Here is a 57,671-nt window from a genome sequence, read left to right as displayed (position 1 = left end):
CCCCTGCGGTCTGAACACCGGACGCGGGTTGCACTGTACTTGTTCATCAAGAGAACGACGTGCTTATTTCGGCAAGCTTTCAGGCCCACTTCTTGATCGCATCGATTTGCAAATTACAGTCCCTAAGGTTTCATCCGTAGAGCTTGCAACTTCTAATAACAACGAACCAAGTAGATCTATCAAAGAGAGAGTAAAGCAAGCCCGAGCTGCGCAACAAGAACGATTGAAACCATTTGGATTACTGACAAATGCTGATACCAACGGGAAAGTTCTCAGAGGCCCACTCAAACTAGATTCTAAGCTCACCCGGGAGCTTTCTGCCTCGATGGATCAAGGAAAACTAACAGCCCGAGGCTACGACCGCGTACTGCGAACAGCATGGACGATCGCTGATTTAGAAGGTGCTACCTCGCCTACGAGTGATCACCTTGACTTAGCACTGTACTTCAGGCACATGGCGACAAGCGCCCAGTAAACAGCTGGGAAGCTGGTGAAACCAAAAGACGAAAGAACCACTATGAGCAATCCTTCATTCTTACTCACATCAGAGCACCAATCGTTTGATGACAAACGACTAGCGCGAATAACGCTGATGCGCTGCGCAGACCCAGAGGACCCAACTATTCAGCATCTGACTGAGAATTTTGGCCCGTGCTTACCTGCTGCGCTACTTCGTGGATCAGCTACCTTAAACGATAAACACCTCAAAGAGGCGATTGCTGAGAGCATCACATCAGACAAAGATGCTTTCCTAGAATCACTGCAACAAAAAATCTCACGATGGGGTAAACGCGCCGCTGTTGCTACCCCAGAATATGAAATGGATTTCGCGTCAAAAATCGGTGCATGGGTGTGCATCCCCGAAGATCCCGATTGGCCAGCTGGCGTAAACGACTTTGGCTACAGTGCTCCCTATGCACTGTGGGGCAGGGGCGAGAGAGAACGACTGAAAAGCTACAAAGAATCCCGTTCTGTAGCCGTGGTGGGGTCGCGCGACATCAGTGCCTACGGAACAACGGCAACACAGCATATAGCCGGGGACCTAGCAACCCAAGGGCTGACAGTCATATCCGGTGGCGCATTCGGTATCGACGCTGCGGCACACCAGTCTGCGCTGGCAAATGGAACATCAGAGCTGCCCACCATCGCCCTCATGGCAGGAGGAATAGATACTCTCTACCCTAAACACAACGAAATCCTGCTGAAGCGGGTCATCGACAACGGGTTGATTTTCTCTGAAGTATCGCTTGGACAAAATCCCACCCGGTGGCGGTTTTTGCAACGTAACCGGCTCATCGCAGGTCTCGCCCGAGCTACTGTCATTGTCGAAGCCAGATGGCGCTCCGGTGCGCTCAACACCGCCCATCACGCGATGGAAATTGGTCGAGATGTCTATGCTGTTCCCGGCTCAATTTTTAGCCCCAATTCAGAAGGTTGCCACCGGTTGCTCAGCGATAATCTGGCTACTGTACTAACCAACGCAGATCAGCTGGTTCAAAATTTTGTGGGCACAGATACTGCTCTTCAGCAAACTACTGCTTTTGAACTAGAAAATCAGGGACACATTACAGACACGCTGAGCGAAGGTGAAAAAATCATTTGGGACGCACTGCCAGTACGTCGCACCATGACCATTGAAGAGCTTTGTTCAGTGACGGGCCACTCAGCCCGAGAAGTCATGAAAATACTGGGGAAGCTCAGACACCAAGAACTCGCTGTGCAAGATACTGACAACTTACAATGGAAAAAGAATAATAAGCGTACTCAACGGTGAAAGTCGGTGACCCATGCCTGAGCAACCACAATTGCCAGATACTCTTGTGCTGACCGAGCCCGCTGAAGATGCCTACCACAGAGCCTACGTTCAAGCAGTTAGAGCCTTCGAGAGGTTTCTGACCTACGAAAAACACCGTTCACCACAAACCATCCGCGCCTATGTTTCAGACATCACCAGCCTCTTGGGCTACGCCAAACGCCACGGCGTGATGGAGCTTGAAGAAATCACCATTGAACATATGCGCGGATGGTTGGGAACCCATTACGCAGGGAACTCTGCCCGAAGCTCTATGGCGCGACGTGCGTCCTCGCTCAGAACGTTCTTTAGCTGGGCAGAAGAAGAACAGCTCATCACCCAAAACCCTTCATTAGCGCTCGTAACAGCTGCAAAAAACAAGTATCTTCCCGAGGTTTTGAGTAAACAACACATGGAAACTTTGCTCACATCTTTGCAAGAGCAACTGCAACTGGCTCCTCGCGATGCAAAGTTGTTGCGTCTCATTGCTGTGGTTGAGCTACTCTATGCCACGGGAATGCGCATCTCCGAGCTCACCGGTCTAAACCTTTCAAGTATCGACCGCGAAAATCTTACGATGCGCGTCATCGGCAAAGGCAATAAAGAACGCGTCGTACCCTTTGGCAAACCGGCGATGGATGCGCTGAACCAGTGGGTGATGAGAGGACGTCCGCAGTGGTTTCCTCACGAAACTTCTGCAACTATAGAGGCACTTTTTATCGGGCCTCAGGGCAAGCGAGCTAACCCTCGACAGATACGTGAGGATCTCACTCGTTTACTGCGACAGCTAGACAACACCAATGCCAGTGGAGCGCACGTCTTCCGTCACACAGCGGCTACTCACCTCGTGGAAGGTGGCGCGGACATCAGAAGCATCCAGGAGCTACTAGGTCACTCATCCTTAGCAACAACCCAAATCTACACCCATGTTTCTATTGATAGACTGGCTGGAACATACGCAGGGGCACACCCGCGTGCCTAGTCATTACCAACCAAAGCTGGATTCGTGAACACAACCTCAGGCATCATCTTCGTTCACTGTGTGAGCGCTGCACTTAAACCGCATGTGCAGTGGACATGCGAATCAGCATTAGAAGAAAAGCTGAACATACGATGGAAACCTCAACCAACACGCGAGGGAACCTGGTGCGCTAACATCCCGTGGAAAGGCCCTGCAGGTACATCAACCAAGGTGTCGTCAGCGCTGTATAAGTTGCAGAACCTTTGGTTTGAAGTCACCGAACACGGTACTGCCTCCACAGACTCTTCTCGGCTGATGCACACACCCTCTCTGGGACTTTTTCATATTCATACAGATCGTGCCGGTAATTTTGTTCTGACGGAGGAACATATCAAGCGCGCGTATGAAGTGGCAGGAAACAACCCCGAAAGGCTTTACCAGCAATTCTCGCTGGCTTTAGGTGAGGCGTGGGACGCCGAACTGGAACCGTTACGCGCAGCACACGATCTGTCCTCTGTAACGGTCATACCGCACTTTCGCTAGCTAAAAAGGGAGTAGGAAAAATTTTTCCTACTCCCTTTTTATAGTCTGCTAAACGCTAGACACTTCGTACAGCAATCACAGCATTGTGACCGCCAAAACCGAATGAGTTTGATACAGCGACAATTTCGCCATCGGGCAAGTCACGCGCTTCGGTTACAACATTGAGCTCAATCTGAGGATCCTGTTCATTCAGGTTGATGGTGCAAGGAGCTTTTCGATGGTGCACAGCCAGAACGGTGAACACAGCTTCAATAGCGCCAGCGCCGCCGAGTAGGTGACCCGTCATAGACTTGGTCGCAGAAACAGCAACATCCTTGGTGTGCTCACCAAACACCTCGCGAAGCGCCAAGGACTCGGGGATATCTCCCACGGGGGTTGACGTTGCGTGCGCATTGACGTGAACAACCTGCTCCGGATCAATGTTGCCATCTTCCAGAGCTTCGCGCAGAGCGCGGGTAGCGCCCAGGGCGCTAGGCTCGGGGGCGGTGATATGGTAGGCATCAGCTGAAACACCGGTGCCAGCGATTTCAGCATAAATACTTGCATTGCGAGCTTTTGCGTGTTCCTCTGATTCGATAATCAAAGCCGCTGCGCCTTCGCCCATGACAAAGCCATCACGCTCGGTGTCGTAAGGACGCGACGCTGCCGCGGGATCGTCATTACGAGTGGACAGCGCCTGCATCTTAGCAAAAGCTGCGATAGTCATCGGGTGAATAGCTGCTTCAGAGCCACCGACAACTACAACATCGGCCTTGCCCGAACGAATAAGCTCAACACCGATTTCCATGGCTTCGGTCGAAGAAGCGCACGCAGAGACCACAGTCTGAGCAGCCGCACGTGCCTTCAAGTTCATTGAAATTGCTGCAGCTGAACTATTGGGCATCAGCATCGGAACAGTCATCGGAAGCATCCGGCGCGGGCCCTTTTCGCGCAGGGTGTCCCACGCATCCAGAAGTGTCCACACACCGCCCATACCGGTGCCAAAAGCTACCGCCGTGCGCTCGGAGTCGACTTCCTCAGCTGAATCGGCGTCTTCACCAGAAAAACCAGCATCGGCCCACGCCTCGCGCGCTGCGATTAAGGCGAACTGGCCTGAAGGATCAAGACGCTTAGCTTCTACCTTGCTCAAACGCTCAGACTCAGTGGGGTCGATAGCGACCTGTGCCGCGAAGCTTACGGGAATGCCGTACTCTTCAACCCACGGTTCTTCAATAGTCTTTACGCCTGATACGCCTTCGAGGGCGTTCTTCCAGGTAGTAGGTACATCTTCGCCGAGGGGGCTAAACGCACCGAGGCCGGTTACCACAACTTTATGGGTCATAGCTACGCTTTCTGGTTGTGCTGAGGTTGTCATCTAAAGCGAAATTATATGAAAAACGTGGACGCGAGAATTATAGTGAAACCTCGCGCCCACGATAAAAACGGCTGAATTACTTACCAGCGTTTTCGATGAAATCTACTGCATCGCCAACAGTCTTGAGGTTCTTAACTTCTTCGTCGGGGATGGTGACGTCGAACTTCTCTTCTGCGTTTACAACGATGGTCATCATTGAGATTGAATCGATGTCCAGATCTTCGGTGAATGACTTGTCGAGCTGTACGTCTGACTGCTCAACACCGGTTTCTTCGTTGACGATTTCTGCCAGACCTGCGAGAATCTCTTCTTTGCTAGCCATTGAAGGCTCCTTCTGTTGTTTGTGGCCGGCTTTTTATAACCGGCTCTCATCTTTTCGTCTAATACGAAAGCGACTTTTTACGCGGTAGGTTGCCGGTAAAAAGACTTCCTCATGAGTTTATCCCGTGAGCTTCTTTAAATACGGTACATACGCTACGGGGCTTTTGAAAATTATAGTGATAATTTTCAAAAATCTCTTGAGTTAGGGGAGTACTACAACCTGCGCTGCAAACGCTAGACCGGCACCAAAGCCAATCTGCAGAGCGAATTTTCCAGAAAGTTCTGGGTTCTCCTGCAAGAGACGATGGGCAGCCAGAGGCACCGATGCGGCTGAGGTGTTACCAGCATCTACAATATCGCGGGCTACAGCCACGGTTTCAGGAAGCTTGAGCGTCTTGACCATCTGGTCGATGATACGTTCGTTGGCTTGATGGGTAATCAGTGCGCCGAGGTCGTCAGCGGTGATTCCTGCGGTTTCCAGGGCCTGCTTTGCAACCTTTGCCATTTCCCATACTGCCCAGCGGAAGACGGAAGGGCCGTCCTGGCGCAAAGTCGGCCAAATCTTCTCACCTTCCTGAACGGGATGAGCCACAAAATCGCGGTTGCGAATCTCGAGCATTGAGTGTGTCATACCTACGGTGTCGAATCGGCTACCGTCTGAACCCCACACTGTTGGTGAGATGCCGGGAGAGTCTGAGGTAGAAACAACTGCTGCACCCGCGCCATCGCCCAGGAGGAATGAAATGGTGCGTTCGGTGTCATCAATAAAATCAGAGAGTTTTTCGACACCGATTACCAGCGCATTTCGTGCGGTTCCAGCTTTAACCAATGCATCGGCCTGAGCTATTCCGTAGCAGAAACCAGCGCATGCGGCAGAAATGTCGTAGGCAGGGCATCGCGAATCGATAGCGTCAGCTACCAGTACAGCCAATGACGGAGTGGCGAAAGGATGCGTGATTGTTGAGCAGATAACTGCATCAATATCAGCACCGGTCAGGGATGCGTTGTGCAGTGCATCTTTAGCTGCTTCTACAGCCAAATCAGTGACTGACTGATTCTCATCTGCGCGGTGGCGGGTTGCGATACCGGTGCGCTGGCGGATCCACTCATCTGAAGAATCAATTTTTTCAACCAGGTCATCATTGGGAACGATGGTGTTTCCACGGGATGCGCCATAGCTGAGGATACGTGAGTACTGGTTAATGGGGTTTTGAGCAAGTGTTGTCATTTAAAAAGGTATTCCTACGCGTTGAGGGACTGAGCAGCTGTGGTGATGTCGCTGGGTGAGTTGATGGCGGATGCGGGAACGCCCTTCATGCCTCGCTTAGCAAGGCCAACGAGAGTGCCGGCGGGGGAGAGCTCAACGATTGCTGAGACCTCATGCTCCAACAAGGTTTCCATGCACAGATCCCAGCGTACGGGGCGCGTCACCTGGGCGACCAAGGATTCTAGCGCTGAGGAACCTGATTCAACTGCTTTACCGTCAAAGTTTGAAATCAGGATGCCTTTGGGGTCTGATGCCGTGAGAGAGCCTGCAATATCACGCAAGGGGGCTACAGCGTCCTGCATGAAATCGGTGTGGAAAGCACCGGCGACCTTCAGCGGAATGACGCGAGCACGTGCAGGAGGATTTTCTGAAAGTTTAGCTAGGTTTTCCATGCTACCGGCAGCGACAATCTGTGAGGCACCGTTGATATTCGCAGGAGTCAGACCGGCAGCTGCAATTGCTTCGCGAACTTCGTCTTCTTTACCGCCCACAACGGCAGTCATGCCGCTGTCATATTTACCGGCTGCCTGTGCCATGCCCTGAGCGCGTACCTTAATGAACTTCATGGCGTCTTCTTCAGACAACACACCGGCAAGGGCGGCAGCGGTAATTTCACCAACTGAATGCCCAGCATAAATAATTTCTGATTCATCAAGATTCGCCTGCTTTTTGAAGAGCTGACCGGTGACGATACCAGCAGCAACAATCAGTGGCTGAGCGATCGCGGTATCGCGAATGGTTTCTTCATCGGCTTCAGTACCGTAATGAATCAGATCAATATCCACAGCTTTTGAGAGCTGCTCGAAATGCTCGCGAACACCCTCTACATCAAGCCATTCCTTCAGAAAGCCCGGTTTCTGAGATCCCTGACCTGGGCTAACAAGCGCAATCATAGTGTCACTTTCTGTGCAATAGTGTTGGTTCTAACCTATAACCTACTCTAGTCAATCTGCTGTTGATAAGTGCAAACTAGTCAGTCTTTAGAGCGAAATATCATCAGATTTACAGGTAATCACCCGGGATATTCTCGCTTATTCGTATTGGGCTTATAGACAGTGATACACATAAAGCGATGGCTCCCACACTGTGTGGGAGCCATCGCTTTTTATAGCAGACTAAAAGTTAGCCTTACGCGTCGCCGCCAGCGTTACCTGAAGAACCTGCCTGGATGTTATCAAGCTGGTACTTTTCGTAAGCCTTAGCGGGGATGTCTGCAGAGATCTCGCCGCGCTTAGCCAGCATCTGGAGTGCACGTACCGCGATGGAGTGTGCATCGATGTGGAAGAAGCGACGTGCGCCTGCACGAGTATCTGAGAAGCCCCAGCCATCTGCACCGAGAGTTGCGAACTCGTTCGGTACGTACTGGCGGATGGGATCCATCAAATCTGATGCGAAGTCTGAGACTGCTACAACGGGGCCGGTTGCGCCTTCGAGCTGCTTGGTGACGAACGGTACCGGGTTTTCCTTACCTGAGGTGCGGAATGAGGTACGCTCTGCTTCCATGCCGTCGCGGCGTAGCTTGGTCCATGAAGTAACGGACCAAACGTCTGCTGAAACGCCCCAGTCCTTTGCGAGCAGTTCCTGTGCTTTAAGTGCCCAGGGCACTGCCACACCGGATGCGAGAAGCTGGGTGCGAGGACCGTCGTTCTCTGCTTCCTTCAGGCGGTAGATACCACCGATAACACCGTCAACGTCGAGGTTCTCGGGCTCGGCCGGATGAACGATCGGCTCGTTGTACACGGTGAGGTAGTACATGACGTTGTGGTCTTCATCCTTGGTGCCGTACATCTGCTCGAGACCGCGCTCAACAATGTAAGCAATCTCGTAACCGTATGCGGGGTCGTAGTGGATGACTGAGGGGTTGGTCGAAGCCAGAATCGGTGAGTGACCGTCCATGTGCTGCAGACCTTCACCGGTCAAGGTAGTACGACCTGCGGTACCGCCGATAATGAAGCCGCGGGTCAACTGGTCGCCAGCTGCCCAGAAAGCGTCACCGGTGCGCTGGAAGCCAAACATCGAGTAGAAGATGTAAACGGGAACCATGGGCACACCGTGGGTGTCATAGGATGAACCCACTGCAGTCATAGCTGCAGTACCGCCAGCTTCGTTAATACCAACGTGCAGAATCTTACCCTTAGGTGATTCCTTGTATGCCAGCATCAGCTCGCGGTCAACCGCGGTGTAGTTCTGACCGTTGGGGTTGTAAATCTTAGCGGTGGGGAAGTAGGAGTCCATACCGAAGGTACGAGCCTCATCGGGAATAATCGGGACGATGCGGTCGCCGAAGTCCTTCTCACGCATGAGGTCCTTGAGCAAACGAACGAATGCCATGGTGGTAGCGGCCATCTGCTTGCCGGTACCCTTCTTAGCACCCTTGTATGCCTTCTCGCCAGGCAGAGTGATTTCTTTCTGCTCGTTGAGGCGACTGGGAACGAAACCACCGAGTTCCTCACGGCGAGCCATGAGGTACTTCATCTCTTCAGAGTCCTCAGCCGGGCGGTAGTACGGCGGGTTGTAGAGATCCTTCTCCAACTCTTCGTCAGAAATAGGAATACGCAAGTGATCGCGGAATGCCTTGAGATCATCCATGGTCAGCTTCTTCATCTGGTGGGTTGCGTTACGGCCCTCGAAGCTGGGACCAAGACCGTAGCCCTTAACGGTCTGAGCCAAGATAACGGTGGGCTTACCCTTGGTTTCCATAGCGCGCTTGTATGCTGCGTAAACCTTGTGGTAATCGTGGCCGCCGCGCTTCATTGCCCAAATCTCGTCGTCAGTCATATCTGCAACGAGTTCCTTGGTCTCGGGTGAGCGACCGAAGAAGTGCTCGCGAATGAATCCACCGGACTCTGCCTTGTAAGTCTGGTAGTCACCGTCGAGAGCTTCGTTCATGATGCGTACGAGTTCGCCGCTCTTATCCTTCTGGAGTAGAGTGTCCCACTCGCGTCCCCACAGAACCTTGATAACGTTCCAGCCGGCACCGCGGAAGAATGCTTCGAGTTCCTGGATGATTTTGCCGTTCCCGCGAACGGGACCGTCAAGGCGCTGTAGGTTGCAGTTGACAACGAAGGTCAGGTTATCGAGCTTGTCGTTAGCTGCAAGCTGGAGTGCGCCGCGTGACTCGGGCTCGTCCATTTCGCCGTCGCCAAGGAAAGCCCAAACGTGCTGTTCTGAGGTGTCCTTGATGCCACGGTTGTGCAGGTACTTGTTGAACTGTGCCTGGTGAATTGCGTTGAGCGGACCAATACCCATTGACACGGTCGGGAACTGCCAGAATTCAGGCATGTTACGGGGGTGCGGGTATGAAGGAAGCGCGTGACCTTCTTTGGTCTTTTCCTGACGGAAACCGTCGAGGTCTTCTTCGGTCAGGCGGCCTTCAAGGAAGGCGCGTGCGTAGTTACCGGGTGATGAGTGACCCTGGAAGAAAATCTGGTCGCCGCCACCGGGGTGGTTGCGTCCGCGGAAGAAGTGGTTGTAACCGATTTCGTACATAGTGGACTGGCCAGCGTATGAAGAAATGTGGCCACCCACGCCGATGGTTGCTTTCTGTGCGCGCTGAACCATGATTGCTGCGTTCCAGCGCATGTATGCACGGTAGCGGCGTTCAATCTGCTCGTCACCGGGGTATTCGGGTTCCTGGTCAACAGGAATGGTGTTCACGTAGTCGGTGGTGGTGACCATGGGAACCTGGATGCTCTGGTCGCCTGCACGCTGCAGAAGTGAACGGACGATGAACTGTGCACGCTCAGTGCCGTGCTTTTCTACCAGTTCGTCAAAAGATTCAATCCACTCACCGGTCTCTTCGGGATCGATATCTTTCAATCCGTTGGTGAGTGCGCTGAGGACGTGGTGGTCATTTGCTGATGAGGGAGCCACTATCCAACCTCTCTTGTTCTTGTCGTTGTGCTAAAACTACTCAGGCTTATGATGCCGAGAGCTTTGTGTAGCACCTGTTCGCACTGTGTGCGATATAAAGGTCATTCGCACTCTGTGCTTTCTCTTTATATGTTGTCACACTCAAGCAAATTTATCTGCCAGAAGTTGCCGGTAGAAGTGAGGTTTTGGCTGTAATATCCCCCTCATTTTTTGTGGGGTTTTGAGAAAAAACACCGGCTTTTCGCCGTGTTTAGTTGCTTATGGTGTGGCACCTGTGTTCTCTTGGTAGCTGAGAGTGAATTCTGTGATTCACGCACAGCTGATGAAAGGCTGTGAAACCTATAGTGAGGGCAGCATTACGGTTGTTCTTCATCCAACTCTTGGGAGGCTATCAGTGAGCGAGACCAAGACCACCGCACAGGAAGCGGTTGTCCAACTTGGTTTCAAGGACGGGGATCTCGTCCAGGAATTCGGTTACGACGAAGATGTTGACTTCGAAGTTCGTGACGCATTAGAGGATCTCATTAATTCAGATCTTCTAGATGAGGATGAACATGAGGTGGTTGACGGAATTCTTTTGTGGTGGCGCGAAGAAGACGGTGACCTTGTCGATGGACTCATGGATGTTTTGTCTGATCTTGATGATGAGGGTGTTGTCTGGCTGCTGACTCCTAAGTCAGGACGTGAGGGATATGTATCTCCTGCGGATATCCAGGAAGCCGCTCCTGTGGCGGGCCTGCATGTGACAAAGCCGGCGGCTGTATCTGAGGATTGGGCAGCTACCCGTTTGATGATGAAAAAATAGTGAAAGCTTGCATCGTCTGACTTTAAGGCATAAAGAGGCACCTGCCGATGCGGGTGCCTCTTTTTCTTTCTGGGAGTTATTGGGGGAGGTCTTGTGGTTGTATGGTTGGTATGATGCTCGCAAATGTTGAGGGTCTAAGAGGCTTATTCATAAAGGGTAAAAACCAACACCCCGCCGCCAAGAGACAACAACCCCACCAGCAGCGAAAATAAGATGATTAAATCACTACAAATAACCTCAAGCCATACCGGAAAATACCGTTGCACAATCAGCGTACAACCGGGCTCACTGCCGAGCTATTCCCCACCCTCACAACAGCCCTGCAGAAGAACCTCACCTGAAACAAACCAACTATTAGACCACGAAAACTATCCCTGAACCAAGCTCTAAAAATCATCCTTCTCTATCTACCTCACAACCTCACAGAAGAGCTCCTTGCCGATATATTTGAAACCTCTCAAGCTACGATTTCCAGCACTATCCATCGCATCGAAAGTGCTCTGCTTCAATTACCTGAACTGAAAACTGCAGGCCTGGAATCTCTCAGCAAAGTTCCTGATTCACTCGTGGTCGATGGGACACTGATGGCGGTATGGAACTGGGCTACACAAGGGAAAATATTGTTTTCGGGTAAACACCATCGTGCAAGATTCAATCATCAAGTGAGCTGTACGCTACATGGAAAATAATTGGCTATTACCGCCCCGTTGCCCGGGGGCTAGACACGATGTTTATGCTTTTCGTTTTCACCAGCTCGAAAGGTTCTTAGATGAGTCCACTCTGGCAGAGAATGGGTTACATCGGGTTAGGGTTATTGACTGCGCCTAAGTGGAAGCCAGGAGTGAAGGTGAGGTCAGCGGTGAGGTAGAATAACCGTCGAGTTAATCGACTAAGTTCAGTGGTTGAGCGGGTTATTACTCAGATCAAGACGTGGCGGGTGTTTTCTATGGTGCGGGCGTTGTTTTTCTTTGCAGCTTCGGCCCCCTTATGAAATAAGCCTCATAGAATAACTCGAAATATACTTGAAAAAAATTTATGGTTAGCATAGTATAAGGTGAAATTAGAAAGATTCATTTGGAATTTTATGCCTTCTTACAATTATTACTTATTCGAGAAGAAAGTAATTTTATATATCGAAGTCAATGAATTCTACAAAATTCTTCTTTGAATTTTCTTACCACAACGCCCAAAGGAAAAATATGTCCCCCTCATTCACTCGCCGCTCCCTCACTAAAGGGGCCGCATGGGCTGCCCCTATAGTAGTCGCGTCTGCTTCCATTCCTGCTTATGCCGCTTCCCGTCCGCGCTACTCAATTTCTGCATCTTGGTTTGGGCGACTAATTTTTAGTCAATCAGCAAGGTGCGCTGCCGATCAGCGTCTGGTTACTGATATGGGTCTGTGGACTAACCAGCGAGCCGGAGGAACTGCGGCTGCTGGCTTTGCTGTGCCTCCAGTAAATGGTGCACCTCAGACCACTGTGACTTTGTCTAATTTCCGTCAGCAGATAGCTCTCCCTGCAGGCTTGGTTTCCTCCATCGTTGTTACTAGCGGTAGCTGGGCTAACCCAACTGTCGTCCGAAATCAAAACATTAACGGTGACGGTTATCTATGGGATGTCTTTACTTTCAACTGGATTGGTTCGAACATCGGACAATCATCTGATCGTTCCGTTCCTTGGCCAGATAGCCCCATGACTACTTCTATCAGGTGGAACAATACAACCTGTTTCAATCAAGATGTTTTCTATCGCCGCTATTTCTGGACCCGCCTCTTGGGATCCTATACCACCGCTAATGGATTTTCTTATACCATCCCTACTGGTTGGTTGCAGACCCCCTTGGCATCTGCATAGTCCACCATTTTCTTCTTTGGGTAAATTCTTCATGAAATTTAGAAATTTTTGTTTTTATTTAGATGTGAATGTCTAAATAAAATATTTTCAAATATTTCCCTATAGAGGCTTACTCACAAGGAGTCCGAAGTAGCAAAGAAAATCAGTGTCCGCACTACCGCAAACACCCGCGAATAAGAACTCAACGGCCCCTGAGGGGTTACTCTTTATGCCATGGATTGGTCGTTCATAGGATTTTTGTCACTACATTGAAGTCCATAGACTTCATAATGAATCATGAGGCTTATTCAAAAGTAAGAGCAAATCCCACACCCACCAACTAGACAACGGCCCCACCACACGGCAACAATGAGGATAAATAACCACAAATATTCTCAACACCGTACCGGAGGAACCGTTGCCCCACCAGCATATAACCGGACTCAACCCCCAGCAATTCGCCACGCTCCTCACCGCTCTAAATAACTACCTCACCTGGAGAAAACCAGATACAAAACCACGCAGACTCACCCTGACCCAAGCCCTGAAAATAACGCTGCTCTACCACCGATATAACCTCACCGAAGACTTCCTCGCCTATATTTTCAGCATCTCCCAGCCCACGGTTTCCAGAACCATCAACCTCATCGAGAAAACTTTAGATAAGGTTCTCCAACCGGTTGTGCAACCTCTTGAAAAAGCACTGGAAGTACCTGGTTCACTGGTCATTGATGGGACACTGATCCCCACCTGGAATTGGCGCTCACAAGGGAAACAAACTTCTCTGGTAAGCATAAGAAAGCTGGTTTTAATCATCAGATCATCTGCACCATTGATGGGAAACTGTTGGCCATTACTGATTCTTTGCCGGGTGCGCGGCATGATGCTTACGCTTTCCGGGTGCATGGATTGGAGAGGTATCTAGATGATACTACCCTGGCTGATAAGGGTTATGTGGGGCTGGGGTTATTGACGCCGGTTAAGCGTAGGTCTGGGGTGAAGATGCCCAAGGCAGTCAAGGATAATAATCGTGTGATTAATGGCTTGCGGTCGGTGGTGGAGCGGGTGATTGTGCAGGTGAAAACGTGGAGGGTTCTGCATTCTGATTTTCGGCGGTTGCTGCGTTCTTATTCGCGGGTGTTTTTGGTGGTGTGGGCGTTGATTTTCTTCGTGTCTACGAACCCTTATGCATAAGCCTCTAAATGTCCTGTCTGGTACTTAGTAGCTGGACATTTTGAGGTGTAATGCAGAACACTTCATTTCGATTTGCGAGAGTATTTAAGTCTGTGTATAGTATTTATCTGTAGCCGACAGAAAACGGCTTCACCAATTAGGTTTTGGGTCTTTAGCTCAGCTGGTAGAGCGCCACGTTTACACCGTGGATGTCATCGGTTCGATCCCGGTAGGACCCACTGCAAAACTTATTTGGTTTTGCTCAGGCATTCATTGCCTCGGGTCTTTAGCTCAGCTGGTAGAGCGCCACGTTTACACCGTGGATGTCATCGGTTCGATCCCGGTAGGACCCACAAATTAGCCCCGCTTAGGCGGGGCTTTTTTGTATCTTCTTTTTCAATGAAGGGACGAGCTATGCGCACCTTTAAGCCCCGAAATTTCACCGCTGTTTTTCTCTCCGCGGTGTGGTTTCTGATTTCCATTTTCTTTATTGCACAGGGAATGATGGTGATTCTATGGTCTGTTTTTGCCCTGATTGCCCTGGTCATCGGTGCAGCAGCGTTATGGGTTTTATTTAACGACCGACCAGAATAGGTCAAGCCTCAGATTTCTGAGATTCTCAGCGACTTCATCGAGATTCACGGTTCGAGAAATTGAACTCAAAAAAAGACAAAGGTCAGCCCAACCGCGTAATCTTAGAGGTATGGCTGAAAATAATACTAATCGTAAGGCGCAAATCGGTGTAACTGGTCTGGCTGTTATGGGTGCCAATCTCGCCCGTAACCTGGCTCGTAACGGTTACACTGTAGCGTTGCATAACCGTTCTTCTGAAAAGACCGACGCTTTGCTCGAAGCACACGGTTCAGAGGGCGATTTTATTCGCACTGAAACCCTGCAGGAACTCGTTGATTCGCTGGAATCTCCGCGTCGCATCCTTGTGATGGTTAAAGCTGGCGGCCCTGTAGATGCTGTCATCGATCAGCTTGTACCGTTGCTCGATAAGGACGATATCATTATTGATGGCGGTAACTCACACTTCCCAGATACCATCCGCCGCGAAAAAGATCTTGCCGAAAAAGGTCTGCACTTTGTGGGCGTTGGCGTCTCAGGTGGTGAAGAAGGTGCTCTTAATGGCCCTTCAATCATGCCCGGTGGTTCAGCTAAGTCCTATGAGTCTGTTGGACCCATGCTTGAGAAAATCGCTGCCAAGGCTGAGGATGGCTCACCGTGCTGCGCATGGATTTCAACCGACGGCGCTGGCCACTTTGTAAAGATGGTTCACAACGGTATTGAGTACGCTGACATGCAGGTTATCGGCGAAGCCTATGACCTCATGCGTTCCGTTGCCAATATTGAACCGGCTGAGCAGGCAGAGATCTTCAAGCAGTGGAATACCACCGAGCTAAGCTCTTACCTCATTGAAATCACCGCTGAAGTTTTGGCTCAGGTTGATTCGAAGACCGGTAAGCCTTTCATCGACGTTATTGTCGATCAGGCTGGTCAGAAGGGCACCGGTCGCTGGACCGTTCAAAGCGCACTGGATTTGGGTGCTCCCATTACCGGCATCGCAGAGTCTGTCTTCGCGCGTGCTCTGTCTTCATCTAACCCAGCTGCTCGTGAGCAGGCACAAAAAGGATTCACTGATGGTCTCATCGCGACCACTGGCGTAGCAACTGCTGACCCCGAATTCGTGGAAGACGTTCGTCGTGCTCTGTTCGCATCTAAGCTTGTTTCTTACGCGCAGGGTATGGATATGCTCTCCATTGCGGGTAAGGAATACGGCTGGGATCTGAAGCTCGATACCATTGCTAGCTTGTGGCGAGAAGGTTGCATCATTCGTGCAGAACTTCTGGCTGAAATCATGGAAGCATACAAGGACGAAGCTCCTGCGAGTATGCTTCTTGCACCGGCTTTCAATAAGCTCATGGAAGAGCTCGTTCCTTCATGGCGTCGCGTGATCTCAAAGGCAGTAGCACTGGGTATTCCCGTACCTGTTTTCTCATCATCACTGGCTTACTACGATGCTCTGCGTCGTGACCGACTGCCCGCTGCCCTCATCCAGGGTCAGCGAGACTACTTCGGCGCACACACCTACAAGCGTGTAGATGCTGAGGGCGACTACCACGTCATGTGGAGCGATGATCTTCGTGAAGTAAACGCAGAGGACGCTCACGTTCATTAAGTAAATCGCTGGACATCAGCAATCAAAAAATCGGTGGCATCTGTAAAGATGCCACCGATTTTTTATAAGTTTCTAGATCCACATTGCAGGATCAATGTACTCGACTGCGTCGACCAACGGCTTCTTCTTCTCCGGTGTGCGAGGACGCGAAGACGCAGGAATACCGGTAATAATAGAATCTGCCGGGTGGTCGTGAACAACCACAGCGTTAGCGCCAATGGCCGAGTCATCGCCGATATATACGGGGCCTAAAACTTTTGCACCGGCACCAATAGTGACTCGGTTACCGACCGTGGGGTGGCGCTTGACCTTTTCCAGGGAACGTCCACCCAACGTGACACCGTGATAAAGCATAACGTCATCACCAATCTCAGCGGTCTCACCAATCACAATACCCATGCCGTGATCAATGAAGAACCTTCGACCAACGGTTGCGCCCGGGTGAATTTCGATACCGGTCAAAAACCTAGTGAACTGCGAGAGCGTACGCGCCACGGTTTTTGTTGAAGGATTTTGCCACAGTTGATGAGCTAGGCGATGGGACCATATCGCATGCATGCCTGAATAGTTGACGATAATCTCAAGGTCGCCGCGCGCTGCGGGATCGTGCGCTCGCACCGTTGCAATATCCTCACGAAGACGTGAAAGAAAGCTCACCTTTGTTCCCCTTATAGATGGTATGGGCTGTGTCATAGTCTGCTTATTACAACGTAGCAGAGAACTTTAACTATTCCCGTCTCACATAAAAAAGTGGCTCCATCGAGATTTTCTCGACGGAGCCACCTCGTAACAGTGGGCATATTAGCCGCGGATATCTTCGTAAAGAACGGTTGAAATGTAACGCTCACCGAAGTCGGGAACAATCGCAACAATCAATTTGTCAGTGTTCTCTGACTTCTTAGCTTCTTCAAGAGCTGCCCAAACTGCTGCGCCTGCTGAGATGCCGCCCAGGATGCCTTCCTGCGCGCCGAGAGTACGGGCAGTGCTAACAGCGTTTTCAGTGGTAACAGCTGAAACTGAATCATAAATCTCACGGTCCAAGATACCGGGAATGAAGTTAGCACCCAGACCCTGAATCTTGTGGGGGCCAGCCTTGCCTTCAGTCAGAAGGGGCGAGTCCTTAGGCTCAACAGCAACAATCTTGAGATCTGACTTCTGTTCCTTGAGGTACTTACCCGCACCGCTGATGGTGCCACCCGTACCGATGCCGGCAACGAAGATATCTACCTTACCATCGGTGTCTTCCCAGATTTCGGGGCCAGTGGTCTTGTAGTGGATGCGGGGGTTTGCCTCGTTCTCGAACTGAGATGCAAGGATTGCGTTCTCGGTATTCTCAACAATTTCCTTAGCCTTCTCGACCGCTCCTCGCATACCTTCGGCACCGGGGGTCAGAACAATTTCTGCACCGAATGCGCGGAGCATGACGCGTCGTTCGGTTGACATGGTCTCGGGCATGGTGAGAACGACCTTGTAGCCGCGTGCAGCGCCGACCATAGCCAGAGCGATACCGGTGTTGCCTGAGGTGCCTTCAACAATGGTGCCGCCGGGCTTCAGTGCGCCAGCTTCTTCAGCAGCGTCAATAATGGCCGCACCGATGCGATCCTTGACCGAGTTAGCAGGGTTGTAGAATTCGAGCTTTACAGCAACATTGCCGGGAAGGTCTTTGTCGAGAGTATTGAGGCGAACAATGGGAGTGCCGCCAATAACTTCGGTGACGTTGTTGTACATCTTGCTCAACGTTTTAGCCTTTCAATAGTCAAAAATTATGGGGTGGCTTGTTATCAAGCTTAGAAGATTTATGACGTGCCAGGGCTGGAAAAGAAATATTTCGTAAACAGTTCACCGTTAGCGCACATCATGGAGATTTCTACTTGAGATACTGCGCAAAATTGCGGCGGGCTGCGCTGACCTTGGGGTTAATGATTGCTTGGCAGTAACCCGCAAAAGGATTACGAGCATAGTAATCCTGGTGATATTCCTCAGCCTCGTAGAAAGTTTCAAGCGGCTCGATAACAGTTACGATTTCCTCGTCCCAAATGCTTTGAGCTCGCTCTTTAGCCCGTTCAAAGACCTCTTTTTCATCGGAATTTGTATAGAGCAATGCTGAGCGATACTGAGAGCCAGCATCGTGACCTTGACGGTCGCAGCTGGTGGGGTTGTGCGAGGTGAAGAAGATATCCAGAACCGTATCTTCATCAATCACGGTTTCATCAAACTCTACTTTAACTACCTCATAATGACCGGTGGTGCCGGTGCATACGGACTGATAGTCGGGGTTCTCGGTATGTCCTCCAGCGTAACCACTAATGCTCGCAGTGACCCCCTTGATTTGGCGATAGACCGCATCGATACACCAGAAACAACCGCCACCAACAACAAAACTTTTCATCTTCGCTTCTTTCGTTGTAGAAAGTTTTCGTTTTTACCTATAACTAATGGGGCTTAGTATTTATTCTTGGGGGAGCGGTGCACCAGTCAGTATGCGTGAGCAACTAGACTAAAAAGCATGACTACCGAACTGAAAACACCGACATTAGACGATGTCATGGACGCTTTTGAACATTTATATCCTGCAAACCTGCAAGAAGACTGGGATGCTTCTGGGTTAGTGGTAGGACGTCTGAGCGCCCCCGTGCGTACCGTGAGCTTTGCGGTGGACGCTATTCAAGCCACCGTGCACGAGGCGATCGTGCTGTCATCAGATCTGCTAATAACGCATCACCCGCTCCTGTTACGCGGTGCAAAATTTTTGCCCGATACAGACTATAAGGGCAACATCATCCATACCTTGATTGAAAATAAGTGCGCCCTGCTCGGTGCTCACACCAACGCTGACTCAGCCGTTGACGGTGTTAATTCGGCTTTGATGCTTGCGCTGGGGATTACTGAATCCACCTCGCTCGATGGCGATAAAACCCAAACCATCGACGGGGCAACACACTCGGTTGGTATCGGACGCGTCGGCGAACTCAGCGAACCTATCACCTTGAAAGAGCTCGCAGAGAAGCTGGCAAGCGTACTACCTGCCACAGCAGGCGGTCTGCGCGTCGCTGGCAACCCAGCTGACCGCGTCCAAACCATCGCTGTATGCGGTGGATCCGGTGATTCACTTTTCTCACTCGTCAAAAAAGCGAACGCAGACGTATTCATTACAGCTGATCTTAGACACCACCCCGCATCAGAACTCCGTGAACAAGCCCTGATAGAGGGCGGAAAGCCGTATCTCATTGACTGCTCACATTTCGCCTCGGAATGGGTGTGGCTCAACACCGGCGCCCAAAAACTGAAAGAAGAATTAGCCGCGCGCGGCTTCGCGATAGAAACCCAAGTGCTCACCACGAACTCAGATCCCTGGGACTTCAGAGTCTCAACGGGGGAGTGCGCAGGATCCGCTAGCACCGCATCCTAAAATCAACGGGCGATGAATCAATAGAATCATCGCCCGTTATTTTCTGCCCTTTTTCTAGCCTTCAGGAATAATCAGCGTCAGAATGCCCGGTTTTTTCTCCGTTGGTTCTACCAACTCAGCCTGCCAACGACGCTGCACAGCATCAAAAAGCTGCCGCGGCTCAGCGATATGCGTAAGATTCTCCGTCACCAAAAAACGAGCAAGTTCCCCGCGATAATGCTTAGCCATATGAGAGACAACCTTACGAGAGCCATCAGCTAACAACTTCTCCACTCGAACCTGCACCGTCTTCACTGCAGGAGTAACCCACGCCTTCGCATACGCAGCCGAGCGACAATCCACAAAAAGCTCATCAGACATCAGCTCATTGAGACGCCCCAACTCAGCCTCCCAAAACGTCGCAAGAGAACCCACCCCCGGCAGCTTCACGCCCATAGACAAACGATACGCAGGAATGACATCATCCAACCTGACAGCACCCCACAAGGCAGAAACAACCACAATAGACTCCACCGCGCGCTCAAATTCCTGCGCAGACAATGAACCAACATCCAAAGCCTCAAACAACACACCCGTATACACACGCCACACCTCCCACGTAGGCTCCTCCCACACACGAGTATTACGCTCAACCTCAGCACCCAAAGATGCCCCCACCTTCAGCACATCAAAAGCACCCTCAGACGCACTCACCTCAGCCAGCACATCCGCAACCCGCTCACGAGCATCCGACAAAAACGCAAAACTCAAATCGCCCAACTCAACAGGCTCACCGGCAACAGCAGCAGCCTTCCCCTCAGACGGAGGCAACAAAATCTTCATACAACCACTCTAACTAACATGTAGTAAAGTAGAGCGCGGACGCGGGAGAACCAGGCAATCGCGCGACGCTACGTAAGGTACGTCTCGAGGAAAGTCCGGGCTCCACAGCACAGGATGGTGGATAACATCCACTCAGGGCAACCTGCAGGCCAGTGCCACAGAAAACAAACCGCCCACATAGCTGGGTAAGGGTGAAAAGGTGGTGTAAGAGACCACCAGTACCGTGGGCGACCACGGTAGCTCGGTAAACCCCATCCGGAGCAAGGTCAAATAGAGCATGCCAGAGGGTAGTGCGCCCAAATGCTCGGGTAGGCCGCTTGAGCACCTCAGCAATGAGGTGCCTAGATGGATGATTGCCCCCACTCACAAGGTGGCGACAGAACCCGGCTCATCGGTTCTCCCGCGTTCTTTTTATCTTTAAGTTTTTATCAAGGTTCGTCTTTGGCGTTTTAGTGCCCTGAGCAAGTACAGCGGCAGCAAACAATCCTTCTCGCCCGGCTTCTCTTTTCTCACATGGCGATTCACGCCAAACCCAGCCCGTTTGCAGTCACTGTACTTGCCTCATTTCACCTCAAATGAAGAACACGTGTTATTGAAATCGAAGCGATGAGCCGGCGCTGCGCGCTCTACCCTCAAAGACTTTTTCCTCGCTCACATCCCTCCCAGCCAAGGTGACCACATAAACACCAAAAACGGCGCACAATAGGGAGTACTTTGACGTTTACATGGTTACAATGATGCTTTTCTGGTAACTCCGGGCGAAACGTAGTCAGATTAGGCAGGGGAGTTACAGGGCGTTTATTCTTCTTGCCTTAGCACCTATAAAAAATGTGCAACCCCTTTGCCTTACCCGCAGGAAAAGCAAAGGCGTTGCACACCACGCACACTGGGTCGTCTAGTGACCAAACGGATCAGGGTCAACACCAGGGGTCCATGAATTACCATCCACGGTCCAGCCTTCTTTCTTAACAACCTTCTTGGCTCGAGCCGACCACTTCTTGTTCAAACGATTAACATACAGTTTGCCGTCCAAATGATCAGTCTCATGCTGCATCACGCGAGCGAACCAACCCGTCGCATCAAACTTCACCGGTTCACCGTGCTCATTCATACCCGAGACAGTGACCCACTCAGCTCGTTTCAGCGGAAAACCGTAACCAGGGAAAGAGAGACAACCCTCTTCTTCGTCATCATCAGGATCAGCTGCTGAAATTTTGCCGACGGTCAACACGGGATTAATAATGCATCCGCGAGGAGCTACACCATCTGAATTCTCAAACACATAAGTGAACAGACGCAAACCAACACCCACCTGCGGTGCAGCCAAGCCCACGCCGTGAGAAGCATCCATGGTCTCATACATATCGGCAATCAGAGTTTTGAGCTCGTCCGTGATCTCGGTGACAGCCTTAGCAGGCTGGTGCAGAACCGGGTTGCCGTGAATAACGATGGGAAGAATAGTCATGCGATGAAGCCTCGGTGAATACTAAAGTCTGTGTGCCTCTAAGCTAAATCCTCAAGGGCACTGAATAAGTTAAAACAAAAGGGTCGTTATGGCTACTGCCATAACGACCCTTTTCTTCGGGGTGATCGACGGGGGTTGAACCCGCGACCTCCTGGACCACAACCAGGCGCTCTGCCGACTGAGCTACGACCACCATATCTGCTAAAACACTGTTGAAAATTTCTTTTCTTTTGCGTTTGGCAGCGAGTAATACTCTACCGAAGGTTGGCGGTATTTGCAAAATCGAAACAGGCCATTTTTACCGTGATTGCGCTCACTAGGTAAAAAGTGCTGAGAGAAGTGGCAACCTAGGAACTAAGTTCCTGCCGAGTTTCAGCGATTTTTCGTGCAATTTTCTGAGAAGTCTCACTGTCTGGGCCCGGAGCTTCGACGAAAACAGTTTCACGGTAGTAACGCAACTCATCAATGGAATCGCGAATATCACCCAAAGCTCGATGATTGCCGGTTTTAGCAGGAGCATTCCACAAAGCCTTGGGGAACCAGCGACGGGAGAGCTCCTTGATAGTTGAAACATCAATGACGCGGTAGTGCAGATAATCAATCAACTCAGGCATATCGCGCACCAAGAAAGTCTTATCGGTGCCAATCGAATTACCGGCGAGCTGCGCTTTGCCTGCTTCGGGTACATAGCTCTTGATGTAATCAAGAACCTGCTTCTGGGCGTCTTTCATGCTCAGGCCCGCGTCCAGCTCATTAATCAAGCCGGATTCAGTGTGCATATTGCGTACAAAATCATTCATCTGATCCACCGCTTGGGCTGAGGGTTTGATAACCACATCAACTCCGTCGCCCAAAATGTTGAGCTCAGCGTCTGTCACCAGTGCGGCAACCTCAATCAGCGCATCATTTTCCAGCGAGAGTCCGGTCATCTCGCAGTCAATCCATACAATTCGTTCGTTAGAAACACTCATGTTTTCAACATACCCCCAATAAAAGCCAAACCAAAGAACCGTGTGATCCCAGAGCGTAACTGAAAAAATAGTGAGAAAGTTAGCCCTCGGTTCATAAGGATGCGAAGCTAACAAAAACACCCAGATAGACTTGAAAAGTTAAGAGTTATAACTGGCTCATAGGAGCTTTATGAAAGTCAAAAGCACAAGGGTGAAAAAAGGCGGATCGTCGCACCGCTATAACCCAAGCCATCTCAACTATGTCACCGGCAGCCCACTTCGCACCATCGTCTTCGGAACCATAGGTTCGTTGTTGATGATGTTTGGGTCATTTGGTGTGGGGTGGCTGGCATCGGCGTCGCCGCTGAACAGTATCGAGTGGATAATCCCGCTGAGATACAGCGTGAAAGGGCTTGTCGCCTCAGTCATTATGGTTGCTGTGGGTGGCATGATGATGTGCCGTGAATGGCTACGTTTGTCGCAGAAAATGCCGCTCTGGGACGCATCCAGCAAAAAATGGACATGGGCTGCCATCATCGCGTGGTCTCTACCTCAGCTCATTGCCTTCCCCCTTTTTAGCCGCGATATATTTTCCTATTTTGCGCAGGGACGCGTCATGCAATCCGGTCTGAACCCCTATGAGTTCGGGGTCAGCTCTGTGAGTGGATTTTTTCAGTATGGCGCCGACCCTATGTGGGCCCAGTCCCCACCACCTTATGGTCCTGTGTTCTTGTGGCTAGAAGAATTGGTGGCTACTCTCGCTGGTAGCAATGTGGATGCTGGTATCTATATGCTGCGGGGTCTGGCTGTTGCTGGCTGTCTGCTCATTGCTGTTTATGTGCCTAAACTTGCCCGTTTGCATGATATTAATCCCACGCGAGCGCTGTGGCTTGTGGTGGCTAATCCGCTGTTTATCGCGCAGTTTGTGACGGCCGGTCACAATGATGCTTTGATGACTGGCTTCATGATTGCTGGCATCTACTATGCTGCTCGCTGGCGAAACTGGGCTGGCGGTATCAGCGGTGTCACTCTGGTTACCTTGGCGGTCGCGGTTAAGCCCATTGCTATCGTCGTTCTTCCCTTTATCGGGCTGCTCTGGGCCGGACGCGGTGCCAACTGGATGCGCCGGTTTATCTTCTGGGCAATTTCTGGTCTGATTTTTATTGCTGAAATGGCTTTGATGGGGTGGATGAATGGTCTAGGGTTCGGCTGGATTGGCGCGCTTTCAACCACTGAAGGGCAGTACATTTGGTACGCACCGGTTGGATTTGTAGCGTGGATTGGTGGAATTTGGGCCCATAACACCCTTGATGTTCCGTCGGCAGAAATTCGGGAGCATATTGGGTCATTTGGCAAGCTCATTGGCATGGGCCTTGCAACTCTGCTGATGTTTGTAGGCAAAGACAAACATCTGATTAAGCGTGCAGGTTTTGCCTTAGGGTGCGTGGTTCTGTTTAGCCCCATGATTCAGTCCTGGTACCTGCTGTGGTTTATCCCGCTCATCGCGGTAGCCGGTATTCGCACCGGGCATCAGCTTGATTTTTACTTCCTGACCACCCTGTTCTTCATGATTTACGCTATTGCGGATCAGCTATCAGTATCGCCTTACCTTGATGATTTCGATACCAACATGGCGCGACTGATTGCAGCTATCATCTCAATCGCTTACGCCAGTTATCTTTTGTTCCTTGACCCAGCAACCCGCAGGGTGCTGAGAACACGCAGGCGTCAATCAGTGTTTGATCTCGTAATCTAAATCAGTTCAGCTCAGGCCGGTTATAACTCTGACACCCGTGAAATAGCGGCCAGCGAAAATATGAAAAACCCCAAAAACATCTGTACTATAGACGGGTAGCCACAGCGCAAAACGCTGGTGCGAGCCTCAGTAGCTCAGTGGATAGAGCAGGAGCCTTCTAATCTCTTGGTCGGGGGTTCGACTCCCTCCTGGGGCGCAATAAAGCCGGTCTGACATGAACAAATATGTCAGACCGGCTTTTGCTTTTTAGATTTTATAGACCATATTCGGTACCGCAGTATTGAATCTGCCCGCTCATCGCGGTGTTATGGTCAAGAATTTGGCACTGTTCGTATGTTAATTCGTTGTTTGTGTAACCGAATTGCGGCTCAGGCCTAGTAGTTTGTTGCTGATACTGTTGCGCGTAGGCGTAAGGATCATTGCCACCAGCCCAGTCGCCGAGATCATTTGTATCGCAGTACATTTTGACCTTTTCGAAAAGCTCCGCGTCAAAGGGGAGAGTTGAGGTCCAAGCATCTGAAATGCATTTTCCTCCCGTATTGATGAAATCCTCAACAGTCAGTTGCTGAGCGGCGTTGGGATCATACTCAGGAATGGCAGAAACCGGCGTCTCGGTGGCGACAGGTTGATCTGCCGGAGGATTGATTGCCTGCACGGGGGTCTCTGTAGTCTCTGGTGTTGCAGGGGCGACAGGAGCAGGTTGCTCTGCCTGAGTCTCTGTAGCCGTGGTTTCAGGTGAGGCGGGGGACTCAGAAGAAGGGCTCTGGCTCGGTGAAGGGCTAGTGCTGGTCGCACTTGCTGAACTACTCGAAGTACTACGTGAGGGAGACTGGCTGGGGGAAGCCGCATCCTCATTGTTAGTTCCGCAACCGGTAAGAACCAGCGCGGTAAGAGCGATAACGGGAAGAATCTTTTTCATGGTTTTTCCAAAGGGGGACGACAGTAGTATGCGGGGGATGAAAGTGACTCCCAATGAAGTCTAAGTCACTTTCACTACCTCCATCCTAACCTTTTTGCGGTCGAATATAACCGGTGGCCTGCGCCAACGCGCAACACAGAACCGGGCCGACCAGTTGCATCTCGCAATCTTTGAAAAAATTTGAAAGCTCATCAGTTGCAGGGTAAGTGCGCGGCATACCGTGGGCAGATGTGTCTAAAACAATGGTTTTACCAAAATGTTCAGATAAGACCTCCGGTAGATCGATCTCGTGGTACATCAACATTTTGGCGTTGTGGACGCACGCCTCAATTTTTCGCCTGTTTCGAATCATCGACGGTTCAAGTAGCAGGGAATCAATATCTGCCTCCGTCAGAGTCGCCATATGCGCAGGATCAAAATCTTTGAGGTGCTTGGCTAGAGCTTTTCTGTGTTTGAGGACCACCTTCCACTGCAATCCCAGCTGAAAAGTGAGAAGGCACAGGTGCTCGAAAATTTTGTGCTGAGTGAGGGGAACAGTACCCCACTCATTCCTGAAATACAGGTCGGTGCGTTCGTCTTTTACCCAGGATGGGACAGCGTCATCGGTTATTTCTTGTGGTTCAAAAGTAGTCATGGTTTGAGACTAAATCGTTTTGTATTTACCGCCAAGAAACTCCAAAAACTGTGGACACTCAACCTGTGGAAACCAAATATTACACACAGCAGACTGTGCAAAACCCTGCCAGCAGCGCAGTTTTCCACAGATTTTTGATTTTCCTTGTCGACGGGCGAACACGCGATTTACAAATAAATCACCCGCTCACAACGATCATTGGAGGAACCATGAGCGACACTCTTACACTTCGAGCATTTGTAGCGACTGCACCCACCTTGCGAACCACCGCTAGCGGAGTGCCTGTCACCAACTTTCGTGTGGCATCCACCCCGCGCTGGTATGACCAAGCAGCCGGTGTTTACAGAGAAGGAGACACTAATTGGTACACGGTCAATGCTTTTCGCGCGCTTGCTCAGAACACCGTGCGAAGCCTGCGCGTCGGCCAGCCTGTCATTGTGACGGGCCGCCTTAAAGTTAAAAAGTGGGATCGCGACGAGAACACCACTATTACCAATGTGGAGATTGATGCCACCACCGTGGGGCACGATCTTACCTTTGGTACTGCTCTTTATGAGCGCACCGTTGAACGCAGAGCCCATTCTGAACCAGGTCAGAACACGCAGTCGGGTGAACATCAGGCAGACCAGCAGAATTCACAACCTAGTCAGCAGAACACCGGTGAGCATGCGTCCTACACGGAGCGCCATAGCTCAGCGAATTCCGATGAACATTTTTTCACCCCTCAGAATGGTGTAGCATCCTCTGACGCAGAATTTTCTGATCTCGTTGAACCTACCGAGGATAATCAGAAAGCGCTGTACGCAATGACGCATTAGGCAACGAACCCTCACCACCTGCGTTCGGCAACAATGGATAATGAACCACTATCACTCGTTGCCGAACGCTCACCTGACCAGGTGGTGATTAAAATCCTTTTCACGGCGAGAGCTGTAGGTGCATATCTTTAGTGTTCACGGTAGCCTTGAAGGTATGGCTGAATTTATTTACACGATGTCTAAAGCCCGCAAAACTGTGGGCGATAAAGTCATCCTCAACGATGTATCTATGTCGTTCTTCCCCGGCGCCAAGATTGGTATGGTCGGCCCGAACGGTGCAGGTAAATCAACCATCCTTAAAATCATGGCTGGTTTGGATACCCCTTCAAACGGTGAAGCGCGCCTGTCTGAGGGCTACACCGTGGGTATTCTTCTGCAAGAACCCCCGCTGAACGAAGAAAAGACCGTCCTGGGCAACGTCCAGGAAGGCGTTGGCGAAATCTACGGCAAGATTGTTCGCTACAACGAAATCTCAGAAGAGATGGCTAACCCCGACGCTGACTTCGATGCTCTCATGGAAGAGATGGGTAAGCTTCAGGAAGCTATCGATGCCGCTAACGCATGGGACATTGACTCACAGCTTGAGCAGGCAATGGACGCCTTGCGTTGCCCTCCCGGTGATATGCCCGTAACCCACCTTTCCGGTGGTGAGCGTCGTCGCGTCGCACTGTGCAAGCTCTTGCTGGAGAAGCCCGACCTTCTGTTGCTCGATGAGCCCACTAACCACTTGGACGCTGAATCAGTGCTCTGGCTCGAGCAGCACCTGCAGTCCTACGAGGGCGCAGTTATTGCCGTTACCCACGACCGCTACTTCCTCGATCACGTTGCAGAGTGGATTGCAGAAGTTGACCGCGGCAACCTGTACCCCTACGAGGGTAACTACTCCACCTACCTTGAGAAGAAGCAGGCACGTCTGCAGGTTCAGGGTAAGAAGGACGCTAAGCTTGCTAAGCGTTTGAGCGAAGAACTCGACTGGGTACGTTCAAACTCAAAGGGTCGTCAGGCAAAGTCAAAGGCTCGTTTGGCTCGCTACGAAGAAATGGCTGCAGAAGCTGAGAAGACTCGTAAGCTGGACTTCGAAGAAATTCAGATTCCGCCGGGACCCCGCCTGGGCAACGTCGTTATCGAAGCTAAAGACCTTCAGAAGGGCTTCGACGGTCGCTCACTCATCAACGACCTTTCATTCACTTTGCCCCGTAACGGCATCGTAGGTGTGATTGGTCCTAACGGTGTGGGTAAGTCAACCCTGTTCAAGACCATTGTTGGTCTGGAACCGCTAGATGGCGGTGAACTCAAGATCGGTGAAACCGTCAAGATTTCATACGTTGACCAGAACCGTGCAAACATCGACTCAGAGAAGACCCTGTGGGAAGTTGTCTCAGACGGCCTGGACTACATTCAGGTTGGCCAGGTTGAAATGTCATCACGCGCGTACGTGTCGGCATTCGGCTTCAAGGGTCCCGACCAGCAGAAGAAGGCAGGTGTGCTCTCCGGTGGTGAGCGCAACCGCCTGAACCTGGCACTGACCCTCAAACAGGGCGGCAACTTGCTCCTGCTCGATGAGCCCACTAACGACTTGGACGTTGAGACCCTGACCTCTCTTGAAAACGCACTGCTGGATTTCCCCGGCTGTGCTGTCGTGGTCTCCCACGACCGTTGGTTCCTCGACAGAGTAGCAACCCACATCCTCGCATGGGAAGGCACCGATGAGAACCCCGATAACTGGTACTGGTTTGAGGGTAACTTCGAGTCTTACGAGAAGAACAAGGTTGAACGCCTCGGCCCCGAGGCAGCTAAGCCTCACCGCGTCGTACACCGCAAGCTCACTCGCTAAGTAGTGCCAAAAACAAAACCCCGGTCAGTGTTGCTGGCCGGGGTTTTGCTGTACCTAACTTCACTTATTTGAACTCGGGAAAACGCAGCATTGCCTCTTGCGTTACCGTAGCAACGTGAACGCCATCGCGAGTGAACAACCTACCGGTGCTCAAACCGCGCGCGTCTTGAGCAGTGGGAGATTCTTGTACGTAGAGAAGCCATTCATCGGCACGCGCCTGCCGGTGGAACCACATGGAATGATCCAGCGATGCGAACTTGATGCCGGGCTGCAACCAGAATTTGCCGTGCGCTCGCAGAATGGGCTCCATGACTGTGTAGTCGGATGCGTAGGCTAACGCCGCCTGATGAACTACAGGATTATCGGGTAGCGCGCTGGTGGTTTTGAGCCAAACCATGTTCGTAGCACGGTGGTTTTGATCCGCCTGCGTATAGAGCGCGGGGGTGATATGCCTGATGTCGAAGGGACGAGTAAAAGCCACTGCCTGAGCCATAGGATGCGGAACTTTTCCGATGAGATCCGCGGCAGTCGGTAAGGATTCAGGTTCCGGCACGTCCGAGGGCATCGTCGCTGAGTGTTCAACCCCGCGAGCGGGTTCTTGGAAAGACATAATGCATGAGAAGATTGGCTCTTCGTGCTGATAGCCGTGCACGCGTCGCGCTGAGAATGAGCGGGCATCGTTAAGTTTTTGAACACCGTAGGTCAGTGGGTCTGCCACTGCGCCGGGGCGTAGAAAATAGCCGTGGAGGGAATGCAATGAGCGGGATTCTTCAACCGTGCGTGAGGCGGCAATGATGGATTGCGCTAGCACCTGACCGCCAAAAATGCGCGGAGTTTCTTGGGTGAGTGACTCGGCGCTGTACAACGCATCATCGTGACCGTTAGGCGCGAGATCTTCGAGGTTGAGCATTGAAAGTAGAAGCTCGGTGGGTTCTGGCTGAAGCTGATGATTGTCAGTGGTGGTGGTCATGTTCCTTCAATCGGTGAAAAGGGTATTCTTGCTTAAACCTGATGATATAGATTTTGTGGATAAGGGGCGAGATACGATGAGTGAAAATGTAGAAGCGGTAAGTGAGAGAGCTCAGTTCTGCGGTAAAGCGGATCCCCGCGATTTAGCGACCTTCTTCTCTCGTGCTCGTGCCGTTGATTCGCAGGTTGCTGTTAAGCTCTTGAGCCGTGGAAAAGCCTTGGCCGCTTACGTTGCTGTGTTAGCCCCTGCTACCTTATTGGACGCTATGCCTACCGTGTTAGGTATGCGCGCTGTCCCTCTGGAAAATTCTGCTCACATCGATACAGTGGTCGAGGCTTCGGCTCTGCTCGATCGTCTGGCTCGTATTGAGGACGAAGGGTTGAAGCTTACCCTGCCTCCGGTAACTGTCAATGCGGCGTGGGCGGGCATAACCCCGCCACTGAGCGGGTGGCAGTTGCAGGGTAGCATCGATGCTGAGACTTTGCGGAGGACCGCCAAAGAGGGCATGGACGCGGTTGATCAGGCACTACCTCAGAACCCTGGCCATGCGGTCTTAGATACTGTCCGCTCGCGTATTTGGTCATCACCGTTACCTGGCTTTGAAACGCCGATCCCCGCCGGTGTTGCTTTCGCAGCTGAGGTGCTGGGTTTTCTGCCCAGCAAATCGATGGACGCGGTAAGCGTGTACACCGCCGATGGGTGGGTGCGTCTGAACGCTCCGGGCGGTTACGTACTGGCTCGCGTGTAGCCTTATCTCATTCTGGCCGGTATGCTTATGCCCGGTTCTGCATTGCGTGGGCGGCGCGTTCAAAGTAGTCCCACATCATGGCATCGTGCATAGGGGAGAGCTCTAGTGTGTTCATGGCGTTGCGCATGAATTTGAGCCAAGTGTCGCGTTCTTTGGGCCCTATCGCAAATGGATTGTGACGCATGCGCAGACGCGGGTGCCCACGCTCTGCCTGATAGCTGGTGGGACCGCCCCAGTACTGTTCCAAGAACATGCGTAAACGTCGCTCCGCCGGGGCGAGATCTTCTTCGGGATACATCGCCTTGAACTCGGGATCAGCCTCGACCTGCTTGTAGAACTCGCGGCACAGTTTCTCAAAAACCGGAGCGCCACCTACCTGCTCGTAGAAGCTTTTCTGAGTATGAGGGTTAGGACCAATTGAAATATCTGCCATACTTCAACTCTAGCCCCGGGCACTTCTTGCAGAAAAATTGGTTGACACAAATGCCGGGGACACCTGGTGAAGGTGACCCCGGCATTCTGATGTGCTAGCTGAGCATGCTCTTAGAGGTGATCAGCTTTCTGAACAGCAAGTGCACGCACGACCCCGTCGCGGTTTTCGGCCACCTGACGCTTGAGGGATGCCGCGTCCTCACCCAGTGAACCCAAGAACTTCTCGGTTTTCTCCAGCAGTTCTTCGGTGGGGTTTGCAGGGTACAGCCCGGTAATAATTTGGGTTGAGATCTCGTGGCTGCGTTCGCGCCAGACTTTCTCAATTTCAGCGAAGTACTTGTCGGTGTACTGCTCCAGAACCTCATCATTGTTTCCGTTGTAGAAACCGGCAATAGCTGAGCGCTGGACGATGTTTGAGAGTTCGCCGGTCTCAACTACCTCGTGCCAGACCTTAGCCTTTGCCTCAGCGGTGGGAATGGACGCTGATGCGGTGGCTGCAGCCTGTTGCCCGTTGGAAGTGTTGTCCTGCTTCAGCGCCTCATCAATATCAGCCTGGGTACGGCGCTCACCAGCTACCAATGAGGTTAGCAGAGCCCACTGAAGATCGGTGTCGATCTCAAGATCCATCAGCTTTTCTTCACCGGAAAGCAGAGCCTCTACAATATCGAGCTGTTCGTCGGTACGTGCCAAACGAGCGAAAGTTCGCACAAACTGCAGCTGATTGTCCGAACCGGGCTCAGCTGCCTTTGCGATATTCCACAGAGAATCTGCTGCGTGAACCTTGGATTCTTCAACGGTGTCGCGGTCAACGTACGAACGAAGGGTTAGCTCTAGGTTGCGAAGTTGAACCATCACAGCGGTGGAGTTGGTCTCTTTGCCAATGTTGTTGAGAACCAGTTCGACAAAACGGCGAGCTGCCATTTCACCGTCGCGTGTAGCATCCCACAGTGCGCCCCAGATCACGCCGCGAGCAACGGAGGAATCGATATCGCGCAGGTGCGCCACCACGGTATCCATGGAGTCATCATCAAAGCGAACCTTGGCAAAAGTCAGGTCTTCATCGTTAAGCAAAATCATGTCAGGTCGCGGCTTACCGACTGCCTCGACAACCTCGGTGAGCTCACCGTCCACATCAATTTCAAAGCGTTCGGTGCGATCAAGAGTCAAACCGTCGTAGTTGTAGAAACCAACAACCATGCGGTGAGGACGCAAGGTTTCAAAGCCTTCTGCGTAAGTCTGCTTGATGGACAGCGAGGTGATGTAGTCATTCTCGTCTTGCTCAATCACGGGAGTCAAAGTGTTTACGCCAGACGTCTCTAGCCACTTAGCGCTCCACGCACGCACGTCGCGTCCTGACTCGGCCTCAAGTTCCACCAAAAGATCGTTGAGCACAGTGTTGCCCCACGAATGCTTATCAAAGTAGGTCTTGAGCGCAGCCATGAAGTTTTCCTGACCAACCCATGCCACCAGCTGACGCAGAACAGAGGCGCCCTTAGCGTAGGTGATGCCATCGAAGTTCACCTGAACATCGTGCAAATCCTTAATCTCAGCCACAATGGGGTGGGTTGAAGAAAGCTGATCCTGACGGTAAGCCCAGGTCTTCTCCGATGCTGAGAAAGTCGCCCATGCTTCCTGCGAGAAACGGGTGTTTTCTGCGGCCGCAAGAGTAGACATGAACTCGGCGAAAGACTCATTAAGCCACAGATCGTTCCACCACTTCATGGTCACAAGATCGCCAAACCACATATGTGCCAGCTCGTGCAGAACAGTAATGGCGCGGCGCTCAATCATCGCCTCAGTAGTCTTGGAACGGAAGATGTAGTTCTCCAAGAAAGTTACCGCACCAGCGTTCTCCATTGCGCCAGCATTGAACTCGGGAACAAAGAGCTGATCGTACTTATCAAAGGGGTAGGGAGTTTTGAACTGTTCTTCATAGAACTCAAAACCCTGGCGGGTCAGCTCAAAAATATCCTCAGAATCGAGATAAGGCATCAGCGACTTACGAGCAAACACACCAAGAGGAACTTCGCGTCCTTCAGCGTTGGTCAAGGACGAGCGCACTGACTCGTAAGGACCAGCAATAATTGCGGTGATGTAGGACGAAATGCGCGGTGTGGGCTTGAAATACCAGGTCTTTGAATCGCCGTTTTCATCTACCGAAGTCTCTGACTGGTTAGACACCACAACCCAGTGAGCCGGGGCAGTCACAACGAACTCGAACTCAGCTTTAAGATCGGGCTGCTCAAACACCGGGTACACACGGCGAGAATCAGGAACCTCAAACTGCGAATACAGGTACACCTCGTTATCCACCGGATCAACAAAGCGATGCAGGCCCTCACCCGTATTGGTGTACAGCATGTCAGCGTCAATACGCAGAACATTTGACGCCTCCAGAGCCGGAAGCCCAATACGGACGCCGTCTGCCAGCGAGGCATCCAACGACTCACCGTTGAGCTCAATGCTACGCACAGAATCCGTAATGGCATCAATAAAGGTTGACTCGCCTTCAACCGCTTCAAAACGAATCTCGGTGATAGCAGAAAAAACGCGCTCGCCACGAGTTAAATCAAGCTCAACCTTATAGGACTGGACATTAGTAACAATGCGTGAGCGCTCGGCAGCTTCTTCACGGGTCAGGTTCATACCTGGCATGGGGTTCCTTTCGAAAAACGAGGTGTTGTCGATAAGACTGAAACTGAGGTGACGAGCGAAAAGCCTAGGATGCTCTGAGATCAAAAGTGCAATACAATCGATAAGAAGACACCAACAGTTGCAGTGCTACACCACACACTCTAGTGCTGAAGGTGCTCAAACCAGAAATCTTTTCTTCAATAGCGAGAAGCAACGAGTTTCATGAACATACTGTTGCATCTCACCGTCATACTTTGCGCTAATAAGGAGCAACACTGTGCGAGTTCATATCGCCACTGACCACGCTGGTCTTGAGTTGAGCCACTATCTCATTGAATCCCTCACCGCCGAGGGCTACGAGATGGTTGACCACGGCCCCGCTGAATACGATGCTCTGGACGATTACCCCAGCTTCTGCATCAACGCGGCACTCGCAGTTAAGGCTGACCGGGAATCTGGTCTCGATTCATTGGGCATTGTGCTGGGTGGTTCAGGCAACGGCGAGCAGATGGCAGCTAACAAGGTAGAGGGCATTCGCGCGGCACTTGTCTGGAACCAGAGCACCGCAGCTTTGGCTCGCGAACATAACGATGCTCAGGTTGTCGCTGTGGGCGGCCGCCAGCACGAAAAAGAAGAAGCACTTGAGCTCATCAAAACCTTCTTGACCACGCCTTTTTCGAACGACGAACGTCACGTACGCCGTATCAACCAGATTGATGAATTCTTCTCGACCGGTGATATTGCTGGCAAAGAGATCAACAAGCACTAACTACTTATATCGCTGCGCCGGGGCTAAAGACAGTCACCGGCGCAAATTTTTTTTCAACTCCAGTCTCTGGAAGGAAAATCATGCCAGAAGGTCACTCCATTCACCGCCTCGCGCGTCAGTTTAACGATGTCTTTGCGGGGGAGAAGGTTGCCGTCAGTAGCCCACAGGGAAGATTCGTAGACGGTGCCGCCCTGCTGGATGGGCACACGATTATTTCAGCCTTTGCTCACGGCAAGCACCTGTTTGTGAATTTTGAGAACGATCTGACGCTGAACGTACACCTTGGCATCTACGGCGCGTGGACTTTCGGCGGCGATGACCAGTTCAACGGCGCATCCTCAATTGGTGCCCCGCGCACCATCGGTGAGAAAGAACGAGGTACCGCCGAAGTTTCGGGTGAATACCAAGGGGCGCCCGAGCCAAAAGCTACCGTGCGAACTCGCATCGTAAGTGAACACGGCTGGGCTGACCTGATTGGTCCTACTATTTGCCGGGTGCTCACCCCGGACGAGGTCCGCGGCGTCCGCGCCAAGCTGGGCCCAGACCCTCTCAACGATGATGCCGACCCCGTGTCCTTCTATCGCGCAGCGTGTAAAACTGGCCGCCCCATCGGTGTTGTTCTGATGGACCAAAAATCTATCTCGGGCGTTGGGAACATCTTTAGAGCTGAGTCTTTATGGCGCCAGAAAATAAATCCGTTCCGCCCGGCAAAAGAGCTGGACGCCAGCGAGCTTGAAGCGTTGTGGGAGGACAATAAGCACCTATTGCATATCGGTGTGCGAGTAGGTCGCATCATCACCACCGAACCTGATGACCGTCCGGGTATACCCGAAACAGAAGCGTGGCCAGAACACGCAAACTACGTTTACATGCACCACGGCGAACCCTGCCGGCGATGCGGCAGTATTATCCGCGTTGAAGAAGTAGCTGGACGCAAGCTTTACTGGTGTCCAGGCTGCCAGCACTAAACCATGTAAAAAGCCCACTGATTCCTCGTGAACCAGTGGGCTTTTTGTGTGTTGCGCGATGAGCAAAAAACTATCGGGCTCTACGGCTACCGTACGGGTGAACCAACTTGCGTGCACGGTCTTTCAACCGCTGGATGCGGCGTGATCGCGTGATGTTGTGTGTGTAATTCACGGCACCGTCAGAAGTGTATTCAAGCATTGCGAAAACGTGAGATGCCATGAGTACGTACACGGTAAAGGTACCGGTGTAGTTTAGCGAATCACGCAACCACAGAATCGAGGTGAAGATGAGCGAGACCGTCAAAATCAGCAAGATAATCTTGCGTGAACGCTGCCTGCCGCGCAGAACACCGATTGCCAAAATTATCTGGAATACAGACAGCCCAATCAGCGAGAGAACCAGTGTGCTGTCGAAGACCTCATCGGGCTGGGTTGAATGCTCGATCGCGAACATGAGAGAGTCTAAATCACTCACGTGCGCAAAGAGAGGCTCGTTAATCAAGCGGAGCACACCGTTAACAAAGTGCAACAACGCGCCGATAATGACAAAGGCCGATGCGAAAACCGTGCTCAGCGGAATCTGCTCCACAAGCTCCCACGGGCGTCGGTGATGCGAATACTCAGATTCCGGTGAAAGATCCGGGATATCCATTTCTTCGGTAATAACATTATCGAGCTCGAGAATGGGCAAATTACCGTCGGTGATGATGTTATCGCCGCCGCCGTTGCGCGAATGATAGCCTGCCGAGAAGTCCTTAATCACGTGGTGATAGGCTTCTTCGTTGCCGAAGAGAACAGTGTCTACAACATAGTCACGCTCTTTATCGGTTTCAGCATCAATCTTGTGCGTCACCTGCAAGGTAAAAAGTGAAAGACCAACAGCGCGGTCAAACGTTGCCGCGGCCACCCAGTCGACCTCAGCGCCGCCCGGAAGCTTCCACTCAGGTGGCGTCTTCCAAAAACGCACATGGTGACGTTTCGAAGGGCTTCCATCAACCTCCTGCTGGTAAGCGAAATCCTCTTTACGGTTGAACAGGTAGAGAGGCGACACCGGGGCAGTGGGGTAGGGGCGGCGGCGCAAAGTATTGATAATGATGCGCCACGAACTCGCCAGCGTCACCGGCTCAGCCTTCAGCCAACCCGCCCTGCGCATAGCGCGGTGAACGTCAATCGACTCACCGCGAATACCGATATTGACCGGGTCACCGAGCAGACCATCGCCGGTTTGAGTTCTACCGATAAAGTAGGCGGGAACATACAACGCGGTCATGATGCGATGCAAGCGCGGCAGCGTCATGTAGGCTGCGATTGCCCAAATCAGCAAAATCAGGGGGCACGGACGTCCAGCTTTTATTAAACGCTGTAGTGAGCGTTACGATAGCCAACCAAATAGACGCCAATCCTGCAAAACCAAAATACGCTTTATCAATCCAACCGTTGAGGGCAGTGCGCCCACCAACACCGGGCAAATGCTTGTGTGTGGTGGTGAGTGGTTCCTTTGTGTCGCCGTGATACTGCGGGTACCCCGGCATCTGGCGTATGTCGAATTTCTCTGACACCGTTCAATCCTTCACAAAGACGCTTGGCGCCCAGGTGTACTGGGCGCCAAGCGATGAGCGTTAAGCTGAGGAAGCGAAATTATTTTGCTTCTTCGGTTTCTACAACCAGTTCAACATCGCTGACAGTCAGCTCATCAACGTCGCCCTCAACCAAGTTGAGTTCTGCGACGTTACCTGCAGCCTTGAGGTCTGCTTCACCTGCGCGGACGCGGGCGATGGAGCTTGCATCGGCGGTAATGGTAGCAACCTTAACCTCGGTGCGCTGCTTGACCTTAGCCTCAGACTTTGACTTGCGCAGACCACCCAGCGCCAAACCAACGGTGGGCAGAACTTCTGCATCTGCACCGTTAACAACAGCTGAATAACCCTCGGCGGTGGGCCAAGGGGCGCGGTGAACTGAGCCGGCACGCCACCAGCTCCAAACCTCATCGGTTGCGAAAGGCATGAAGGGGGCGAAGAGTCGGAGCATCGCGTCCAAGGTGGTAGCCAAAGCTGCCAGAACAGAAGCCTGCTCTTCTTCACCGCGAGCGCCGTAGGCACGATCCTTAATCAGCTCTACGTAGTCGTCGGTGAATGACCAGAAGAAGGTCTCTGAGATCTGCAGAGCACGTGCGTACTCGTAGTTCTCAAAGGCGCGAGTTGCTTCTTCAACGAGGGTTGCCAGGCGAGCAAGCACTGAGCGGTCAAGCTCATTCGTGACAACCTGAGCCTGCTGCTCAGAAGTAATCACTGAATCCTGGATTGCGCCGAGATTGAGCACGAACTTGGATGCGTTGAGCAACTTAATAGCCAGGCGGCGGCCGATCTTCATCTGACCTTCGTCGTAGGCGGTATCTGCGCCCAAGCGAGCGGATGCCGCCCAGTAGCGAACAGCGTCCGAGCCGTACTTGTCCAAAACGTCGTTAGGAACAACGACGTTTCCCTTTGACTTGGACATCTTCTTGCGATCGGGGTCAAGAATCCAGCCGGAAAGCGCGGTGTTGTGCCAGGGCACGCTACCCGCGAGGGTCTCAGCGCGTACAGCGGTTGAGAACAGCCAGGTGCGGATGATGTCGTGACCCTGCGGACGCAGGTCCATGGGGAAGGTCTTTGAGTGAAGATCGTCATCGACACCCCAACCGGTCGCAATCTGCGGGGTCAGTGATGAAGTTGCCCAGGTATCAAGGACGTCAGGGTCTGCAATGAAGCCGCCAGCAACGCCGCGCTGATCTTCGGTGTAACCAGCAGGAACCTCGGATGCGGGATCAATAGGCAAGGACGCCGCATCGGGAAGAATCGGGTTCTCGTAATCCGGCTCGCCCTCAGCATCAAGCTTGTACCACACCGGGAACGGCACACCGAAGAAACGCTGACGCGAAATCAGCCAGTCACCGTTCAGGCCTTCAACCCAGTTTTCGTAGCGTGAACGCATGAAAGCGGGATGCCAGTTCATCTCACGGCCGCGCTCAATCAGCTTCTCGCGGCGGTCAGCGTCACGTCCACCGTTGCGAATGTACCACTGACGTGAAGCAACGATTTCAAGAGGCTTGTCGCCCTTTTCGTAGAACTTTACGGGGTGCATGATTTTCTTGGGCTCGCCCTCCATCTCACCGGTCTCAACCAGCATCTCAACGACAGCCTTCTGTGCTGAGAAAACGGTTGCGCCAGCCATACGCTCGTAGCGCTCGCGTCCTTCAGCTGAGGTAATCCACTCGGGGGTTTCCTTGGCAAAGCGGCCGTCGCGTCCAATGAGCGCACGGGTATCAAGCTGCAACTCGCGCCACCAGGTGACGTCAGTGGTATCGCCGAAGGTACAGACCATTGCGATACCTGCGCCCTTATCGGGCTGAGCCAGCGGGTGAGCCTTAACCTCAACCTCAACACCGAACAGCGGCGAGGTTACCTTGGTGCCAAACAGGGGCTGGTAACGCTCGTCATCGGGGTGAGCAACAAGAGCAACGCAGGCAGGAAGCAACTCGGGACGAGTGGTTTCAATCCAGACCTTCTCACCATCGGGGCGGTGGAATGAGATGCGGTGGTACGCGCCTTCGCGTTCCTTATCCTCAAGTTCAGCCTGAGCAACCGCGGTGCGGAAGGTGATGTCCCACATGGTAGGAGCCTCAGCCATGTAAGCATTGCCAGCTTCAAGATCCTTTAAGAAAGCAAGCTGGGAAACCTTGCGTGAGTGAGCATCGATGGTGCGGTAGGTGCGTGACCAATCCACTGACAGGCCCAAGGTGGTGAACAGCTGCTCAAAGACCTTCTCGTCTTCAGTTGCCAACTCTTCACACAGCTCAATGAAGTTACCGCGTGAAATACGGGGCCAGTCGCGCTGATTCTTGGCGGGCTTTTCGGGCGCCTTGAAGTCAGGGTCGTAAGCAATAGCGGGGTCACACAGAACACCGTAGTAGTTCTGGACGCGACGCTCAGTCGGCAAACCGTTGTCATCCCAACCCAGCGGGTAGAAGACATTCTTGCCGGTCATACGCTTGTAACGCGCAATAACGTCGGTCTGGGTGTATGAGAACATGTGACCAACGTGCAAAGAACCCGAAGCCGTCGGGGGAGGCGTATCAATCGAGTACACCTGCTCACGCGTAGTGTTCTCATCGAACGCGTAGGTTTTAGTTTCTTCCCAACGCGAGGTGAGCTTCTGCTCAAGACCCTCAAGCGCGGGACGATCAGGAACATTAATGGTTACGGGCGTGTCTGTGCCCAATGTATTTTCAGCCATGCTCGCCATTGTCTCATGTATTGAAGTCAGACGCTAAGATACCCCTACTTTCTACAGCGTGAGATTGTGCAACATTGGAGCACTGCTAGAGCTTCACAAATCAAAATATGAACCTCGCTTCTTAGTTTTAGAAGGCTTACACCCGCGACGCTTCATAGAATAGAGACTGACCAACGATTAGCGGGATACTAGGAGGCACACCATGACCATTCCCACCAACCCCTTCGCATCCGATGCACACACCGGCAAGATTGCCGTTGTATCAGGTGCATCATCGGGAATTGGGCGGGCAACTGTCGAGCAGATGCGCGCTACCGGGTGGACGGTCTACGCAGTCGCACGACGCGAAGGCCGCCTGAATGAACTGGCTGAACAGACCGGCGCCATTGCCATCCCGCTTGATATCACTAACGAGGACGCAGTCAATAAAGCTGCGCAGAACATTGTGGAACAGCACAGCGGTGCAATCTCCACTCTCGTGAATATTTCCGGTGGCGCTCGCGGTGTTGATTCGGTGGGCAGCGGCAAAAGCGAAGACTACCGCTTTATGTTTGAGCTCAACGTGGTGGGTACGCTGAACATGACGCGTGCCTTCTTGCCCGCCCTACGCGCATCCGGGGAAGGAACCGTGCTGACGCTGACCTCAACCGCTGCTGAGGCCGGTTATGAGGGCGGGGCAGGCTACAACGCCGCCAAGTTTGCTGAACGCGGTATGACCGAAGCCCTGCGCCTAGAAGAATCCGAAAACAACGTGCGCGTCATTGAGATTCGCCCCGGCATGGTGCACACCGAAGAGTTCTCACTCAACCGACTGGGATCAGCGGACGCTGCCGATAAGGTCTACGCTGGGGTCGAAAAGCCCCTGCTGGCGGAAGATGTTGCGCAGACCGTCACGTTCGCGGTCAACGTACCACACCACATCAACCTTGACCACATCACCCTGCGCCCGGTTGCTCAAGCAGCGCAGTACAAAGTGATTCGCAAAGGACTCTAAATGAAACACGTCATCGCAGTTGCCCACGGCACCGACAGCCCCGACGGACGCGCCACTATCGACGCCATCCGCGAGTCCCTCGCTCAGCAACTTGAGGCTGCAGATGCGGGGGAGTTTCAGGTGCACGAGGCGTACGTTGATGTTCAAGAACCATCGTTGGACGCGGTTGCCGCGAAGTTCAGCGAGGAGGATGAAGTCATCATGGTTCCGCTTTTACTTTCCACCGGTTACCACACTCAAGTGGATATGAAGAAAGCCGCCGATGCGTCCCCGGCACGCGATGTCCGCATCGCCCGTGCACTGGGGCCTTCCGCCCAGCTCGCTAAACTGCAGCGTACCCGCCTAGAAGAAGCTGGCTGGGACGGCTACGGTCAGATTGTTATGGCCGCCGCCGGTTCATCTCGCGCTGACGGGCGTCAGGCAGTGGAGCTGCAGTCCGAAATTTTTAGCACTCTACTCTCTCAGCACGCGCCGCACGGTTTTGTGGCGTCCATCGACCCTAAAATCGCCGATGTTGTTGAGGAACATTCAGCTGAGTTCGTTTCAACCTATCTCATGGGACGCGGCTTCTTCCAAGGCCTGTTGCACAAACTCGATGGAGCGGGGAAGAGTCTGATTGTGGCTGAGCCTCTCGTGATTCCTGGTGATGAGGACTCTGCGTCCGTCGTCGCTTCGGTAGCTAAGGAGCGCGTGCTGGAGGCGGACGCGTCCTACCGGATTTGTAGCCACTGACACGTTGACCCGGCGTTTTCGCTTGAGCTGGCGGTTGGTTATAGCCGGTTCAAGCCAAAAACGCCGGGCCAAGGCGTGTGTATGGCAGGACGTTACTTGATACGCTGCGCCTCGAACTTCACCTGAGGCGCTACGTACGATTCCTGAGCTTCAATGAGTTGGAGTTCTCGCTGACCTGAATCCAGGGTCTTCTTCAACAGTTCGTAAACGGAGGCGGTAGTCACCTCAAGTGCTTCTTTCAGTGACTTGCCGGATGCGAAGTGCGATGCGAAAAGCGCCTGCGTAACGTCGCCTGAGCCGTTAGCCTTCATAGGCAGACGGTCGGTAGTGATTAGCCACGCTTCATCACCTGAAACAGCGAGCATCTGAATGGAATCCTTGGGGGTGTCCGGGGTTGAGACACTGGTGACCAAAACAGTCTTCGGGCCGATTTCCTGAGCCTTCTTCACCGACTCAAGCACCTCGTCCAGGGTCTTGGGATCAGTGTTAGTCACAAAGCCGAGCTCAAACTGGTTGGGAGTGATGATATCCGCGTGCTGAATGACGCGGTCGCGAATGAGTTCCTGAACTTCGGGGGAGACAAAGCAGCCCGAGGTTGCGTTACCGAGCACCGGGTCGCAGGAGTACAGGACGTTAGGGTTTTTAGCGCGTGCCTTGGCAACCGCGTCCAAAATTGCGTCGCCGATGGATGAGCCACCCTGGTAGCCGGAGATGACGAGGGCGGTGTCGTCGAGGCCGCCGCGCTCTTCGATGCCGGTGACGATTTCGCGTACATCATCGCCTGAAACAAGCGGGCCGCGCCATGCGCCGTAGCCGGTGTGGTTTGAGAATAGAACGGTGTTGACGGGCATAACGTCGTGGCCCAGACGCTGAAGCGGGAATACTGCTGCTGAATTGCCAACGTGACCGTAGGCTACAGCTGATTGAATAGACAAAATACGCATAGGACTCATTGTGTCACGCTTCTTCTCAACTAGCCGCTAGCGTGACGCAATGCGACAAAAGCAACTGGACGCGGCTCGCATCCGGCAAACATGACGAAGTGTTAAAAAACACTGGAATCACCGGTGATGACAGCTTATAATCGCGCGCATGGGCGCGAGTCTACATATTTACTCTTTACGTAAAATTGCAAAGTTACTTTTTCTGACGAATCTATACGTGACATGACGGGCTGAATAAAAAGTACGTGAAAGTCCTAGTGGTAGGTGTTTAGACTGGCAACCAACTGAACACACAGTTGGAAGGACGTCCCATGCCGCAGGCAATACCAACATTTAAGAATTTTGGGATTGGGTCTGATGCGCGCTTACTCAAAGACCCTGAGGTGAGCCCGGAGGGCACCCAACCCCCGTTGGAACTGAGCGATGCTGAAAAATCCCACAATCAGCAGCTGGTTGAGCAGTATGCGGATGCTTTGTACGATGCGAGCGCCCAAGAAATCTTGGAGTGGGCTCACGAGCATGTGCAGGGCAAGCTGGCTGTCACCTTGTCCATGGAGAACACCGTTTTAGCTGAATTGGCAGCGGATTATCTGCCGAATGCTGATTTTCTGTTTCTTGATACCGGGTATCACTTTCCTGAGACGTTGACCGTGGCTGAGCAGGTCAAACAGCGTTACCCGCAGGAACTGATTACGGCTAAGCCGTTGCTGAGCACTGTTGAGCAGGACGCGACCTACGGTAAAGATCTCTTTGCCTCGAACCCGACGGCGTGTTGTCGAATGCGCAAGGTTGAGCCTTTGGCGAGCTTTATGGGCCCGTACGTTGGTTGGATTACCGGTTTGCGTCGCGCTGATTCGCCGTTGCGTGCTAACACTCCGGCGTTGGATATTGACGCGAATGGCCGGTTGAAGATCTCGCCGCTGGTCACCTGGAGCTTGGAAGAGACTCAGCAGTTTATTGAAGACAAAGATTTGATTATTCATCCGCTGACGCTGGCTGGTTACCCTTCGATTGGTTGTGCACCGTGCACCGCCAAGGTGGAAGAAGGGCAGGACCCTCGCAGTGGACGCTGGGCAGGATTTAACAAGACGGAATGCGGTTTGCACACATGAGCACATCAACTTCACTATCACCTCATCTTAAAGATTTAGAGAACGAGTCGATTCATATTCTTCGCGAGGTTGCGGGGCAGTTCGACAAGGTCGGTTTGCTGTTTTCTGGCGGTAAAGACTCTGTTGTTGTCTATGAGTTGGCGCGTCGAGCTTTTGCGCCTGCGCCGGTGCCGTTTGAGCTTTTGCATGTTGATACCGGCCATAATTTTCCTGAGGTTTTAGCTTTCCGCGACAACCTGGTGGAGAAAACCGGTGCGCGTTTGCGCGTGGCTAAGGTACAGGATTGGATTGACCGCGGCGAGTTGCAGGAACGCCCTGACGGTACTCGTAACCCGCTTCAAACTGTGCCTTTGGTTGAGACCATTGAAGAGCAGGGGTACGACGCGGTGCTTGGCGGCGCTCGACGCGATGAGGAGCGTGCGCGCGCTAAGGAACGCATCTTCTCGGTGCGTGACTCTTTCGGCGGCTGGGATCCTCGCCGCCAGCGTCCTGAATTGTGGAACCTCTACAACGGTGGCCATCTACCGGGTGAGAACATTCGTGTGTTCCCGATTTCTAACTGGACTGAGGCTGATATTTGGGAGTACATCGGTGCTCGCGGTATTGAGCTTCCGCCGATTTATTTTGCGCATGACCGCGAGGTGTTTGAGCGCGACGGTATGTGGTTGACGGCTGGCGAGTGGGGTGGCCCGCGCAAGGACGAAACCACCGAAACTAGGCGTGTTCGTTACCGTACGGTGGGTGATATGTCGTGCACCGGTGCTGTGCTGTCAGATGCCGTCACGGTTGAAGACATTATTACCGAAATCTCTACATCTACTTTGACTGAACGCGGTGCTACGCGCGCCGATGACCGCCTGAGCGAATCCGCTATGGAAGACCGCAAGAAGGAAGGGTATTTCTAAAATGACTCTTACACCTGAAAACACTGCTTCGCAGGTACTACAGCAGCGTCAGACCCTTCACCTGTGCACCGCAGGTAGCGTAGATGACGGTAAGTCAACCTTTGTGGGACGCCTGTTGCATGATACTAAGAGCGTGCTCGCTGATCAGCTGTCTGCGGTAGAGCGTACCTCGCGTGAGAAGGGTCTTGAGCATATTGACCTTTCTTTGCTGGTTGATGGTTTGCGTGCTGAGCGTGAGCAGGGCATCACTATTGATGTTGCTTACCGGTACTTCTCAACCGCGCAGCGCACTTTTATCCTGGCTGATACGCCCGGTCACGTGCAGTACACTCGCAATACCGTTACCGGTGTTTCAACTTCTGATGTTGTGGTTTTGCTGGTGGATGCCCGCCACGGTGTGGTGACTCAGACTCGCCGTCACCTGAGCGTTGCAGGTTTGCTCGGTATCAAGCATGTGATTCTGGCTGTCAATAAGATTGACCTGGTTGATTTTTCACAGGAAATCTTTGAGAACATTCGCGATGAATTTACTGCGTTGGCGCATGAGCGCGGCGTTGATGACGTCAACGTTATCCCGATTAGTGCTTTGCTCGGTGACAACGTGGTGGAACCCTCTGAAAACACTCCCTGGTATGACGGCCCGACCGTCTTGCACCTGTTGGAGACCATTGAGACCGCGAACGATACCTCTACCGAGTTCCGTTTTCCGATTCAGTACGTGATTCGTGATCACGGCAAGGATTACCGCGGTTATGCAGGACGCGTGACTGCAGGTAGCGTACGCGTGGGCGACACGGTGGCTACCGGCAACGGTTTGAGCTCTACAGTGACTCGCATCGAGACCACCGACGGTGCTGTAGATAGCGCTGGTGTTGATGACTCCGTGGTGCTGTTGCTTGCTGATGATGTTGACCTTTCACGTGGTGACCTGTTGAGTTCAGCGCAGCGTCCTGAGGATCAGCGTGAGTTCACCGCAACACTGGTGGGTCTGTCTGAGAAGCCACTCAAGCCCGGCGCTAAGGTGAACGTTCGTTATGGAACCTCGCTGGTGCGTGCGCGCATCCGCAGCGTTGAGAGCGTTTTTGATATTGACTCATCAACCTCTGCACCGGCTGAAGAAGTGGCGCTCAACGACATCGCAACGGTGAACATTCAGCTTGCTCAGCCGCTACCCGTTGAGCAGTATTCCGGCCGTGGCCGCGTGGGCTCGTTCCTTGTCATTGACGCTCAAGACGGCAACACCCTAGCAGCAGGATTGGTTGGACGCGCCGCGTAACGCGAGGCGTGGTTCAACGGTTAAGAGGCTGATATGCGCTCTTTGATTCTGATTGCGTTAGGGGGAGCGGTTGCCCAGCTGGTCGATGGCAGTTTGGGTATGGGCTTTGGCGCTACATCAACTACTTTGCTGATGGCGCTGGCAATGATGAACCCCGCATCGGCATCAGCAACGGTGCATGTGGCTGAGCTTGGCACTACTTTGGTTTCTGGTTTGAGCCACTGGAAGTTCAAGAATGTTGACTGGGGTGTGGTGTTACGGCTCGGTATACCCGGCGCTATCGGTGCTTTTATTGGTGCAACGCTGCTGGCTCATATTTCCTTAGCTTTTGCTAAGCCGGTAACGGCAGGAATTTTGACGCTGATTGGTATCAGCTTGGTGATTCGCTTTGCCCGGGGCAGGGTAGCGGGCAAGCGCGCTGGTATTCCACGCGGTCGTATGCTTTCCGCTCTTGGCCTGTTCGGTGGCTTTGTGGACGCGGCCGGTGGCGGCGGCTGGGGGCCGGTCACGTCATCGACCCTGCTGAGCATCGGCCGTGAAGAGCCACGGCGCATCATTGGCACCGTCAATACCGCCGAGTTCTTGGTGACCTTGGCAGCGTCCGCCGGTTTTCTGCTGGCTATGTGGGACGAGCTTCTTCAGCACCTGATGGCTGTGGGCGGTCTTTTGCTGGGCGGAATGGTGGCAGCCCCGATTGCCGCCTGGCTGGTCAGCATCGTCAACCCCACGGTGCTGGGCGGTTTTGTCGGCACGACGCTGGTGCTCACCAACATGGGCTACGTACTGGATGCGATTCCCAACCACGAGCAGTTTGCCCCGCTCGCATACGCCCTCGTGGTGCTCGTAGGCGGTGGCCTAAGCATCCGAGGAATGCTCGCCAACAAAAAGCTCACCCAGCGCCGACGCTACTACAGCGAAAAAATGGCGCCCTCAACAACGCACTAAAGAAATAAGATTCACACAAGGTAAGAAACTCATGGCAAAAACACTGACACCTCGAGCTGATGAGGCCACACCTGAAAAGAAGGCACCGCGCTCCGCTAAGCCCAACGGCCAATGGAAGATTGACGGTAAGCAGGCTCTCAACGGCAACGAAGAATGGAAGCTAGATGATGACGGTCTGAATGTTCGCGACCGCATCCTCAACACCTACGCCCGCGAAGGTTTCGACTCCATTGAAGATCACGACCTTCACGGACGCTTTCGCTGGTGGGGTCTGTACACCCAGCGCAAACCCGGCATCGACGGCGGCAAGACAGCAACCCTGTCTAACGAAGAACTTGAAGACAAGTACTTTATGATGCGTGTGCGCATCGACGGCGGCCAGCTGACCACCCAGCAGGCACGCGTCATCGGCGAAATCTCCCGTGATTTTGCCCGCGACACCGCAGATATAACCGACCGTCAGAATATCCAGCTGCACTGGGTTGAGGTAGAGAACGTACCCGAAATCTGGCGTCGACTTGACGAGGTTGGACTGCAAACCACCGAGGCATGCGGCGACGTACCGCGCGTTATCCTCGGCTCACCCGTTGCAGGCATCGCCAAAGATGAACTCTTTGACCCCACTCCCGTCCTCGAAAAAATCAGGGACCAATACATCGGCAGCCACGAATTCTCCAACCTGCCGCGCAAATACAAGACAGCGATCTCGGCGCACCCCTCACAGGACGTCATCCACGAAATCAACGACATCGCTCTGATCGGCGTTGAACACCCCGAACTCGGGCTCGGCTTCGATTTGTGGGTAGGCGGCGGATTGTCCACCAACCCCAAATTCGCAGAACGCCTCGGCGCATTCGTCACTCCCGAACAAGCACCCGAAGTCTGGGCAGGTGTCACCTCAATCTTCCGCGACTACGGCTACCGACGCCTGCGCAACCGCGCTCGCATGAAGTTCCTCCTGGCTGACTGGGGCCCCGAAAAAATCCGCGACGTCCTTGAAAACGAATACCTCGGCTACAAGCTAGCAGATGGCCCCGCCGCACCCGTGCCCGAAGTATCTGGCGATCACATCGGCATTCACGAACAAAAAGACGGCAACTATTACATCGGCGCTGCAACCACCGTCGGACGCTTCTCGGGCACCAAGCTAATCGCGCTCGCTGACCTTCTTGAAGCTAACGGCTCGCATCGTCTGCGCACCACTGTCTACCAGAAGTTCGTGGCACTCGACATTCCCGGTGACAAAGTTCCGGCAGTCGTGCAGGGACTCAATGAGCTGGGTTTGGCACACGCGCCGTCGCTGTTCCGCCGCAATACCATGGCGTGCACCGGCATCGAGTACTGCAAGCTCGCGATCGTTGAAACCAAAGACGTTGCCACTGAGGTCATTGCGGAGCTCGAAAAGCGTTTGACTGATATTGAAGACCAGCTTCCGGCTAAGTTGACTCTGCACATCAACGGTTGCCCGAACTCTTGCGCTCGTATTCAGACCGCTGATATCGGGCTTAAGGGGCAGATTATTACCGTTGATGGTGAACGTATGCCCGGTTACCAGGTTCACCTGGGCGGGCAGCTGGCGGATTACACCAACAAGGGCGAGGGCAATGTAGGACGCACGGTGCGAGGCCTCAAGGTCGCGCAGCACGAGTTGGCTGACTACGTTGAACGACTGACCCGCAACTTCGTTGCTCACCGTGAGAGCGCAGATCAGTCCTTCGCATCATGGGTATTGGATGCTGACGAAGACCTGCTACAGTAAATCCCTAGCGGGTAAATAAGGAAAGCCTCGGGAATCTATCCCGAGGCTTTCGTTTATCGTATGCAGGTAGCCGTGAACTAGCGTCCTTCACGGACGGTGTATACAGAGACCGCGCCGATGAGTATGAAGACTGCGCCAAAGAGCATCATGTATGAGAGGTTGCCGCCGAACGCGGGTACTAAGAAGAAGCCAGCAACCGAGCCGATAATCTGCGGCAGACACACTGCAATGTTGAACAGGCCCAGGTACGAGCCAACGTTCTTGCCTTTGAGCGAGGACGTCAAAATCGCAAACGGCATGGTGTTGATAGCGAAGTTGCCGAAGCCGTAGAGAACAAAGGCGGCAAGAGCTACCCACTTGTTCTGGGTGGTTGCCACGGCGACGATAGCGACTACGTCGCAGAACAGGCCGAAGGCGTACCAGCGCTTGCGGTGGCCAGCGTCCGAACGCGAGTAGAGAATACCGAAAATGAGAGCTGAGATGCTCAGAACCGCAGTCATGACGGAGTACCAATTGCCGGCGTCCTGGTAACCGGCAGAGGTTGGGTCGGTAGTGCCCCAGATGTTCTTTGCCATGGCTCCGGTGGCGTAGGTCCAGGTGTACATGATGCCGATCCATGAGAAGAACTGTACGACCGATAGTTCCCAGAAGGCGCGAGGAGCGTTCTTGAAGAGCGTGAGTGTGCCGACGTTTTCTGCCTCAGCTTTGGCGCGCAAATCAACGCCGTGGTAGCGGGCGTAGGTTTCGGGATCGTATTCTTTGGTGCGCAGGGCGGTAAAGAGCCCCGATATGACCAGCAGAACCGCTGAGATCATGAATGACCAAATCACTGACTGCGGTACGACGCCTTTCTCGGCTGTGTTGGGAACGCCCAGCTGAGTGAGAACGTAGGGCAACAGCGCCGCCAAGATACCGCCTGCGTACGCGAAGATTTGTTGGCAGGCGAAGGCAAAGTTCTTCTGTTTGTCATTGACGGTATCGCCTAGAACCATGCGGAAGGGCGCCATGGCGATGTTGCTGAAGACGTCCATGAGGCAGACAGCGGTTGCCATGTAGATGAGCGCGGCGAGTGAGCCGTAGCCAAATCCGAAGGAGCCTGAGAATGGGAGCAAGAAGGTGACGATTGCCGCCAGCGGGGTGCCGATCAGCAGGTAGGGCATACGGCGGCCAAAGCGTCCCATCCAGGTTTTGTCTGACATGCGTCCGAGGATTGGTTGCACAACCATGCCCATGAGCGGTGGGGAGACGAAGAAGAAGCCAAGCTGGTTGGGGTCTGCTCCGAGGGTTTGAGCGATGCGGCTCATGTTCGCGCCTTGGAGCGAGAACGCCATGTTGACGCCGAAGAAGCCGAACGTCATGGTGAAAATTGCTTGCTTGGTGAGCCCGGGGTAGCCTGTGAAGCAGTGGCGTTATCTGACACGATAACGCGCTCCATTTCTGTATGTAAGAAATAATAACTGTGGTTAGTTTCAGCTTAGGGGTAGAGGCGCGTAAGGCAGGGGATTAGTGAATGTTTGCTGGTTTAAACGTCAATATGACGTGCGGTTTTATTGACCTGTTAGAAGAGTTTTAGGCGGCAAAAGCCTGGGGTCAGTTGTTGTCTGAGTCCCGGCTTTTAGCTGGTTTATTTTGTGGTTTAGCCCTGGAAGAAGCCGTCCGGGCCAATGCCGAAGGTGGCGCCAATGGCGTTGTCGCAAATGAAAGTGTGCTGACCGACGCGGTAGGACGCTCCTTCTGAGGAAAGCTCGTAGCCGTTGGGCAGGGTGTTTTGTGCCGGTGCCATATCGGACGCTGAACCGGGCTGGCCTACGGGTACTTCGGTGTAGCCGTGGTCGCTGAAGAAGAAGTTGACGTTATGGGTTGGGTCGAACCCGTTGCAGGATGCTTCTTTACCAGCTAGGTAGCAGTTCATGCCGTTGTAGTTGAAGGCGAGGGCGCCGGGCTGAGCTGGTGCTTGCGGTGCTTTGCTCGTGGGAGCTTGATGCTGATGCTGTAGCGGATGCACTCGTTGATGCTGAGGATGCTGGAGTTTCGGGCTTATTCCCGGTGATTGAGCTGGATGAGCAACCAGTTAGAAGAGCGGTGAATGCGAGCGCGCCGACGGCGAGCGGTGTGGTTTTCATGGGTGGTGCCTTTCAGGCCTCGGCGATACTACGTTGTATCGATACCTCAATAATGAGTGCGGCAAAACCACTGGTCAAGAGTGATTTAAAGTGTTATGAAACTGTGATGATTGCGGTGGGAAAGTGCTAAAACGTTATCAAAATGGGATGAATGAGCACTGAGTCTCACAAACTCCATGGAGCAATTTTTAAGCACTATTACCTACTGGTCAGATTTATTGATAAGCCCAGTTTCTTTTGCACGGCTGACTTTGCTGGAAAGGTAGACTTGAATCAGTTTTGTCATGTGAAAGGACTACGATGGCTCTGAATATAGAGCGCGATGAATTGCACCGTACGTTGTGGCGTATTGCCAACGATTTGCGCGGTAGCGTGGATGGTTGGGACTTCAAGCAGTATGTACTGGGTTTTATGTTCTACCGGTTTATTTCTGAGAATCTCACGGACTACTTGGATGCTGAGCTTGCTGAGGGTGAGAAAAGCTACGCTCAGATGAGTGATGTTGAGATTGCTGAAAGCCAGGACGCGATTGTAGATACTGTGCGCGAAAAAGGCTTTTTTATTCTGCCTGAAGACTTGTTCGAGAACGTCCGCAGGCGTGCAAATGCAGATAACTCAAATCTCAATGAAGAGTTGCAGGCTATCTTCCAGCGTATTGAGGGCTCTGCTCGGGGTGTGCTCAGCGACAAGCACAATAAAATCCGAGGTCTATTTGATGAGCTGGATGTTAACAGCAATAAGCTGGGTTCTTCGGTATCTAAGCGCAATAACCTTTTGCTGAAGCTGCTCAATGAGGTCGGTAACTTCAAGATTGGTCGCTACGCAGATTCACATAATGACACCTTCGGTGATGCTTATGAGTACTTGATGGGCATGTATGCATCGAGTGCTGGTAAGTCAGGTGGCGAGTACTACACCCCGCAGTCTGTTTCTGAGCTCTTGGCACGAATCGCAGTTATGGGTAAGAAGCAGGTCAATAAAGTATATGACCCTGCTTGTGGTTCAGGCTCGCTTCTGCTCAAGTTCGCCAAGGTTTTGGGTAAAGAGAACGTGCGTGAAGGTTTCTTTGGTCAGGAAATTAACCTGACGACTCGCAACCTTGCGGTGATTAACATGTTCTTGCATAACCTCAACTATGCGAGTTTCGATATCGCTCACGGTGATACTTTGATTGAGCCAATGCACGGTCATATAGAACCGTTTGAGGCGATCGTTTCTAACCCGCCGTATTCAGTGAAGTGGGAGGGTGACGCTAACCCGCTTCTGATTAACGACGAGCGTTTTGCTCCGGCAGGTGTGCTCGCTCCGAAGTCTAAAGCTGACCTTGCGTTTACGATGCACATTCTGCACTGGCTTGCTGAAAACGGTACCGCAGCCATTGTTGAGTTCCCCGGTGTTCTGTACCGCGGGGGAGCAGAGGGCAAAATCCGAAAGTACCTCATTGAAGGTAACTATGTGGACGCGGTTATCCAGCTGCCGCCGGACCTCTTCTTCGGTACCACCATTGGCACCTGCATTATCGTTCTGAAAAAGGCGAAGCCCGATAACAAGACACTCTTTATCGACGCCTCGGCAAAGTTTGAGCGTTCCGGTAACAAGAATGTGCTAACGCCTGATTACCGTGGGGAGATTCTTGACGCGCTCGCTAAGCGTGAAGACGTAGATTATTTTGCGAAGCTGGTTGATAACAGCACTATTGCAGAGAACGATTACAATCTCTCTGTTTCCTCATATGTTGAGGTTGAGGATACCCGCGAGGTCATCGATATTGTTGAACTCAATGCCGAGATTGAACAAATCGTAGCGCGTCAGAGCGAACTACGAACCCAAATTGATGCGATTGTGGCTGAGCTAGAACAAGGCGGGAGTGAATCATAATGAGCAAGATTCAAGACCTTATTGATGAGCTATGCCCTGATGGGATTGTATATAAACCCATTGAAAAAGTTGCAAAAATTAAGAATGGTCGTGACTATAAACATCTAAATTCAGGCAGGTACCCTGTTTATGGATCTGGTGGTGTTATGACTCATGTTGATTATTTTATTTATGACAAAGTTTCAGTGCTGATTCCCCGAAAAGGTTCTTTGGGAAATGTTTACTATCAAAAAGACCCCTTTTGGGTTGTAGATACCATTTTTTACACTCAAATAGATGAAAGTCAGATAATTCCAAAGTACTTCTATCATGTTCTCATCAAGGCAAAGTTGGCAGAGTATAACCAAGCAGGTGGCGTACCCAGCCTCACGCAAAAAGTGCTAAATAAAATTAAAATCCCTGTACCGCCTCTGGAAGTCCAGAAAGAAATTGTTAGAATTTTAGATAGATTCACCTTGCTGGAGGCTGAGCTGGAGGCTGAGCTGGAGGCACGGAGAAAGCAGTATGCCCACTATCGAGATTCTCTCTTATTCTCAGACAAAATAAAATATAATTACCTAAATCTATCTGAAGTAGGTGTTATATCCACTGGTAAAACTCCATCAAAACTGGAATCCTCAGCATGGTCTGAAGGTATAAATTTTGTTACTCCAAGCGATATTCGTAATGGGCAAAAGTATATAAGTTCATCTGAACGTACAGTAGATAAAGAATGGGTGTTTAATAAAAATTGGAAGGTCGTAAAAGATAATTCAATCTTGGTTACCTGTATTGGCGCTGATATGGGTAAGGCTGTTATCCCTACTCAAGAATCTGTTTTTAACCAACAGATTAATTCAATAGAGGTTAGCGATAATGTAGATATTGAATATTTGTACTACTGGCTCGTTTCTAGGCGCGAATATATGTTAAGGTTGGGCAGAAAGAATGGGTCTACTATGCCTATTCTGAACAAAACAAATTTCAGCAAAATAGTAGTTAATCTTCCTGAGCTTTGGTTACAGCGAAAGATATCAAAACAGATTTCAGTTTTCGACGCCCTGGTCAATGACATCAGCTCCGGTCTGCCCGCTGAGATCGCTGCTCGTCGTAAACAGTACGAGTACTACCGCGACCAGCTACTAACCTTCAAGGAGCTCGAATCAGCATCAGCGTAGCCCGAACTCAACAAATTATTACTTATCTTTAGCTGTGTGCCCGGAACTCTCACCGGGCACACAGCTCTTTAAATCATGAAATAAAACGACCAATTCTTAGCAGCGCCACGTGAACACCTGAACTGACTGAGCAGCTCAACTATCCTGTGAAAAGACCCCTGAATACAAAAGTTAAGGATGAGCAAATTCAATGGCTATCATTACCCCTGCCGCCAAGAAATACGACCCCATCGTCCTTACTGAAGAAAACACCGTCGTTACTGAATACGATGCTGTAAAAACAAAGGAACTCACCTACGAGTCAGAAGCTCAGCTTGAGAAGCGTTTCATCGAAATCCTGCAGGGACAGGCCTATGAGTACGTCCGCATCACCAAAGCCTCTGACCTTGAAGAAAACCTGCGTGTACAGCTAGAAAAGCTCAACGAATATACCTTCAGCGACTCCGAGTGGGAACGATTCTTCAAAACCACCATTGCTAATAATTCCTACGGTGTCCTCGAAAAAACCACCATGATTCAGCGTGAACCCGTTCAGCTTCTGGAACGCGATAACGGGCTAGCTAAAAACATCACTCTCATTGATCGAACCAACGTCCATAACAACTCGTTGCAGGTTATTAACCAGTACGCCACCGACAGTGGCAACTACTCAAACCGATACGACGTGACTATTCTCGTCAATGGTCTTCCCATGGTCCATGTGGAACTCAAGCGCCGTGGCGTGGATATCAAAGAAGCCTTCAACCAAATCAACCGCTATCAACGCGACAGTTTCTGGGCAGACTCAGGTCTCTTTGAATATGTTCAAATCTTCGTAATCTCAAACGGCACTCGTACCAAGTACTACTCAAATACAGTACGGCGCAAACATGTTGGCGATGACAAGCGCAACCGCCGTCAAGCGTCCGCGGATTCCTTTGAGTTCACCAGCTGGTGGGCAGACGCCACCAACAAAGCGATTACCGAGCTCACAGCCTTCGCAAAAACCTTCTTCGCCCGTCACACACTGCTCAATATTCTGACCCGGTATTGCGTGTTCACGGTAGACCAAGAACTGTTGGTCATGCGCCCCTACCAAATCGTGGCAACAGAACGCATCCTGCGAAAAATCCTGATTTCAACCAACTATAAAACCCAAGGCAGCTTGAACGCAGGCGGATACGTGTGGCACACCACCGGTTCAGGCAAAACCCTCACAAGCTTCAAGACAGCCCAACTTGCTACAGGCATAGAAACTGTTAGCAAGGTGCTCTTCGTTGTTGACCGCAAAGACCTCGATTACCAGACCATGCGTGAGTACGATGCGTTTGAAAAAGGCGCAGCCAACTCAAACAAATCAACAGCTGTGCTTAAACGACAGATTGAGAACCCAGCATCCAAAATCATCATCACCACCATCCAGAAGCTGAGCACTTTCATCAAGCAGAACCCCAACCATCCAGTGTTCAAAGAGCACATGGTGATGATTTTTGATGAGTGCCACCGTTCTCAATTCGGTGATATGCACAAACAAATTACCAAGTCTTTTAAGAAATACCACCTATTCGGATTTACCGGCACACCAATTTTCTCGGATAATGCGGGAACCGGGGGAGATGTACGACTAAAAACCACTGCTGATGCTTTCGGCGAGCGACTGCATACATACACCATCGTGGATGCAATCGCAGACAAAAATGTGCTGCCCTTCAAAATCGAATACCACAACACCGTAAGTCTCAAAAAGGACATCGAAGACCGAGAGGTTTACGGTATCGAAACTGAAGAGGCCATGCGCTCACCCCAACGCCTCACACAGGTCGCCAACTACATTCTTGACCACTACGACCAGAAGACTAAACGACAAGAGAGCTATACTCTCAAAGACAAACGCGTCAAAGGCTTTAACTCGATTCTTGCTACTGCTTCAATCGATGCTGCTAAGAGCTACTACAACATCATTAATAGGCTTCAAGATGAGCGTTACGGTGATGATGAAACCAAACGGTTGAAGACAGCTATCATCTTCTCTTACGCGCCCAATGAAGAAGAAGCTGGCGGACTTTTGGGTGAGGAAGGCTTCGAGACTGACGAGCTAGATGCAAGCTCTCAAGCCTTCTTACAGGACGCTATCGCAGACTATAACGAAACCTTCAAACAGTCGTGGGAGACCTCTGTTAAGAGCTTCGAGGGTTATTATAAAGACGTCTCAGAACGTATGAAAAAACGTGAACTCGATCTGCTCATCGTTGTTAATATGTTCCTCACAGGTTTTGACTCGAAGACCATCAACACTCTGTGGGTAGACAAAAATCTACACTCACACGGGCTGATTCAGGCATTTAGCCGTACTAACCGTATTCTCAATTCGGTGAAAACATACGGCAATATCGTTTGCTTTAGAAACCTCGAAGAAGCAACTGACGACGCTCTGGCACTATTTGGCAATAAGGATGCTAAAGGCACTGTACTACTTAAGCCTTATGCTGACTACCTCAATTCGTACGCTGAAAAAGTTAACGAATTGCGCCGAAACTTTGAGCTCGATGGAACCGATATGCGAATTATCGGAGAAGAGAACCAAAAGAACTTCATTAAGATTTTCGGCGAAATTCTGCGACTGCGTAATGTTCTGACGTCCTTCGACGAGTTTGAGGACCAAGACATTCTCAATGAACGGGCTGTGCAGGACTACAAGAGTATTTACCTTGACCTGTACCGTGAAATGCGCGAGCTCAACAAGACCGAGCGCGAGTCAATCACCGATGATGTCGTGTTCGAAATTGAACTCATCAAACAGGTCGAAGTCGGGGTTGACCATATCCTGATGCTGGTAGACCGTTACCGTAAGTCCAAGGGCAACGGCGAGGACGTTGAGGTTCGTGAAGAAATTAGCCGTGCAGTGAACTCCAGCCCTTCTCTTCACAATAAGAAGGACCTCATTGAGAACTTCATCGAACGTATTTCAGGGCATACCGGGGATGTACAGGATGAGTGGAAGCAATACATTCGAGAGCAAGCCGATGAAGAGCTTACCCGCATCATTCAAGAAGAAAAATTGCACGAAGATAAAGCGCGCGCACTGGTTGAGGAATCGTGGCAGCGCGGTGGCATCCCGAGCAACGGAACCCGAATCAGTGAGCTGCTCACCAACGTTGGCTCACGTTTTGGTAGAGCTAAGGACAGGTCAAGCCGTAAAACCCGCCTCACCGAGCGCCTGCAAGCGTTTTATGAGAGGTTTAGCGGGGTTATTGGTTAGCAAAGTGGCTACTAAACAATTACGACAACTTACATCAAAATAAATCGGGATTTTGGGATTAACATATGACACACGAGATGATGGTTCAAGAAGCATTCACGCTTATTGAAGAAATTATCAACACAGCGCATCAGAAGATTGAGAACCAGCGAAATGCTGAAATTGTAGTCGCCTACGCAAATGGAGCCTCGCTAGAGGAGGCCGTGGTCGGCACCGATCTAACCCGTGAAAGAGGCCGACAAATCATTAATAAGAGTCCTTGGTCTGCGCCGGAGATTAAATCTGCGCGAAAAATCATTGACGAATATGAGTCCAAACTTGAGTGGGAAGAAAAACGTCGAAAAGTCATCGCTTGGTCACATGAAAATTCAGGACGACCAATAGCTGAAGCGGTCGATAAATTCAGAATTTCACAAACAGAAATTTCTAAGATGCTAGGTGATAGGAAATCCTTACACCCTGCAAATATAAGAAAATCAAAAGAAAATCGAACCCGATGGTCAGACGAAGAAATTTTGAGTCTCATTCGTAAGTGTAAAGAAGAGACAGGTAAAATTTCAGCGCAGGCGTTTCAGGACTGGAGTGTGCCACGCGGAGGCCCGACTAAACAAACACCAACAATCCGATTCGGCACGTGGGCAAATGCGGTTAAAGCTGCGGGCGTTGAAGGAACCTACGCTGTTCAACGTAAACGTGCATTCAACGATGATGATATGTACGCAGCGCTTGTGGAGTTCTGTTCAGAGCCTCGAGCATCATATGCAGTTCATGAATATGAAGAGTGGAGTTCTAATCTGCGCACTGTTCCCTCGGCAGCCCTGCTTAGAAATCGCTTACGAAAAAGTTGGCCAGAGCTGATAGAAGTAGCTCTTAAAATTGCAAACAAAAACTACTCAGAATTTGATCCTAAGTGGATTGCAGCTATAACCGCTCCCAGAGACTGGCTACGACTTAGAAGCGATGCAAAGAGGCTTATTTAAAAGTCCTCCCAGCCGCATAAAACACCAACCCCCGAACCACCGCAAACACCCGCCCATACACGCTCAGCGGCCGCCGGAAACCTGTATGCAAAACCCGCCACGTCTTGACCTGCGCGATAACCCGC

50 protein-coding genes, 4 tRNA genes and 1 other RNA gene (1 of these 55 running past the window's edge) are annotated in these 57,671 nt (G+C 51.9%); 33 read left to right on the top strand and 22 right to left on the bottom strand.

Annotated elements, in window-relative coordinates:
* The 4 genes in view from HF984_RS08855 to HF984_RS08840 are tightly spaced (at most 42 nt apart) and all read left to right on the top strand, a layout consistent with a single transcriptional unit that may run on beyond the window.
* A protein-coding gene (locus HF984_RS08855) for a YifB family Mg chelatase-like AAA ATPase (RefSeq protein ID WP_168615311.1) crosses the window boundary here: on the top strand, positions 1 to 475 show its 3' portion. 1,064 nt of this gene lie to the left of the window's left edge; 475 of the gene's 1,539 nt are visible here — the last part of the coding sequence; its start codon lies beyond the left edge, outside the window; its stop codon occupies positions 473 to 475.
* A gap of 42 nt (positions 476 to 517) precedes the next feature.
* The gene (gene dprA, locus HF984_RS08850; RefSeq protein ID WP_168615310.1) at positions 518 to 1,774 is read left to right on the top strand and encodes a DNA-processing protein DprA; all 1,257 of its coding nucleotides are present in this window, start codon (positions 518 to 520) and stop codon (positions 1,772 to 1,774) included.
* A 13-nt stretch (positions 1,775 to 1,787) separates the two neighbouring features.
* Entirely contained in the window at positions 1,788 to 2,774 is a 987-nt protein-coding gene (locus HF984_RS08845; protein WP_168615309.1) for a tyrosine recombinase XerC, read from the top strand.
* 24 nt (positions 2,775 to 2,798) lie between these two features.
* Entirely contained in the window at positions 2,799 to 3,296 is a 498-nt protein-coding gene (locus HF984_RS08840; RefSeq protein ID WP_168615308.1) for a DUF3145 family protein, read from the top strand.
* A gap of 55 nt (positions 3,297 to 3,351) precedes the next feature.
* Here the strand turns inward: HF984_RS08840 and fabF are convergent, their stop codons facing one another.
* The 5 genes from fabF to aceE form a co-directional block, all read right to left on the bottom strand.
* On the bottom strand, positions 3,352 to 4,617 hold the full coding sequence (gene fabF, locus HF984_RS08835) for a beta-ketoacyl-ACP synthase II (RefSeq protein ID WP_168615307.1): 1,266 nt from the start codon (positions 4,615 to 4,617) through the stop codon (positions 3,352 to 3,354).
* Between the two features lie 109 nt (positions 4,618 to 4,726).
* Positions 4,727 to 4,972 (bottom strand): acyl carrier protein, encoded by a 246-nt coding sequence (locus HF984_RS08830; protein ID WP_168615306.1) that lies wholly within the window; start codon positions 4,970 to 4,972, stop codon positions 4,727 to 4,729.
* 201 nt (positions 4,973 to 5,173) lie between these two features.
* The gene (locus HF984_RS08825; protein ID WP_168615305.1) at positions 5,174 to 6,199 is read right to left on the bottom strand and encodes a beta-ketoacyl-ACP synthase III; all 1,026 of its coding nucleotides are present in this window, start codon (positions 6,197 to 6,199) and stop codon (positions 5,174 to 5,176) included.
* Positions 6,200 to 6,213: 14 nt separating this feature from the next.
* Positions 6,214 to 7,131 carry an ACP S-malonyltransferase gene (locus HF984_RS08820; protein WP_168615304.1) on the bottom strand — a complete coding sequence of 306 codons (918 nt, stop codon included), beginning with the start codon at positions 7,129 to 7,131 and terminating at the stop codon, positions 6,214 to 6,216.
* A 235-nt stretch (positions 7,132 to 7,366) separates the two neighbouring features.
* Positions 7,367 to 10,111: a pyruvate dehydrogenase (acetyl-transferring), homodimeric type gene (gene aceE / locus HF984_RS08815; RefSeq protein ID WP_343947408.1), complete on the bottom strand. Its 2,745-nt coding sequence runs from the start codon at positions 10,109 to 10,111 to the stop codon at positions 7,367 to 7,369.
* A gap of 394 nt (positions 10,112 to 10,505) precedes the next feature.
* Here aceE and HF984_RS08810 point away from each other — a divergent pair, with 394 nt between their 5' ends.
* From HF984_RS08810 to gndA, 9 genes are all read left to right on the top strand, one after another.
* The gene (locus tag HF984_RS08810; protein ID WP_228008202.1) at positions 10,506 to 10,916 is read left to right on the top strand and encodes a DUF3052 domain-containing protein; all 411 of its coding nucleotides are present in this window, start codon (positions 10,506 to 10,508) and stop codon (positions 10,914 to 10,916) included.
* 353 nt (positions 10,917 to 11,269) lie between these two features.
* Positions 11,270 to 11,605 carry a transposase family protein gene (locus tag HF984_RS11935; protein WP_168615327.1) on the top strand — a complete coding sequence of 112 codons (336 nt, stop codon included), beginning with the start codon at positions 11,270 to 11,272 and terminating at the stop codon, positions 11,603 to 11,605.
* Positions 11,606 to 12,115: 510 nt separating this feature from the next.
* Positions 12,116 to 12,769, top strand: coding sequence for a hypothetical protein (locus HF984_RS11580; RefSeq protein ID WP_228008203.1), 654 nt, complete (start codon positions 12,116 to 12,118; stop codon positions 12,767 to 12,769).
* Between the two features lie 397 nt (positions 12,770 to 13,166).
* Positions 13,167 to 13,673 (top strand): transposase family protein, encoded by a 507-nt coding sequence (locus tag HF984_RS08795; protein WP_168615303.1) that lies wholly within the window; start codon positions 13,167 to 13,169, stop codon positions 13,671 to 13,673.
* Positions 13,568 to 13,942 (top strand): transposase family protein, encoded by a 375-nt coding sequence (locus tag HF984_RS11930; RefSeq protein ID WP_400745869.1) that lies wholly within the window; start codon positions 13,568 to 13,570, stop codon positions 13,940 to 13,942. The genes HF984_RS08795 and HF984_RS11930 overlap by 106 nt, the downstream gene beginning before the upstream one ends.
* 145 nt (positions 13,943 to 14,087) lie before the next feature.
* Positions 14,088 to 14,160, top strand: a tRNA-Val gene (locus tag HF984_RS08790).
* A 41-nt stretch (positions 14,161 to 14,201) separates the two neighbouring features.
* Positions 14,202 to 14,274, top strand: a tRNA-Val gene (locus HF984_RS08785).
* A gap of 61 nt (positions 14,275 to 14,335) precedes the next feature.
* Complete coding sequence (locus tag HF984_RS08780; RefSeq protein WP_168615302.1) at positions 14,336 to 14,515, top strand: hypothetical protein; 180 nt, start codon at positions 14,336 to 14,338, stop codon at positions 14,513 to 14,515.
* Positions 14,516 to 14,624: 109 nt separating this feature from the next.
* The gene (gene gndA, locus HF984_RS08775; protein ID WP_168615301.1) at positions 14,625 to 16,103 is read left to right on the top strand and encodes an NADP-dependent phosphogluconate dehydrogenase; all 1,479 of its coding nucleotides are present in this window, start codon (positions 14,625 to 14,627) and stop codon (positions 16,101 to 16,103) included.
* A 72-nt stretch (positions 16,104 to 16,175) separates the two neighbouring features.
* On the opposite strand, the gene epsC is transcribed toward gndA, so the two are convergent.
* The 3 genes from epsC to msrA form a co-directional block, all read right to left on the bottom strand.
* Positions 16,176 to 16,760, bottom strand: coding sequence for a serine O-acetyltransferase EpsC (gene epsC, locus HF984_RS08770; RefSeq protein WP_168615300.1), 585 nt, complete (start codon positions 16,758 to 16,760; stop codon positions 16,176 to 16,178).
* Positions 16,761 to 16,904: 144 nt separating this feature from the next.
* The gene (cysK, locus tag HF984_RS08765) at positions 16,905 to 17,831 is read right to left on the bottom strand and encodes a cysteine synthase A (protein ID WP_210729673.1); all 927 of its coding nucleotides are present in this window, start codon (positions 17,829 to 17,831) and stop codon (positions 16,905 to 16,907) included.
* A 139-nt stretch (positions 17,832 to 17,970) separates the two neighbouring features.
* Entirely contained in the window at positions 17,971 to 18,492 is a 522-nt protein-coding gene (msrA, locus tag HF984_RS08760; RefSeq protein ID WP_168615298.1) for a peptide-methionine (S)-S-oxide reductase MsrA, read from the bottom strand.
* 117 nt (positions 18,493 to 18,609) lie between these two features.
* On the opposite strand from msrA, the gene HF984_RS08755 reads away from it, so the two are divergent.
* Positions 18,610 to 19,512, top strand: a complete 903-nt coding sequence (locus tag HF984_RS08755) for a Nif3-like dinuclear metal center hexameric protein (RefSeq protein WP_168615297.1) — start codon at positions 18,610 to 18,612, stop codon at positions 19,510 to 19,512.
* Between the two features lie 54 nt (positions 19,513 to 19,566).
* Here HF984_RS08755 and HF984_RS08750 read toward each other — a convergent pair whose 3' ends face one another.
* Entirely contained in the window at positions 19,567 to 20,334 is a 768-nt protein-coding gene (locus HF984_RS08750) for a YaaA family protein (RefSeq protein WP_168615296.1), read from the bottom strand.
* Positions 20,335 to 20,376: 42 nt separating this feature from the next.
* Here HF984_RS08750 and rnpB point away from each other — a divergent pair.
* Positions 20,377 to 20,741: RNase P RNA component class A (gene rnpB / locus HF984_RS08745), an RNA gene on the top strand.
* Positions 20,742 to 21,229: 488 nt separating this feature from the next.
* Here rnpB and def read toward each other — a convergent pair.
* The 3 genes from def to orn all read right to left on the bottom strand — a co-directional run bounded on the left by def (position 21,230) and on the right by orn (position 22,770).
* Entirely contained in the window at positions 21,230 to 21,799 is a 570-nt protein-coding gene (def, locus tag HF984_RS08740) for a peptide deformylase (protein ID WP_168615295.1), read from the bottom strand.
* A gap of 120 nt (positions 21,800 to 21,919) precedes the next feature.
* A tRNA-His gene (locus HF984_RS08735) sits at positions 21,920 to 21,992 on the bottom strand.
* 154 nt (positions 21,993 to 22,146) lie between these two features.
* Positions 22,147 to 22,770, bottom strand: a complete 624-nt coding sequence (gene orn, locus HF984_RS08730; protein WP_168615294.1) for an oligoribonuclease — start codon at positions 22,768 to 22,770, stop codon at positions 22,147 to 22,149.
* 190 nt (positions 22,771 to 22,960) lie between these two features.
* Here orn and mptB point away from each other — a divergent pair, with 190 nt between their 5' ends.
* On the top strand, positions 22,961 to 24,505 hold the full coding sequence (mptB, locus tag HF984_RS08725; RefSeq protein ID WP_168615293.1) for a polyprenol phosphomannose-dependent alpha 1,6 mannosyltransferase MptB: 1,545 nt from the start codon (positions 22,961 to 22,963) through the stop codon (positions 24,503 to 24,505).
* A 123-nt stretch (positions 24,506 to 24,628) separates the two neighbouring features.
* Positions 24,629 to 24,701, top strand: a tRNA-Arg gene (locus tag HF984_RS08720).
* A 57-nt stretch (positions 24,702 to 24,758) separates the two neighbouring features.
* Here the strand turns inward: HF984_RS08720 and HF984_RS08715 are convergent.
* The gene (locus HF984_RS08715) at positions 24,759 to 25,424 is read right to left on the bottom strand and encodes a hypothetical protein (protein ID WP_168615292.1); all 666 of its coding nucleotides are present in this window, start codon (positions 25,422 to 25,424) and stop codon (positions 24,759 to 24,761) included.
* A gap of 85 nt (positions 25,425 to 25,509) precedes the next feature.
* On the bottom strand, positions 25,510 to 26,058 hold the full coding sequence (locus HF984_RS08710) for a DNA-3-methyladenine glycosylase I (protein WP_168615291.1): 549 nt from the start codon (positions 26,056 to 26,058) through the stop codon (positions 25,510 to 25,512).
* 209 nt (positions 26,059 to 26,267) lie between these two features.
* Here HF984_RS08710 and HF984_RS08705 point away from each other — a divergent pair, with 209 nt between their 5' ends.
* Both HF984_RS08705 and ettA read left to right on the top strand, forming a co-directional pair.
* Positions 26,268 to 26,876: a single-stranded DNA-binding protein gene (locus HF984_RS08705; protein WP_168615290.1), complete on the top strand. Its 609-nt coding sequence runs from the start codon at positions 26,268 to 26,270 to the stop codon at positions 26,874 to 26,876.
* 154 nt (positions 26,877 to 27,030) lie between these two features.
* On the top strand, positions 27,031 to 28,710 hold the full coding sequence (gene ettA, locus HF984_RS08700) for an energy-dependent translational throttle protein EttA (protein ID WP_168615289.1): 1,680 nt from the start codon (positions 27,031 to 27,033) through the stop codon (positions 28,708 to 28,710).
* A 64-nt stretch (positions 28,711 to 28,774) separates the two neighbouring features.
* Here ettA and HF984_RS08695 read toward each other — a convergent pair whose 3' ends face one another.
* Positions 28,775 to 29,680 (bottom strand): acyl-CoA thioesterase, encoded by a 906-nt coding sequence (locus HF984_RS08695; RefSeq protein ID WP_168615288.1) that lies wholly within the window; start codon positions 29,678 to 29,680, stop codon positions 28,775 to 28,777.
* A gap of 76 nt (positions 29,681 to 29,756) precedes the next feature.
* Between HF984_RS08695 and HF984_RS08690 the strand changes: the two genes are divergently transcribed.
* Positions 29,757 to 30,428: a DUF8185 domain-containing protein gene (locus tag HF984_RS08690; protein WP_168615287.1), complete on the top strand. Its 672-nt coding sequence runs from the start codon at positions 29,757 to 29,759 to the stop codon at positions 30,426 to 30,428.
* Between the two features lie 25 nt (positions 30,429 to 30,453).
* Here the strand turns inward: HF984_RS08690 and HF984_RS08685 are convergent, their stop codons facing one another.
* Both HF984_RS08685 and pepN read right to left on the bottom strand, forming a co-directional pair.
* The gene (locus HF984_RS08685) at positions 30,454 to 30,861 is read right to left on the bottom strand and encodes a globin (protein ID WP_168615286.1); all 408 of its coding nucleotides are present in this window, start codon (positions 30,859 to 30,861) and stop codon (positions 30,454 to 30,456) included.
* 110 nt (positions 30,862 to 30,971) lie between these two features.
* Positions 30,972 to 33,515 carry an aminopeptidase N gene (gene pepN / locus HF984_RS08680; RefSeq protein ID WP_168615285.1) on the bottom strand — a complete coding sequence of 848 codons (2,544 nt, stop codon included), beginning with the start codon at positions 33,513 to 33,515 and terminating at the stop codon, positions 30,972 to 30,974.
* Between the two features lie 256 nt (positions 33,516 to 33,771).
* Here pepN and HF984_RS08675 point away from each other — a divergent pair, with 256 nt between their 5' ends.
* Positions 33,772 to 34,263: a ribose-5-phosphate isomerase gene (locus HF984_RS08675; protein ID WP_168615284.1), complete on the top strand. Its 492-nt coding sequence runs from the start codon at positions 33,772 to 33,774 to the stop codon at positions 34,261 to 34,263.
* Between the two features lie 80 nt (positions 34,264 to 34,343).
* Positions 34,344 to 35,231 (top strand): Fpg/Nei family DNA glycosylase, encoded by an 888-nt coding sequence (locus HF984_RS08670; RefSeq protein ID WP_168615283.1) that lies wholly within the window; start codon positions 34,344 to 34,346, stop codon positions 35,229 to 35,231.
* Between the two features lie 70 nt (positions 35,232 to 35,301).
* On the opposite strand, the gene HF984_RS08665 is transcribed toward HF984_RS08670, so the two are convergent.
* Both HF984_RS08665 and valS read right to left on the bottom strand, forming a co-directional pair.
* The gene (locus HF984_RS08665; protein ID WP_168615282.1) at positions 35,302 to 36,528 is read right to left on the bottom strand and encodes an LssY C-terminal domain-containing protein; all 1,227 of its coding nucleotides are present in this window, start codon (positions 36,526 to 36,528) and stop codon (positions 35,302 to 35,304) included.
* 341 nt (positions 36,529 to 36,869) lie between these two features.
* Complete coding sequence (valS, locus tag HF984_RS08660) at positions 36,870 to 39,503, bottom strand: valine--tRNA ligase (protein ID WP_168615281.1); 2,634 nt, start codon at positions 39,501 to 39,503, stop codon at positions 36,870 to 36,872.
* A 202-nt stretch (positions 39,504 to 39,705) separates the two neighbouring features.
* Here valS and HF984_RS08655 point away from each other — a divergent pair, with 202 nt between their 5' ends.
* On the top strand, positions 39,706 to 40,497 hold the full coding sequence (locus HF984_RS08655; RefSeq protein WP_168615280.1) for an SDR family oxidoreductase: 792 nt from the start codon (positions 39,706 to 39,708) through the stop codon (positions 40,495 to 40,497).
* Positions 40,498 to 41,229: a sirohydrochlorin chelatase gene (locus tag HF984_RS08650; RefSeq protein ID WP_168615279.1), complete on the top strand. Its 732-nt coding sequence runs from the start codon at positions 40,498 to 40,500 to the stop codon at positions 41,227 to 41,229.
* A gap of 92 nt (positions 41,230 to 41,321) precedes the next feature.
* Here HF984_RS08650 and pdxY read toward each other — a convergent pair whose 3' ends face one another.
* Positions 41,322 to 42,173 carry a pyridoxal kinase PdxY gene (gene pdxY, locus HF984_RS08645; protein ID WP_168615278.1) on the bottom strand — a complete coding sequence of 284 codons (852 nt, stop codon included), beginning with the start codon at positions 42,171 to 42,173 and terminating at the stop codon, positions 41,322 to 41,324.
* Positions 42,174 to 42,484: 311 nt separating this feature from the next.
* On the opposite strand from pdxY, the gene HF984_RS08640 reads away from it, so the two are divergent.
* The 5 genes from HF984_RS08640 to HF984_RS08620 are packed head-to-tail and all read left to right on the top strand — an operon-like array spanning position 42,485 to position 48,170.
* Positions 42,485 to 43,285 (top strand): phosphoadenylyl-sulfate reductase, encoded by an 801-nt coding sequence (locus tag HF984_RS08640; protein ID WP_168615277.1) that lies wholly within the window; start codon positions 42,485 to 42,487, stop codon positions 43,283 to 43,285.
* A complete protein-coding gene (gene cysD / locus HF984_RS08635; RefSeq protein ID WP_168615276.1) occupies positions 43,282 to 44,190 on the top strand; it encodes a sulfate adenylyltransferase subunit CysD in 909 nt (302 codons plus the stop codon). The genes HF984_RS08640 and cysD overlap by 4 nt, the downstream gene beginning before the upstream one ends.
* A gap of 1 nt (position 44,191) precedes the next feature.
* Positions 44,192 to 45,466: a sulfate adenylyltransferase subunit 1 gene (locus HF984_RS08630; RefSeq protein WP_168615275.1), complete on the top strand. Its 1,275-nt coding sequence runs from the start codon at positions 44,192 to 44,194 to the stop codon at positions 45,464 to 45,466.
* Positions 45,467 to 45,499: 33 nt separating this feature from the next.
* Complete coding sequence (locus HF984_RS08625) at positions 45,500 to 46,411, top strand: sulfite exporter TauE/SafE family protein (protein WP_168615274.1); 912 nt, start codon at positions 45,500 to 45,502, stop codon at positions 46,409 to 46,411.
* A gap of 31 nt (positions 46,412 to 46,442) precedes the next feature.
* Positions 46,443 to 48,170 carry a nitrite/sulfite reductase gene (locus tag HF984_RS08620; RefSeq protein ID WP_168615273.1) on the top strand — a complete coding sequence of 576 codons (1,728 nt, stop codon included), beginning with the start codon at positions 46,443 to 46,445 and terminating at the stop codon, positions 48,168 to 48,170.
* Between the two features lie 77 nt (positions 48,171 to 48,247).
* Here the strand turns inward: HF984_RS08620 and HF984_RS08615 are convergent, their stop codons facing one another.
* Positions 48,248 to 49,528 carry an SLC45 family MFS transporter gene (locus HF984_RS08615; RefSeq protein WP_168615272.1) on the bottom strand — a complete coding sequence of 427 codons (1,281 nt, stop codon included), beginning with the start codon at positions 49,526 to 49,528 and terminating at the stop codon, positions 48,248 to 48,250.
* Between the two features lie 278 nt (positions 49,529 to 49,806).
* A complete protein-coding gene (locus HF984_RS08610; protein ID WP_168615271.1) occupies positions 49,807 to 50,175 on the bottom strand; it encodes a hypothetical protein in 369 nt (122 codons plus the stop codon).
* Between the two features lie 418 nt (positions 50,176 to 50,593).
* Between HF984_RS08610 and HF984_RS08605 the strand changes: the two genes are divergently transcribed.
* The 4 genes from HF984_RS08605 (at position 50,594) to HF984_RS08590 (ending at position 57,546) form a co-directional block, all read left to right on the top strand.
* Positions 50,594 to 52,171 (top strand): type I restriction-modification system subunit M, encoded by a 1,578-nt coding sequence (locus HF984_RS08605; protein WP_168615270.1) that lies wholly within the window; start codon positions 50,594 to 50,596, stop codon positions 52,169 to 52,171.
* Positions 52,171 to 53,328, top strand: coding sequence for a restriction endonuclease subunit S (locus HF984_RS08600; protein WP_168615269.1), 1,158 nt, complete (start codon positions 52,171 to 52,173; stop codon positions 53,326 to 53,328). The genes HF984_RS08605 and HF984_RS08600 overlap by 1 nt, the downstream gene beginning before the upstream one ends.
* 190 nt (positions 53,329 to 53,518) lie before the next feature.
* The gene (locus HF984_RS08595) at positions 53,519 to 56,566 is read left to right on the top strand and encodes a type I restriction endonuclease subunit R (RefSeq protein ID WP_168615268.1); all 3,048 of its coding nucleotides are present in this window, start codon (positions 53,519 to 53,521) and stop codon (positions 56,564 to 56,566) included.
* Between the two features lie 65 nt (positions 56,567 to 56,631).
* Positions 56,632 to 57,546, top strand: a complete 915-nt coding sequence (locus HF984_RS08590; protein ID WP_168615267.1) for a homing endonuclease associated repeat-containing protein — start codon at positions 56,632 to 56,634, stop codon at positions 57,544 to 57,546.
* The last annotated feature ends 125 nt before the right edge of the window (positions 57,547 to 57,671 follow it).

It is taken from the genome of Rothia terrae (assembly GCF_012396615.1).
Classification (GTDB): domain Bacteria; phylum Actinomycetota; class Actinomycetes; order Actinomycetales; family Micrococcaceae; genus Rothia; species Rothia terrae.
The sequence above is the reverse complement of the archived record's forward strand: the minus strand, read 5'-3'. Positions and strand labels throughout refer to the sequence as shown.

What these genes read in the sequence shown, in the direction of transcription:
- dprA (WP_168615310.1), top strand. Translation starts at nt 518, where the DNA reads ATGAGCAATCCTTCATTCTTACTCACATCAGAGCACCAATCGTTTGAT.
- HF984_RS08845 (WP_168615309.1), top strand. Translation starts at nt 1,788, where the DNA reads ATGCCTGAGCAACCACAATTGCCAGATACTCTTGTGCTGACCGAGCCC.
- fabF (WP_168615307.1), bottom strand. Translation starts at nt 4,617, where the DNA reads ATGACCCATAAAGTTGTGGTAACCGGCCTCGGTGCGTTTAGCCCCCTC.
- HF984_RS08830 (WP_168615306.1), bottom strand. Translation starts at nt 4,972, where the DNA reads ATGGCTAGCAAAGAAGAGATTCTCGCAGGTCTGGCAGAAATCGTCAAC.
- HF984_RS08825 (WP_168615305.1), bottom strand. Translation starts at nt 6,199, where the DNA reads ATGACAACACTTGCTCAAAACCCCATTAACCAGTACTCACGTATCCTC.
- HF984_RS08820 (WP_168615304.1), bottom strand. Translation starts at nt 7,131, where the DNA reads ATGATTGCGCTTGTTAGCCCAGGTCAGGGATCTCAGAAACCGGGCTTT.
- HF984_RS11580 (WP_228008203.1), top strand. Translation starts at nt 12,116, where the DNA reads ATGTCCCCCTCATTCACTCGCCGCTCCCTCACTAAAGGGGCCGCATGG.
- HF984_RS08780 (WP_168615302.1), top strand. Translation starts at nt 14,336, where the DNA reads ATGCGCACCTTTAAGCCCCGAAATTTCACCGCTGTTTTTCTCTCCGCG.
- gndA (WP_168615301.1), top strand. Translation starts at nt 14,625, where the DNA reads ATGGCTGAAAATAATACTAATCGTAAGGCGCAAATCGGTGTAACTGGT.
- cysK (WP_210729673.1), bottom strand. Translation starts at nt 17,831, where the DNA reads ATGTACAACAACGTCACCGAAGTTATTGGCGGCACTCCCATTGTTCGC.
- msrA (WP_168615298.1), bottom strand. Translation starts at nt 18,492, where the DNA reads ATGAAAAGTTTTGTTGTTGGTGGCGGTTGTTTCTGGTGTATCGATGCG.
- HF984_RS08755 (WP_168615297.1), top strand. Translation starts at nt 18,610, where the DNA reads ATGACTACCGAACTGAAAACACCGACATTAGACGATGTCATGGACGCT.
- HF984_RS08750 (WP_168615296.1), bottom strand. Translation starts at nt 20,334, where the DNA reads ATGAAGATTTTGTTGCCTCCGTCTGAGGGGAAGGCTGCTGCTGTTGCC.
- def (WP_168615295.1), bottom strand. Translation starts at nt 21,799, where the DNA reads ATGACTATTCTTCCCATCGTTATTCACGGCAACCCGGTTCTGCACCAG.
- orn (WP_168615294.1), bottom strand. Translation starts at nt 22,770, where the DNA reads ATGAGTGTTTCTAACGAACGAATTGTATGGATTGACTGCGAGATGACC.
- HF984_RS08715 (WP_168615292.1), bottom strand. Translation starts at nt 25,424, where the DNA reads ATGAAAAAGATTCTTCCCGTTATCGCTCTTACCGCGCTGGTTCTTACC.
- HF984_RS08710 (WP_168615291.1), bottom strand. Translation starts at nt 26,058, where the DNA reads ATGACTACTTTTGAACCACAAGAAATAACCGATGACGCTGTCCCATCC.
- HF984_RS08705 (WP_168615290.1), top strand. Translation starts at nt 26,268, where the DNA reads ATGAGCGACACTCTTACACTTCGAGCATTTGTAGCGACTGCACCCACC.
- ettA (WP_168615289.1), top strand. Translation starts at nt 27,031, where the DNA reads ATGGCTGAATTTATTTACACGATGTCTAAAGCCCGCAAAACTGTGGGC.
- HF984_RS08695 (WP_168615288.1), bottom strand. Translation starts at nt 29,680, where the DNA reads ATGACCACCACCACTGACAATCATCAGCTTCAGCCAGAACCCACCGAG.
- HF984_RS08690 (WP_168615287.1), top strand. Translation starts at nt 29,757, where the DNA reads ATGAGTGAAAATGTAGAAGCGGTAAGTGAGAGAGCTCAGTTCTGCGGT.
- HF984_RS08685 (WP_168615286.1), bottom strand. Translation starts at nt 30,861, where the DNA reads ATGGCAGATATTTCAATTGGTCCTAACCCTCATACTCAGAAAAGCTTC.
- pepN (WP_168615285.1), bottom strand. Translation starts at nt 33,515, where the DNA reads ATGCCAGGTATGAACCTGACCCGTGAAGAAGCTGCCGAGCGCTCACGC.
- HF984_RS08670 (WP_168615283.1), top strand. Translation starts at nt 34,344, where the DNA reads ATGCCAGAAGGTCACTCCATTCACCGCCTCGCGCGTCAGTTTAACGAT.
- HF984_RS08665 (WP_168615282.1), bottom strand. Translation starts at nt 36,528, where the DNA reads ATGACGCTGCCGCGCTTGCATCGCATCATGACCGCGTTGTATGTTCCC.
- valS (WP_168615281.1), bottom strand. Translation starts at nt 39,503, where the DNA reads ATGGCTGAAAATACATTGGGCACAGACACGCCCGTAACCATTAATGTT.
- HF984_RS08655 (WP_168615280.1), top strand. Translation starts at nt 39,706, where the DNA reads ATGACCATTCCCACCAACCCCTTCGCATCCGATGCACACACCGGCAAG.
- HF984_RS08650 (WP_168615279.1), top strand. Translation starts at nt 40,498, where the DNA reads ATGAAACACGTCATCGCAGTTGCCCACGGCACCGACAGCCCCGACGGA.
- pdxY (WP_168615278.1), bottom strand. Translation starts at nt 42,173, where the DNA reads ATGCGTATTTTGTCTATTCAATCAGCTGTAGCCTACGGTCACGTTGGC.
- HF984_RS08640 (WP_168615277.1), top strand. Translation starts at nt 42,485, where the DNA reads ATGCCGCAGGCAATACCAACATTTAAGAATTTTGGGATTGGGTCTGAT.
- cysD (WP_168615276.1), top strand. Translation starts at nt 43,282, where the DNA reads ATGAGCACATCAACTTCACTATCACCTCATCTTAAAGATTTAGAGAAC.
- HF984_RS08630 (WP_168615275.1), top strand. Translation starts at nt 44,192, where the DNA reads ATGACTCTTACACCTGAAAACACTGCTTCGCAGGTACTACAGCAGCGT.
- HF984_RS08625 (WP_168615274.1), top strand. Translation starts at nt 45,500, where the DNA reads ATGCGCTCTTTGATTCTGATTGCGTTAGGGGGAGCGGTTGCCCAGCTG.
- HF984_RS08620 (WP_168615273.1), top strand. Translation starts at nt 46,443, where the DNA reads ATGGCAAAAACACTGACACCTCGAGCTGATGAGGCCACACCTGAAAAG.
- HF984_RS08615 (WP_168615272.1), bottom strand. Translation starts at nt 49,528, where the DNA reads ATGACGTTCGGCTTCTTCGGCGTCAACATGGCGTTCTCGCTCCAAGGC.
- HF984_RS08605 (WP_168615270.1), top strand. Translation starts at nt 50,594, where the DNA reads ATGGCTCTGAATATAGAGCGCGATGAATTGCACCGTACGTTGTGGCGT.
- HF984_RS08600 (WP_168615269.1), top strand. Translation starts at nt 52,171, where the DNA reads ATGAGCAAGATTCAAGACCTTATTGATGAGCTATGCCCTGATGGGATT.
- HF984_RS08595 (WP_168615268.1), top strand. Translation starts at nt 53,519, where the DNA reads ATGGCTATCATTACCCCTGCCGCCAAGAAATACGACCCCATCGTCCTT.
- HF984_RS08590 (WP_168615267.1), top strand. Translation starts at nt 56,632, where the DNA reads ATGACACACGAGATGATGGTTCAAGAAGCATTCACGCTTATTGAAGAA.